We start from the raw sequence: 57,114 nt of genomic DNA, 5'->3' as shown, positions 1-57,114 counted from the left end.
TACGTCCAGTACGAGGGAGATCCGGGCGCACGCCGAGAGCACGCACCAGACGCCGCAGGCTCTTCCACGAAGATCCGCCGGACAGGGCCTAGGCGGCGGCCGTCGGCGACCTGCTGCGGCTGGGGGCGGAGGCGGAGGTGCTGGCCCCCGCGAGTCTGAGGGCGGCCGTGGCGCTGACCGTGGCGGAGCTGGCCGAGCGGTACGGCAGCGGGGTCGGAGGGGAGAGCGGGCCGCGCTGACTCCCCGCGTACGCCCCCGGGCCGCCGGGCGGCCCCGCGTACGCCCGGCGCCGACAGCCGTCCGTACGCGCCGGAGCCCGCCCCGCACACGTGGTGCGGGGCGGGCTCCGGGTGGTGCCGCGAGGGGAGGTCGCGCCCCCTACTCCTCGTCGTTCTTGGGCTCGGCCGAGTCGACCTCCGACTCCAGGCCGAGCTGCTCGACCAGCCAGCGGTCGAACTCGATGGCGGCGCGGACCCAGCTCACCGTGGAGGAGACGAAGTGCTCCAGGGCCACACCGGTGCCGATCAGCATCTGGGCCTCGCCGATGAGGCGGACCGTGCCGTCGTCGTGGGTGTGGGTGTAGACCTTCGGCCACAGGGTGCGGCGGTTCCAGTCGTCGATCGACTCCAGCAGCTTGGCCTTGTCGTCGATCTGGTGCGGCCGGTCGTAGAACGTCCGCACCGAGAAGACCTGCTGGTCGCCCTCGCCACGGAACATGAAGTAGGTGCGGAACTCCTCCCACGGCGCCGCGAGGTCACCCTCGTCGTCGACGACGTACTTGAGCTCCATCTGGTCCAGCAGTTGCTTGACCAGATCCTGGTCGGGGACGACGGGGCCCGCCGGTCCTGCTGCCTGCGGTTCGGGCTTGTCCCCGAAATTCGGAATGGAGGACGGGTCGATGCTCACCGTGTAATTCCCTTCGTACGGTTGCCCGCCATCCTCTCCCATTCCCGCCCGCCCCTGGCAACCCCACGGCCCCGCCGCCCCCGCGTGTCCGCTGCGGGCTCAATCCGTACGGCGGACACGCGGGCGGCCGGTCAGCTCTCGGCGCGCCCCACGAGGAGGCCGTCCTCGAAGCGGTCGACGCGGACCGTGTCGCCGTCGCGGACCTCCCCGGCGAGGATCTCCTTGGCGAGCCGGTCGCCGATGGCCGTCTGGATCAGGCGGCGCAGCGGCCGGGCGCCGTACGCCGGGTCGAACCCCTCCTTCGCCAGCCACGCCAGCGCCTCCGGCGTCACGTCGAGGGTGAGCCGGCGTTCGGCGAGCCGCTTGGCGAGGCTCGCGACCTGGAGCCCGGCGATACGGGCCAGCTCGCCCTCGTCCAGCGCGGAGAAGACCACCAGGTCGTCCAGGCGGTTGAGGAACTCGGGCTTGAAGGAGGCCCGGACCACCTCCATGACCTGCCGCTTCTTCTCCTCCTCGGGCGCGGAGCCGACCAGGTACTGGCTGCCGAGGTTGCTGGTCAGCACCAGGATGGTGTTGCGGAAGTCCACCGTCCGGCCCTGCCCGTCGGTGAGCCGCCCGTCGTCCAGCACCTGGAGCAGGATGTCGAAGACCTCCGGGTGGGCCTTCTCCACCTCGTCCAGCAGCACCACGCTGTACGGGCGCCGCCGCACCGCCTCGGTGAGCTGGCCGCCCTCCTCGTACCCGACGTAGCCGGGGGGCGCGCCGACCAGGCGGGCCACCGAGTGCTTCTCGCCGTACTCGCTCATGTCGATGCGGATCATGGCCCGCTCGTCGTCGAAGAGGAAGTCGGCGAGCGCCTTGGCCAGCTCGGTCTTGCCGACGCCGGTCGGGCCGAGGAAGAGGAACGAGCCGGTCGGCCGGTCCGGATCGGCGATCCCGGCCCGGGTGCGGCGCACCGCGTCCGAGACGGCCTGGACGGCCTCGCTCTGGCCGATCAGGCGGCGGCCCAGCTCGGCCTCCATCCGCAGCAGCTTCTGCGTCTCGCCCTCCAGCAGGCGGCCCGCCGGGATGCCGGTCCAGGAGCCGACCACGTCCGCGATGTCGTCCGGGCCGACCTCCTCCTTGACCATGGTGTCCTTGGCGGCCTCCTCCTCGGCCTCGGAGGCCACCTCCAGGTCCCGCTCCAGGGTGGGGATCTCGCCGTAGAGCAGCTTGGAGGCGGTGTCGAAGTCGCCGTCGCGCTGGGCGCGTTCGGCCTGGCCGCGCAGTTCGTCCAGGCGTTCCTTCAGCTCACCGACGCGGTTGAGGGACTGCTTCTCCTTCTCCCAGCGGGCAGTGAGCCCGCGCAGCTCCTCCTCGCGGTCGGCGAGGTCGCGGCGGAGCTTCTCCAGCCGCTGGCGGGAGGCCGGGTCGGTCTCCTTGTCGAGCGCCAGCTCCTCCATCTTCAGCCGGTCGACGGAGCGCTGGAGCTCGTCGATCTCCAGCGGCGAGGAGTCGATCTCCATCCGCAGCCGGGAGGCCGCCTCGTCGACCAGGTCGATGGCCTTGTCGGGCAGGAAGCGGGAGGTGATGTACCGGTCGGAGAGGGTCGCGGCGGCCACCAGCGCGCTGTCCGCGATCTGCACCTTGTGGTGCGCCTCGTACCGGCCCTTGAGGCCGCGCAGGATGGCGATGGAGTCCTCGACGCTCGGCTCGGCCACCAGCACCTGCTGGAAGCGGCGCTCCAGCGCCGGGTCCTTCTCGATCCGCTCGCGGTACTCGTCCAGCGTGGTGGCGCCGACCATGCGCAGTTCGCCGCGGGCCAGCATGGGCTTGAGCATGTTGCCCGCGTCCATGGCGGAGTCGCCGCCGGCGCCCGCGCCGACGACGGTGTGCAGCTCGTCGATGAAGGTGACGATCTGGCCGTCGCTCTCCTTGATCTCGGAGAGGACCGTCTTCAGCCGCTCCTCGAACTCGCCGCGGTACTTGGCGCCCGCGACCATCGCGCCGAGGTCGAGCGAGACCAGCCGCTTGTTCTTCAGCGACTCGGGCACGTCGCCCTTGACGATGCGCTGGGCCAGCCCCTCCACCACGGCGGTCTTGCCGACACCGGGCTCGCCGATGAGGACCGGGTTGTTCTTGGTGCGCCGCGACAGCACCTGCACGACACGGCGGATCTCCTGGTCCCGGCCGATGACCGGGTCGAGCTTGCCCTCGCGGGCGGCGGCCGTGAAGTCCGTACCGAACTTCTCCAGCGCCTTGTACTGACCCTCGGGGTCGGGCGTGGTCACCCGGCGTCCTCCTCGTGTGGTCTGGAATGCCTCCAGCAGCTTCTCGGGCGCCGCGCCCTGCCCGGTCAGCACCTCGGCGGCCGGGCCGCCCTTCGCGGCGGTGCCGATCAGCAGGTGCTCGGTGGAGAGGTACTCGTCGCCCAGGTCCTTGGCGCGCCGCCCGGCGTCGGCGATGACCGCCAGCAGGTCCCGGTTGGGCTGCGGCGGGGCGACCGTCGAGCCGGTGACGCTGGGGAGCGACGCGAGGACCCGCTCGGCCCCCGCCCGGATCGCCGCCTGGTCGGCCTCGACGGCGGCCAGGAGGTCGACCAGGTTCTCGTTGTCCTGCCCCTCCAGGAGGGCCAGGAGCAGGTGGGCCGGTGTCAGGTCGGGGTGCCCCTCGGAGACCGCCCGGCTGCTCGCCGCGTTGAGCGCGTCCCGGCTCCTGTTGGTCAGCTCTGCGTCCACGTGTCCTCTCCTCGTCCTCTACGTCTCCGGTCTGCCTGCCACCGGGCCCGGCGGCCCTCTTCCGCCTGCCCGTACGGCGCCTACCCGTACGCCGGGCGCCGTCCCGTCGTCCTCGTGCGTGGCTCATCGTGCGCCGCCCCGCCGGGCCCTGTCGCGCCGGGCGGCGCGGGCGCGCACCCGACCCGGCACTGACTGGGTCAACGTGCACAAAGTTGAGTCTATTCCACTCAAGCCCATTCGGTCGCCCCTCCTGCCGCCCGCACCGCCCCGCACCCCCACCCGGGCGCCCTGCGGGACCGGCCCGGACCCCGCTCGCCCCCTCGGGAATCGGGAACCTCGTGCACGACCGTTGACCCCATACCGTCCGGTCAGTACGTTCCCGGGAACGTCCCCTCGCACCCATCGGAGCGTGCACGCATGGACACCCCCGCTTCCGCCCAGCCCGTGCCCCCCACTGCCCCGGCCACCCCCAACCGCCGACGCGTCGCGACCGCCGCGGCGCTCGCCTCGGCCGTGGAGTGGTACGACTACTTCATCTTCGGGATCGCCGCCGCCCTGGTCCTCGGCGACCTGTACTTCCCGGCAGACAACCCCACCGCCGGCGTCCTCGCCGCCTTCGCCACCTTCGCCGTCGGCTTCCTGGCCCGCCCCATCGGCGGCATCGTCGCGGGCCAGCTCGGCGACAAGAAGGGCCGCAAGCCGATGCTGGTCCTCGCCCTCACCGTGATGGGCCTGGCCACCACCGGCATCGGCCTGCTCCCCACGTACGAGACGATCGGTGTCGCCGCCCCGATCCTGCTCGTCCTGCTGCGCATCGCCCAGGGCGCCGCGGTCGGCGCGCAGTGGGGCGGCGCCATGCTGCTGGCCACCGAGTACGCCCCGGAGGGCAAGCGCGGCATCTACGGCAGCGTCGTCCAGCTCGGCGTCCCCATCGGCGTGGTCACCGCCAACAGCGTCTTCCTGCTGGCCGGGGCACTCACCTCGGACCAGGCGTTCACCAGCTGGGGCTGGCGGGTGCCGTTCCTGGTCGGCCTGCTCGTCCTCTGCCTCGCCTGGTACATCCACACCCGGGTCGAGGAGACCCCCGAGTTCCGCCAGGCCGAGCAGGCGCTGGCCGAGCGGGAGCAGAGCGAGCAGCCCTCCCCGCTGCGCACCATCCTCCGCGGCCACCTCGGCACCGTCCTGCTGGCCGGCGGCTCCTTCGCGGTCAACACCGCGACCTTCTACATCCTGATCACCGGCGTCCTCGACTACACCACCCGCGAACTGGGCATGGAACGCGGCCCGGTGCTCGCCATCTCCCTCTGCGTCAGCCTCACCCAGCTCGTGCTGATACCGGCCTCCGCCGCCCTCTCCGACCGCATCGGCCGCCTGCGCATCTACGCGATCGGCGCCGCCGGGATCGCCCTGTGGGCCGTCCCACTCTTCCTGCTGATCGACACCGGCTCGCTGCTCTGGCTGGCGGTCGGCACCTTCGTGGCCAGCTGCTTCCTCAGCATCATGTACGGCCCCCAGGCCGCCCTCTTCGCCGAGCTCTTCACCCCGGAGATGAGGTACACCGGCGCCTCGCTCGGCTACCAGATCGCAGCCGTCGCCGGAGGCGGGCTCGCCCCCTTCGTCATGGTGCTGCTCCTGGAGGCCACCGGCACCTCCATGGCGGTCTCCTGCTACATCATCGCCCTCGCCCTGATCGCCCTCCTCTCGATCCGGAGCCTCGCCGTCAAGGCGCGCTCGCGGGGCGAGTGACGAGCCTCCCCCTACGCCGCCTGCGCCCGGGGGGCGTCCTCCGCCGACGCGCGAGGACGCCCCCCGGTCATACGCTGCCGCCATGGCTCTCGACGTAAGCGCTCCCCCCGCCGGTTTCCTCGACTTCTGGCGGGAGCGGCATGTCTGCACGCTCACCACGCTCCGGCCGGACGGCACCCCGCACGTCGTCCCGGTCGGCGTGACGTACGACCCGGACGAGCGGCTGGCGCGGATCATCACCGGCGGCTCCACCACCAAGGTCCGCCATGTCCGCGCGGCCGGACCGGAGGGCGCCCGGGCCGCGGTCTGCCAGATGGCCGGGCGGCACTGGGCCACCCTGGAGGGGATCGCGACGGTCAGCGAGGACCCGGAGCGCGTCGCGGAGGCCGAACGCCGGTACGCGATCCGGTACGGGCGCGAACCCCGCGAGAACCCGGCCCGCGTCGTCATCGAGATCGCGCTGATCCGGGGGATGGGGAACTGGCCGGAGACGGCCGGGGAGTAGGCCCGGCGACTGGGCCCCGGCCCGGACCGGCTCCCGTGACCGGGGGCCCCTGCAACGACAGCGACGCCACCGTGTTCAGGTCCACGGTGACGTCGCTGCCGGGGGGAGCGCCTGGGCGATCTGTGACGACGGGGGGATCGCGTCTCAGGCGCTGCGGGGGGTGGCTGAGAGAAGTTCCGTCTCGACCGGCTGGTGGTCACGCTGGTCGAGGTTGACGAAGACCATTCCGTACCTGATGGCACAGCGCACGGGTTGAGGTGCGCCGCGGGGGCGCCGCAGGGCCCGGTAGGCGCGGACCCCTTCCTCCTCGTCCCGGACGACCAGGATCGGCTCACCGAAGAGCGTCACCGTCAGCGGCTCGTCCCCGTCAGGGACAGCACTGACCAGGTCGATGAAGTGCCATCCGGAGCGGTAGGCCGCGGCCATCTCGCGCCGGAATGAGTGGTCGTCCGGAGGCATGCTCATGCCTGGACGTCCGTGGGCTGGTCCTCCCACGTCGGCTCGCCGGCGGGGGCGGTCTCCCAGGTAGGCTCGCCGGCGGGGGTGACCTCCCAGGTGGGCTCGCCCGTCGGGGCGAACTCCCAGGTCGGCTCACTGGCGGGGGTGACCTCCCAAGTGGGCTCGCCGGTCGGGGCGAACTCCCAGGTGGGCTCCGACTGGACCGCCACCGGGTTGCTCTCCCAGGTCGGCTCAGCCAGCACCGAGGAAGCGGGCTCGCTCTCCCAGGTGGGCTCGCCACTGGCGATCGCACCGAAGGCAGCCGCGACCGCGAAAGCGCAAAGTACACGAACCATCTTGCTCATGGACGATCTCCACCTCTTCTAATCATTTCCTCCTCCCCCGTGCACATGACGATCGCTCACCAGGACCGCTCGCACCAGCGAATACAGGCATCATGTTCCTGTAATGCATGACCCTGAGGGGGGTTCATATGGGGACAGATGACCTGACACCGGGGCATCCTCACAGTCAACGGGAGCTGTGCGAGGCAGGTCGACAGCTCTACGCGGATGCGCTGCGAACCGGGCGAATACCCCGGTCCGAGGTGGAACAAGCGCCCTGTCTCATCGACTTGGCACTGGTGCACGCCGACCCGGACGACACCGAATGGCTACGGCCGCTGCCCCCGACGGTAGCGCTCGGCCACCTCGTCCACCCCATCGAGCAGGAAATCCAGGAGCGCCGGCGGGTCGCCATCGGCCTGACCGAGACCTTCGCGCCGTTCCTCGCCATGGCGGCCCAGAATCCCGTCGCCTCCAGCGGCATCACCGTGCTGGAGGGGCTGGGGCTCATCAACACCACGCTCGACCGTGTCGTGTCGGAGTGCTCCGAGGAGCTGCTGACCGTGCAGCCCGGGAGCGGCCGCAAGCCGGGAACCATAGCGGAGGGGCTGCGCCGCGTCACGCCCCTGCTCGACCGCCGCGTCCGGATGCGCACCCTCTACCAGCACACCGCACGCCACCATTCGGCCACCATCGCCTACGTGGACCGGGTCGGCTCCGACGTCGAGGTGCGCACGCTGGAGGAGATCATCGACCGGCTGATCGTGGTCGACCGCAAGGTGGCGTTCATCCCGGCCCGCTCCGACCGGCAGGTGGCGCTCCAGCTGCGCCACCCCGGCCTGGTGGAGTACCTCGTCGGCGTCTTCGACCAGCTCTGGCACCACGCCGTCCCCTGGGACGAGCAGCCCGTCACCTACCGGCCCGAGCTGGACGGGGTCACCGGCATCCAGCGCTCCATCGCCAAACTCCTCGTGGAGGGGCACGTGGACGACGCCATCGCCCGCCGCCTCGGCATGAACGTCCGCACCTGCCGCAGCCACATCGCCAAACTGGCCGCCACCCTCGGCAGCGGCAGCCGCACCCAGCTCGGCTACCTCATCGCCCACTCCGGCCTGCTGGAGGAGACGGACTGACCCGGGCCGGGGGAGCGCTCCCGGGAGGCGGGACCCGGACCGCCGGGACACCGCCCGCAAGACGCCGAAGAGGCCGGAAAGCACTGTGCTCTCCGGCCTCTCGGCGTACCTCCGGCCCCTCCGGTGAGGGAGGCGGCTACTGCTCGCCCGACGGCTGCCCCGGCCGCCACACCACCAGCGCGCTGGTGTGCCGCACGTCCTCGTACCGCACGAGGTCGCGGCGGTAGGAAGCGTGCACCTGCGCCTCGCGCTGCCGCATCTGGGCGGCGGCGCCGTCCACGGCGGCGGAGAGCTCGGCGATGCGCTGCTGGAGCGCGGCCACCTGGTTCTCCAGTTCGATGATGCGCTTGATACCGGCGAGGTTGATGCCCTCGTTCTGCGACAACTGCTGCACCTGGCGGAGCAGTTCGATGTCGCGGGCCGAGTACCGGCGCCCGCGCCCGGCCGTGCGGTCGGGCGACACCAGGCCGAGACGGTCGTACTGGCGCAACGTCTGCGGGTGGAGCCCGCTGAGCTGGGCCGCCACCGAAATGACGTACACCGGGGTGTCTTCCGTCAGTTCGTAGGGGTTGCGGCGTCGTCCGTCCCGGTCCATGGCCATCGGCCTACGCTCCCTTCGCTGCCTTGAACAGCTCCGCCCGCGGGTCCTCGTCCGCGGTGGCCTTGCGGTACGCCTCCAGGGCCTCGCGGGCCTCGGAGGACAGGTGCTGGGGCACCGCCACGTCGACGGTGACCAGCAGATCGCCGCGGGTGCCGTCCTTGCGGACGGCGCCCTTGCCGCGGGCCCGCATCGTCCGCCCCGCCGGGGTGCCCGGCGGCAGCTTCAGCGTCACCGGGGGGCCGCCCAGGGTGGGTACGCGGATCTCGCCGCCGAGCGCGGCCTCCGTGAGGGTGACCGGCACCGTGACGGTGAGGTTGTCGCCCTTGCGCCCGAAGACCGGGTGCTTGCCGACGTTCACCACCACGTACAGGTCGCCCGCGGGGCCGCCGCGCTCACCCGGGCTGCCTTTGCCGCGCAGCCGGATCCGCTGCCCGTCCGAGACACCGGCCGGGATGCGGACCTGCATGGTGCGTGAGGACTTGGCCCGGCCCGAGCCCTTGCAGACCTCGCACGGGTCCTCGGCGATCAGGCCGCGGCCCTTGCAGTCCACGCACGGGTCGGTGAGCGAGAAGCCGCCCCCGCCGCCGCGCGAGACCTGGCCGGTGCCGACGCAGGTCGGGCAGACGCGGGGCGTGCCGTTCTTGTCGCCCGTGCCCGAACAGGCCTTGCAGGGCGCCTGGCTGGACATCCTCAGCGGCACCGTCGCGCCGTCCACGGCCTCGGTGAAGCTGAGCGTCACCTCGGACTCGATGTCCTGGCCGCGCCGGGGCTGGGTCCGCGTGCCGGCGCCCGCGCCGCCGCGGTTGAACAGCCCGCCGAAGACGTCCCCGAGGCCGCCGCCGAATCCGCCCTGCCCCTGGCCGCCGCCGGGGGCACCGCCCCCGAAGAGGTCGCCCAGGTCGAAGTTGAAGTTGCCGCCGCCGGCTCCGCCACCACCGGGACCGGGGCGGAAGCCGCCGTTCCCGAAGAGGGAGCGCGCCTCGTCGTACTCCTTGCGCTTCTTGGGGTCGCCGAGGATGTCGTTGGCCTCGGAGATCTCCTTGAAGCGCTCCTCGGCCCTGACGTTGCCCGTGTTGGCGTCCGGGTGGTTCTCCCGGGCCAGCTTGCGGTACGCCTTCTTGATCTCGGCGTCGGTGGCGTCCTTGGGGACGCCGAGGACCTTGTAGTAGTCCTTCTCGATGTAGTCCTTGGTACTCATCGGCGACGTCCCTCCTTCCACTGCGACGTCACCGCCGCGCGGTCACCGGTGAAGGTGACCGCGGCGGCGGTGAGCGGTTCAGCCCTCCTGCGGGCCACCGTTCTCCTCGTCCGGCTTCGCCCCGTCCGGCTCGGCCTCGGCCTGCTCGGCCTTGGCGTCCGCCTGGGGCTTGGCCTGCTGGGCGCCCGGCTGGGGCTCGGCCACCGCGACCCGGGCGGGCCGGATGGTGCGCTCGCCGATGCGATACCCCGGCTGGAGGATCGCGACGCACGTCGTCTCCGTGACGTCGGGCGCGTAGCTGTGCATCAGGGCCTCGTGGATGGTCGGGTCGAAGGGCTCGCCCTCCTTGCCGAACTGGACCAGGCCCAGCTTGGCGGTGACCGCCTCCACCGACTCGGCGACCGACTTGAAGCCGCCGACCAGCTCGCCGTGCTCGCGGGCGCGGCCGATGTCGTCGAGGACCGGCAGCAGCTCGGACAGCATGCCCGCGACCGCGACCTCCTTGACGGTGACCCGGTCGCGCTCGACCCGGCGCCGGTAGTTCTGGTACTCGGCCTGGAGCCGCTGGAGGTCGGCGGTGCGCTCGGCGAGGGCCGTGCGCGCCTGGTCCAGCTGGGCCGTCAGACCGGCCGTGGCGTCTCCGCCCGCGCCCGCCGGGCCCGCCTCGGTGGAGGCGGGCCCGGCGGTCTCGGCCGCGTCGTCCGAGGAGGCGCCGGGGGTGACGTCAGCGTCGTGCTGCTCGTCGAATCCGGGAGTCTCCTCGGTCACGCGGCACCACCCTTGCGCTTGTCGTTGTCGTCGTCGACGATCTCGGCGTCGACCACGTCGTCGTCACCCTGCTGGGCCTGCTCGCCGCCCGGGGCGCCCTCCTGGGCACCGGCGTCGCCGCCGGCCGCCTGGGCGTCGGCGTACATGGCCTGGCCGAGCTTCTGCGAGACGGCCGCGACCTTCTCGGTGGCGGTGCGGATCTCGGCGGTGTCCTCACCCTTGAGCTTCTCCTTCAGCTCGGTGACGGCCTCCTCGACCTCCGTCTTGACCTCAGCGGGGACCTTGTCCTCGTTGTCCTTGAGGAACTTCTCGGTCTGGTACGCGAGCTGCTCGCCCTGGTTGCGGGACTCGGCGGCCTCGCGGCGCTTGTGGTCCTCCTCCGCGTACTTCTCGGCCTCCTCGCGCATGCGGTTGACCTCGTCCTTCGGCAGCGAGGAGCCGCCGGTGACGGTCATCTTCTGCTCCTTGCCCGTGCCGAGGTCCTTCGCGGTCACGTGCATGATGCCGTTGGCGTCGATGTCGAAGGCGACCTCGATCTGCGGGACACCGCGCGGGGCCGGCGGCAGGCCCGTCAGCTCGAACATCCCGAGCTTCTTGTTGTACGCCGCGATCTCGCGCTCGCCCTGGTAGACCTGGATCTGCACGGAGGGCTGGTTGTCCTCGGCGGTGGTGAAGATCTCGGACCGCTTGGTCGGGATCGTCGTGTTCCGCTCGATGAGCTTGGTCATGATGCCGCCCTTGGTCTCGATACCGAGGGACAGCGGGGTGACGTCGAGGAGCAGGACGTCCTTGACCTCGCCCTTGAGGACACCGGCCTGGAGCGCGGCGCCGATGGCGACGACCTCGTCCGGGTTGACGCCCTTGTTGGCGTCCTTGCCGCCGGTCAGCTCCTTGACGAGCTCGGCGACGGCCGGCATGCGGGTGGAGCCACCGACGAGAACGACGTGGTCGATCTCGGAGAGCTGGATGCCCGCGTCCTTGATGACGTTGTGGAACGGCGTCTTGCAGCGCTCCAGCAGGTCCGAGGTGAGCTGCTGGAACTGGGCGCGGGTGAGCTTCTCGTCCAGGTGCAGCGGGCCCTCGGCGGAAGCCGTGATGTAGGGCAGGTTGATCGAGGTCTCGGTGGACGAGGACAGCTCGATCTTCGCCTTCTCAGCGGCCTCGCGGAGGCGCTGGAGGGCCATCTTGTCCTTGGCGAGGTCCACACCGTGGCCGGACTGGAACTGCTTGACCAGGTAGTCGACGACGCGCTGGTCCCAGTCGTCGCCGCCGAGGTGGTTGTCACCGTTGGTGGCCTTCACCTCGACGACGCCGTCGCCGATCTCCAGGAGGGACACGTCGAAGGTGCCGCCACCGAGGTCGAAGACGAGGATCGTCTGGTCGTCCTTGTCGAGGCCGTACGCCAGGGCTGCGGCGGTGGGCTCGTTGACGATGCGCAGGACGTTGAGGCCCGCGATCTCGCCGGCCTCCTTGGTGGCCTGGCGCTCCGAGTCGTTGAAGTAGGCCGGGACGGTGATGACCGCGTCCGTGACCTTCTCGCCCAGGTAGGACTCCGCGTCGCGCTTGAGCTTCTGCAGGATGAAGGCGCTCATCTGCTGCGGGTTGAAGCTCTTGCTGTCGATGTCGATCTTCCAGTCGGTGCCCATGTGGCGCTTGACCGACCGGATGGTCCTGTCGACGTTCGTCACTGCCTGACGCTTCGCGACCTCGCCGACGAGCACCTCACCGTTCTTGGCGAAGGCGACGACGGACGGCGTGGTCCTGGCGCCCTCGGCGTTGGTGATCACGGTGGGCTCGCCGCCCTCCAGAACGCTGACGACGGAGTTAGTCGTGCCCAGGTCGATGCCGACCGCACGTGCCATGTCAATTCCTCCAGCTAACTACTTGAGTGGAACTGACTCAAGGATGCACGAGCCTTCGCGGCGCGTCAATGCGGTTGAGCCGACTGGGCTCAACTTTCGTTCGGCTTGGCCGTGCACTGAGCCACTGCGTGGCTCGTTTTCCCAGGTCAGGGGCGGCGTGAGCTGGGCTCGCCGCGCCCCGGCTGGGGGTGCGGGGGCGTTTTCCCGTTGCCCCGGACGGGGCGGGTGGGGTGGCCTCAGGCGCCGGCCGGGCTGGGGGTCGGCTGGGCGCCGTTTCGACCTGCCCGTCACTGATGGCCTCAAACGCCGGCCAGGCTGGGGGTCGGCTGGGCGCCGTTTCGACCGTGCCGGTCACTGATGGCCTCAAACGCCGGCCAGGCTGGGAATTGGCTGGGCGCCGCCTCGACCTGCCCGTCACTGATGGCCTCAAACGCCGGCCGGGCTGGGTTGGCTGGGCGCCGCCTCCAGCGCCCCGTCACTGATGGCCTCAAACGCCGGCCGGGCTGGGGGCCGGCTGGGCGCCGTTTCGACCGTGCCGGTCACTGATGGCCTCAAGCGCCGGCCGGGCTGGGAATTGGCTGGGCGCTTCGGTGCTGCGGTCGTGCGCTGCTTCGGTCGTAACCGTCAGTTGTCGGTCTCAGCCGCCGGGCGGGCTGATGGGTGGCGTCGGTCGGTGGATTTTCGGGGTGGAGGGATGAGACTGGGGCGAGTCGAGCCATATGGGGCAATTGTCCGTGACGCGTGTCCGTCGCGTGTCTCCGTGACGCGTGCCTGGGGCGCGTGGTCGTGGGGAGTGTTCGGGGCGTAGGTCCGGATGGGTGTCTGTGAATGCGTGAGCGTGAGGAGTTTCGGGTGGAGTCGTCTCAGCCCTCCCCCAGCACCGCCAGTACCGCCAGGGGCGCCAGTGCCGCCGTGCCGCTGGAGGAGGCCACCAGGACGCCGTACGTGCGGCGGCGGGCGCCGGTCGTGGCGGTGCTGATGACCTCGCGTGACCGGCGTCGGCAGACGCTGCGGGCGCTCGACGCCCTCGCCGACCAGCGGTCCCTGCCGCCCGGTACGGCCCTGCGCGTCCATCTGGTCGACGCGGGGTCGCGGGACGGCACCGCCGACGCGGTACGGGCCGCCCATCCCGAGGTCGAGGTCCACCGGGCCGGGCCGCAGGTCCGCTGGGGGGAGGGGATCAGGATGGCGAGCCGGAACAGCCGGGCGGCCGGGGCGACCCCCTTCACCCATCAGTTCTGGCTGCGCGACGACGTGGTCCTCGCCGACGAGGCGCTCGCCCTCCTCCTGGCCACCTCCCGGGCGCTCGGCGACACCGCCGTGGTCGTCGGCGCCGTCCGCGACGGCCGGGTGCCCGGCGCCCGCCCCGGCACCGCGCCGCTCGCCTACTCCGGGCGCCGCCGCACCCGCCGCCCGCACCGCCTGCCGCTGGTCGAGCCGACCGGCCGTACCGAGCCCTGCGACACCTACGACGGCGCCGCCGTGCTGCTGCCGCGCGCCGCCCGCGACCGGGCGGGCGACCTCGACCGGGCCTTCCGGCACGCCCTCGGCGACCTCGACCACGGTCTGCGCGCCCGCCGCGCCCGCGTCCCCGCCTTCGTCGCCCCCCGCACGGTCGGCGAACGCCACACCGCGCCCCTGCCGCCCGCCTCCGAGGAACCCGGCATCGGCGTCCGCGAGGCCCTGCGCCGCCGCGCCGCCGAACTCCCGCCCCGTACCTGGTGGACGTACTGCCTGCGCCACACCGGCGCCCGGGCCCCGCTCCTGATGGCGGCCCCGTATCTGCGCACGGCCCTGCGCGCGGCCCGCGCCTGAACGAGCGGCAGGCGTCGGGCACGGGCGCCGCCACCAGCTCGTACCGCTCAGCTCGGTGACGGCCGCCTCGGCGCTTGCCCGCGCCACGCCCGCTCCCGGCGGCCCTCGCCGCCTGTGCGGCTGACGCCGCTGCCGCCGTCACGCGGCCGTTCCACACCCACCGCCGAACAGCGGTGGCAACCATCCCGCCCGGACCCGACCCGGAACGGTCACGCGGGATAGTGCCAGGCAACGAGGGTACGGGGCAAGGCGGTTGCCCTCCCACCCCAACCAACATCCAACCACCCCTCCCCCACACACCAGCCCCCCACCACCACCCAGCCACCGGGCCACCGGGCCACCGGGCCACCGGGCCACCGGGCCAACCCCAGCCCGGCCGGCGCTTGAGGCCATCAGTGACGGGGAGGCGGAGGCGGCGCCCAGCCAACCCCCAGCCCGGCCGGCGCCTGAGGCCATCAGTGACCGGCACCGTCAGGCGGAGCCCAGCCACCGATCAGCCCGGCCGGCGCTTGAGGCCACCCCGCCCTCACCCGGCGGAGCCAGGAAGCTCCAGGGCAGCCGCCAGCGCCCGCCACTCCGCGATGGGCAGATCCCGCATGGGATCAGGAGTGACCACCTGGAGCGCCACATGATCAGCCCCCGCCTTCTGAAAGGCAGCCACCCGCGCCCGAATCCGCTCGGCACCGCCGTACGCCACCACCGCGTCCAGCAGCGCGTCACTCCCCCCGTCCTCGAAGTCGGCCTCTCCGAACCCGGCCCGCCGCAGGTTGTCGGTGTAGTTGGGCAGCTCCAGGTAGAAGCGGAGGTAGGCCCGGGCGGTCTCGCGCGCCCGGTCGAGGTTGTCGTCGAGCACCACCTTGAGCTCGGGCGCCAGCAGCGGCCCGACCCCGAGAGCCTCACGCGCCTCGGCGACGTAGTCCTCGGTCACGAGGTACGGATGGGCCCCGGCCGCCCGCTCCTTCGACAGCTGGAGCATCTTCGGCCCGAGCGCCGCCAGCACCCGCTGTCGGGCCGGGACCGGGTTGGGTGCCTCGTCCAGCGCGGTCAGGTACTCCTTCATCGCCGTGTACGGCTTGGCGTACTGATCCGGCGCCAGCACCTGGTGGCTGGCGCCGATCCCGAGGACGAAGCGGTCCTCGTTGGCGCGGTTGGCGTCGCAGGCCTCCTCGGCGACGCGGTCGGCCGGGTGGTCCCAGATGGAGAGGATGCCGGTGGCGACCCGTAGGTGGTGGGTGGCGGCGAGGACCGCCTCGGCGTCGGCGACGCTCGCACTGCCGCCGACCCAGATGGTCCCGTAGCCGAGCGCCTCGATCTCCTCGACGGCGTCGGTGATGGCTCCGTCCCGCCCCGTCCCGTCGGAGATCCGGAGCGCGCCGCTCCAGATGCCGACGGTGCCGAGGCCGAGTTCATGGGCGGCGGTGGTGTTGGCGGGGCTGGTCATGGGTCTCGCTCCTCCTTCTCGGGCGGCCGCGAGCCGACGGGCCGCGGCCGCCTACGGGCCCGTCCCGGGCGGCGGGGCCGGGCCCGGCGGCCGGTCGGGTGTGGCGGGGGCTGGTGCCCCACCGTGGACATCCTGCTGTCCGGGGCCGGTCATTCCCGGGACCCACGACGCCGGGAGACCCGGGTGGCGGCGAGGCCGCCGGCCACCCGGCCCGCCGCACGGCCCCTGTGACGGGATCTCGGGCCCCGCCCGGCAGCCCGGTGGCAGGATGCCCGGATGGACACCTCCCCTGCCCACGTCCCTGCCCCGCCCCGCGCCCCGCACCCCTGCCCGCTCCGCCTGGACGAGGCGCTGGCCAAGGTCGACGCCCTGTGGAGCCCCCGGGTCGTCACCACCCTCAACGACTACGACGTCAAGGTCGCCCGGCTCCAGGGCGCCTACGTCTGGCACGCCCACCAGGACACCGACGAACTCTTCCTCGTCGTGGACGGCACCCTCCACATCGACCTCCGCGACGCCCCCGACGCCGGGGAACGCACCGTCACCCTGGGGACCGGGGCCCTCTTCACCGTCCCCCGGGGCGTCGAACACCGCCCGCACACGGAGTCCGGAGCCCAGGTGGTCCTGCTGGAGCCGTCCGGGACGCTCTCCACCGGGGACTACGCGGGCGAGGTCCCCGACCACATCGACGCGACGACCGGGCGGAAGTGACTGAGGGGGCCTGGCGCCCCTCAGCGCCGCCCTGCGAGAATCCCCCCGCACACGCGACGGCGGACGAGGAACCCGGTGGGAATCCGGGACGGTACCGCCACTGTGAAGGGTGAGCGACCCGAAGGACGGCCACGGTCCCAGGCGTTGGAGCAGGGACGGGAAGGCCCGGGGAGCGTCGAACCCGAGTCAGGAGACTCACGCCGTCGCACCTCGGCACAGCGGGGCGGATCTCCCCGAGAGAGGACGGTGGCACGCATGTGCCCGTACGTCTGGACCCCGGCGCGGAGCCACCCGCGCCCCTGCCCCCTCACCCCGCAGGCCCGTACGCGGTGAGCGCCACCCTCACTCCGCTGCTCGGCCGGCTCACCGCCGTCGGCCCCTACTTCACCGCCGACACCACCCCGCGCGCCGACCCCGCCGAAGGCGGTTTCCGGCCACTCGCCGAACTGCACGGGGACGGCTTCGTCCCGTACGTCGCGGAGATCGGCCGGCGCATGGGCGTCGGGCCGGGCCGGATCGCCGCCTCCACCGCGCAGCTCGGGATCGCCTCGCGGCTCTGGTCGCTCGCGCTCGGCTGCGCCGCGCTCGGCGGGGAGGTCCCCGACCTCGATCCGGCCCGCGTCTGGTGGTACCGGGCGCCGGGCGGGCCGCTCGAACTCCGCGTCCCCGCCCCCCGCCCCCTGCCCGGGCCGCTCCCCGACGCCCTGCACTGGGCCGTCACCACCACCCACCTCGCACCGCTCGCCGCGACCGCACGCGCCCACTACGCGCTCTCCCCCCCGGGTCCTGCGCGGCAACTCCGCCTCCGCCCTGGTCGGCGCCCTGCGCGTCCTGACGAACCAGGCCCCGGACACCCCGCACCCATCCGTCCCCCTGGTCGAACGCCTCCTCGCCACCCCGCCCCTCGCCGGCTCCGGCGCCTTCCTCCACGAGGAGGGGCTCGGCATCGCCTTCACCCGCCGCAGCTGCTGCCTCTACTACCGGGTCCCGGCCGAGAAGTGCGGCGACTGCGTACTGAGGACGCGTACGCCCCGAGCCCGTACGCCCCGGAAACGTACGGGCCCGCCTACCGAGGAGCCGTCCGCGTGACCGGGCGCCGCTCGTCCCCCTGGCCGGCCTGGTCCGCGGGGCCCCCGAGGGGCGTGTCCGCCGTGACCTCGCGGACGTGGACGACCCCGTCGAACCACTCCCCCGGCGACCGCCCCGCCATGTAGTGCGCCGCGCTCTCCCGAGGGTCGAACCCGGGCCCGATCAGCCGCACCCGTGCTGGCGCCGCCAGCCACTCCGCGACCGCGCCGGGCAGCTCCCCGCTCCCCTCGCCCACTCCGCTCACATCCACCCAGTACGCGTCGGGCCCGCCCCGCCCGAACACCTCGTCGAGGTACCCCTCGGGCGACGGCGGCACGTCGTACGGGATCGCCCCATGGCTGAAAGTCACCCCGACGGAGAGGTAGGCCGGGCCGAGGCGCTCGCGCAAGAAGCTCCCGGCGTTCCGGTGCGTCTCGGGCGGTGACGGGGGCGTCACCGCCCGCGGCTCGCCCACCGCCATGTGGGCGAGCCCGCCCCAGTAGACGATCTTGTCCCCGCTGCGGCGGCACCATCCGAGGGTGTCCTCGGCCAGCTCCCGCTCGATCCCGGCCATCCCGGCGAGCCGCGGCCCCCGCTCGCCCCCGGGCGACGGCCGGGCGAATCGCACCTGGTCGGCGGGGTTGCGCAGGTTGTACGCCCGCATCCATTCGACCAGCCCGAGGATCTCCTCGGACCGCCAGAACAACCGCGCCCCGGCGGGCATCGCCCGCGGACCGCCCTCGCCCGTCCGCACGTACCCGTCGATCCCGACCGCGACCGGATCGTCCCCCTCCGACGCCACCGACCGGAATCCCGCCTCCTCCACCGGCACGCGCACCATGCGATGCGCCACCACCGCCAACTCCCGCCCCTGGCGGCAGGCGACCCCGACGGCCACCACCTCGGCGCCGCGGTCGCGTACGAGCGAGACGAAGGCCGCCAGGTCGCCCGACGGGGCTTGCGTGTCAGCGGCGTTCAGCGGATGGGCGCGGGCTCCGAGCCACTGGACGATCTGAGCGGTGCTGGTGTCCATGGTGTCCGGGTCCCCTTCGGTCGGGCGGTGCGGCCTCTGCGAAGGAGCCTCGGACGTCAACTTCGGTTGAGGTCAAGGGAGGGGCGGCGGCCCAAGAGGCACGCGCGAGCGAGCGGGACGCGACCCGGTCCGGTCGCGTCCCGCTCGGTTCGGGGGCCGCCCCGCGGGCAGCCGTGTCCGCTACAGAGGCGGCGCGTCCGGGCGCTCCGTGCACAGCGCCCAGATGACGAAGATGCCGAGGGCGATGTTGAGGAGGGCCCAGAGGGGGAGGTAGGGGAGCCACATGAAGTTGAGGATGACGGTGACGGCGGCGAGGCCGACGCCGGTGGCCTTGGCCCAGGTCTGGCCGGTGAGGATGCACCAACCGGTGATGGCGACCAGGACGCCGAGGAAGAGATGGATCCAGCCCCAGGCGGTGACGCTCATCTTGAAGGCGTAGTCGCCGAGGCCCGCGTAGACGGTGTTGTCGGCGATGCCCGCGATGCCCTGGAGGAAGCCGAAGACTCCCTGGATGAGCAGGAGGACGCCCGCGAGGACCGTGCCGCCGGTGGCCCAGGCCTGGCGGGTGGAGTCGTCCTCCGGGACGTCGGCGGCGCCGGTGTGCGCGCCGCTGTGCGCCTCACGGGGGTCGGGGGTCTCGTGCTGATCGCTCATGTCGGGTGCCCTCTCATCGACGGCGTGGCTTCGTCCAGCGTCGGGGCCCGGCACCGGGGGCGCGCGGAGGGCTGGGCCGAACGGGTGACGGCCCCCGGGCGGGCCGGGCCCCGGGGAGAGGCCGTACGAGCCGGGCCCACGCCGAACGCCTCTGGAGAGTGCACGGGAATTCACTCGCGGCGCCGGCGTTGTCCCTGGTGTCGTGGACGGCGAACGGGCAGCGCGGCGGGAACCTGGGACGAAGGAGCGTGGCGGGATGGCGGTGGGGGCGGACCGGGGATGTCTCTTCTGCGCGATAGCGCGCGGGGAGGCTGCGGCCAGCACGGTGTACGAGGGGGACCGGGTCGTCGCCTTCATGGATCTCCAGCCGGTGACGCCCGGCCACGTCCTGGTCGTGCCCAAGGCGCACGCGGCGGGGCTGGAGGATCTGCCGGAGGCGCTCGGGGCCGAGCTGTGGCAGGTCGCGCACCGGATCGGACGCGGGCTGCGCCGGTCGGGGCTGCGGTGCGAGGGGGTCAACCTCTTCCTCGCCGACGGGGAGGCCGCCTTCCAGGAGATTTCCCATGTGCATCTGCATGTCTTCCCGCGGTACGCGGGGGACCCGTTCCGGATCGACGCGGACTGGCAGGTGCGCGACCGGGGGACGCTCGACGCGACGGCCGGGGCGGTCCGGGCCGGGCTGACGGAGCTCGCGAACACCTGAAAGCCCTCGCACAGAGGCTGAGCCACGCCATGCCCCGCCGAGCCGCGTCCTCCGGCGGCAGCCGTCCCGCCCGGGTCAGGGTCGCCCAGAACACCTCGGTGAACAGCCCGGGCTGGACGCCGCCCCCGGCCGACTGAAAGCGGCAGACGAACCGCCCGTTGGAACCGCTTCCACCACGCCCGCGTCGCCACCATCGTCGCCGCCTTCGCCCTGCTGGTCGCCGCCCTCACCTGACCCCGAGGGCCGACACTCGCCCGATGCCGGGATAAACCGCGGGCCGCCGGCGACCCGCGGCGACGGCTCGCGCCGACCCCGCGCCCCGGCCACACGCCCCGATTGACAAAGCCCCGCCCCACCGTCACCATCATTGTGCTATTCCATATACACAATGATGGTGACCATGACGGAGGACGCACAGGCGTGATCACGTTCCAGATCGAGCGGCGCAGCGGGGTCGCCACGTACATGCAGATCGTCTTGCAGACGAAGCAGGCTCTGCGGCTGGGGGTGCTCGTCCCCGGGGACAAGCTGCCGACGGCCAAGGAGGTCGTCCAGACGGCGGCGATCAACCCGCACACCGTGCTCAAGGCCTACCGGGAGCTTGAGCGCGAGGGGCTGGTCGAACTCCAGCCGGGGCGTGGCACCTTCGTGCGGCGCGGGCTCGGCACCCCGGACGCCACCTCGGACGCGCCGCTGCGCGCGGAGCTGACCGCGTGGCTGCGGAAGGCCGAGGAGGCGGGGCTCGACGCGGAGGACGTGACCGCGCTCTTCGACGCCTGCCGGGCCGAGGTCTACACGGCGGCGGGTTCCGCGACACGGACCGGGCCGAAGCAGCACTGAGTACGCCGGTCCGCCGGCGGCCACCACGCCCCGGCCGACCGTCCGCCTCCCCCACCGACGAGAGAGCACCCACGTGTACACAGAACAGTTCGACCCGGCCGACGCCGGACTGGTCGCCGTCGAGGCGGCCGGGCTCGGCAAGCGCTACCGGCGCGGCTGGGCTCTGAAGGAGTGCACCTTCCGCCTGCCCGCCGGGCGGATCTGCGGCCTGGTCGGCCCCAACGGCGCGGGCAAGAGCACCCTGATGTCGATGGCCACCGGGGTCAGCGGCCCCTCGGCCGGATCGCTGCGGGTCTTCGGCGGCGACCCGCGCGGCGGCCAGGCCCGGCAGCAGGTCGGCTACCTCGCGCAGTCCAAGCCGCTCTACCCCCGCCTCACCGTCGCGGACACCCTGCGGATGGGCCGCGAACTCAACGGCTCCCACTGGGACCAGCGCCGCGCCGAGGCCATCGTGCGCGGCGGGAACATCCCGTTCGACGCCAGGGCCGGCAGCCTCTCCGGCGGCCAGCGCACCCGCCTCGCGCTCGCCCTCTGCTTCGGCAAGCGTCCCCGGATGCTCCTGCTCGACGAGCCGATGGCCGACCTCGATCCGCTGGTACGCCACGAGATGACCAGCCTGCTGATGTCGGAGGCGGCCGAGTCGGGGACGACCGTCGTCATGTCCACCCACACCCTCGCCGAACTGGAGGGCGTCTGCGACTACCTGCTCGTCCTGGCGGGCGGCCGGGTGCGGCTGGCCGGGGAGGCGGAGGAACTGGCCTGGGCGCACAGCCTGGTCACCGGCGCGCTGCCCGCCGACGGCGCGCGCGGCCCGCTGGACGGCCACACGGTCATCGAATCGACCACCAGCGGACGGCAGTTCACCGCGATGGTGCGCCGCGAGGCCCAACTCGCCGCCGGCCCCACCTGGACGGTCACCGAGCCCTCGATGGAGCAGTTGCTCCTCGCCTACCTCCGGTCGCCGGACGCCCCCGCGCTCCTCACCCCGTCCGCGACCCTGCCCGCCTCGACGCACCTCGCCGCGAAGGACCACGCCGCATGAGCACAGCCACCCTGGAGAAGGAGTCCGCCGCCGCGGAGGTGCGGGAGCCCCGCCGGCTGCTGCGCGGCATGACGTGGCTGGTGTGGCGCCAGCACCGGGCCGCCCTGTGGACCGGCCTCGCGCTGCTCACCGCGATCGTGGTCGCCGCCGTCCTCCTGCGCAACGGCGCCGTCGCCTACCAGGCGGCGCACGGCATCGCCGACTGCCCGCTGATGGGCGGCCCGGAGCGGTGCTCGTCCCGCCAGGCGAGCATCGAGGACTACCGGGCCATCTACGCGATGCCGCTGCGGATGGTGCTCGCCGCCATCCTCACGCTGCCCTTCCTCGGCGGCCTCTTCATCGGCGCGCCGCTCATCGCCCGCGAACTGGAGTCGGACACACACCGGTTGGTGTGGGCGCAGGCGGTCACCCGGGAGGGCTGGCTGCTGCACAAGCTGGCGCTGCCGATGGGCGCGCTGATGGCCGGCACGGGCGTCGCCGCGTGGTTCGGCTCGTGGGCGCTGGAGGGCGCCGGGCAAGCGACGCTCGGACTGTACTGGTACTCCGCCACGGCGATCATCTCCACCGGCCCGGCCGTCGTCGGGTACGCCGCGCTCGGCGTGGCCCTCGGCGCGGCGGCGGGCGCCCTGACCCGGCGGACGCTGCCCGCGATGGTCGTCACGCTGGCCGGGATGGGCGTGGTGACGGCGCTGGTGTCGCTGGTCCGCCCGTACCTGGTGCGGCCCATCACCTCCTTCGGCAGTACGGTTCCGCCGGTCCGCGAGGAGGACTGGATGGTGGAGCCGGTCCAGCCCGCGCTGGCCGACCGCACGATCTTCGACGCCGCCCCCTGCTACCAGACCGACGACTTCGACGCCTGCATGGCCGACCACGGCGCGCTCTACGAGTACTCGCTCCGCCACCCGCTCGCCCAGATGCGCGACCTCCAGCTCGCCGAGGGCGCCGTCTGCCTGGGCCTGGCCGCGCTGGCGGTGACCCTGGTGTGGGTGTGGATGCGGCGCCGGTCCTTCTGACCGACCCTCCGGCGTACGGGACCGCTCTTGGTACGTACGCCGCGTCCGACGTGCCGACGGGCGCGGGGCACGGCCATCCCGAGCCGTCCCCCGCGCCCGGCGGGTTTTCCACAGCAGCCAAGGGCCCCTCAGCCCTCGGCACCTGCCCGGGGCCCCTCAGCCCCGGACGTCGCGGCGGCCCGCCCGAGGGGGCCGCAAGACCAGTGTCGCGCCACCGGGCCGGTCAAGATGCCCGGCCGGCGCTTCTGCGGTGAAGGACTCGGGGAGTTCGGGCCGAGTGCTCCGCGTACGAAGATGTCACGGGCCCCGTGGTGGGACGTGGCCGGGTCGCGGGTGCCGGTCACTCGGCCGGCGGCCTCGCCGCTGGAACCTCTACGAGGCGTTCACCGCGCCCGGCCGGGTCCACGTGCAGACCGTCTCGATGCCCCACGGCAGCCGCCACCTGTGGACGGCCCGCGCGGTCGCCCGGCGCGGCGACGGCCCGACGGCCTCGACCTCACCGACGCCGCCGCCGACACCCCCATCGGCATGGGCTGCCGTGTCTGCGAACGCCTCGACTGCCCGCAGCGCGCCGTACCACCGCTGGGCCGCGCCCTCGCGGTCGACGAGAACACCGGCACCTTCGTCCCGTACCCGGTCAAGGCCGACCGGGGCTGAGGCGCCGGGTCACTTCAGCGCCGCCGGGCCCGCCGCAACCACGCGCAGCCGCCCAGGACCAGCGCCGGCTGGGACGAGCGCCAGCGCGTACGAGGCGGCGATCAGCCCCAGCGGCACGGCGGGCCGCACCCGCGGCTGCCGCCGGGAGCTCCCCCGCCGGGACGCCCGTCGAGCCCCGGTCGATCCGCACCGCCACGTCCGCCACCAGAGCACGCCGCCGGTGGCCGGCCAGTTCGGCCGCGGCCCGCTCCACGGCTGCCAGACAGGGCGTCCCGCTCCTGGTACGCCGACTCCGCGCTCCCGGACCCCGTGCCCCAGGACTTCACCACTGCCCCACCGCCCTCACCACCGTCCCGACGAGGCAGACCCCCGCTCCACCCGCATGCAATACACCTCGCGCACAGCCATCTGCCCCGCCCCCGCCCCGGGCGGCGCGCCCGCCCGGACAGCGGTACGCCCCCCGGCCCGGCCCTGTGCCGGGACCGGGGGGCGTACCGCTGTCCGGGCGGGCGCGCCGCTCGCTACTTGAGCTTCTCCGCGAAGAGCGGGACGACCTTGTCGAGGGCGTAACCGACGCTCAGGACCGAGTCGGTGGCGAACGCCTGGCTGATGTCCTGGTCGTCGAAGACGATGGACCGGCCGTCCTTCACCGAGGGCACCGCCTTGTACAGCGGGTCGCCGCTGATCTCCTTGGCGGAGATGCCGATCGGGGCCATGACGGTCAGGTCGGCGTCGAGCAGGTCGAGCTTCTCCTTGGAGACGGAGACCGAGAACGAGTCCCCGGCCAGCTTCTCAATCTTCGGGTTGTTGACGAAGCCGAGGCGCTTGACGAAGTCGACGCGGCCGGTGCCGCCGACGTACGCGCCGAAGCCCTCGGAGGTCCGCGAGCCGACCGTGATGGTCTTGCCCTTGAACTCCGGGTGCGCCTTGGCGGCGGCGGCGAACTTCTTCTCGGTGTCGGCGATCAGCTTGTCGCCCTCGTCCTCCTTGCCCAGGGCGGCCGCGACCAGCTTGGTCTGGTCCTCCCACGAGGTCATGTACATGTCCCCGCCCTCGGGGACGCCGACCGTCGGGGCGATCTTGCTGAGGGTGTCGTAGCGGTTCTGGTCGCCGCTGGACTTGGTGTCGAGGATCAGGTCGGGCTCGAGCGCCGCGATCTTCTCGAACTCCGGCTCCAGGGTTCCGATCAGCTCGGGCTTCTTGTCGTACATGCCCTTGGCCCAGGGGCCGACGCCCTCGCCGCCGAAGGGCAGCCAGTCGCTGGCCCCGACCGGCTGCGCGCCGAGCGCCAGCGCGGCCTCGGCGTCGCCCCAGCCGAGCGCCACGATCCGCTTCGGCGCCTCGTCGATGGTGACCTCACCGAACTTGGTGTCGACCTTGGCGGGGAAGGCGGCGCCTGCGGCGGGCTTTTCGGCGGCCTTGCCGCTTTCGCCCGCGCCGCAGGCGGTGAGGCCGAGGAGGAGTGCGGCTGCGGCTGCGCCGGCGAGCAGGGCCCTGGTGCGGTGGGGGCGCTGCGCGGCGGGGGAAGCGGATTCGTTCATGCGGCTTAGGTTAGCCTGACCTAAACCTGCGGTGCACCTGCGGTGGCGTCAGATTGCCCACACCTCCGGGGGGCCTCAAGCGCCGGCTGGGCTGTCCGAGTGCGCGCGACTTGGCCGCGCCCGCCCAAGATGGCCTCAAGCGCCGGCCGGGCTGTGGGGTGGCTGCGCCGCGCCTCGACCGTGCCGGTCGGGGCGGACAGGACGCCAAAGAACAGCCCGGCCGGCGCTTGAGGCCATCTTGAACCGGCACGGCCAAGTCGCGGCGCAGCCAAATCCCAGCCCGGCCGGCGCTTGAGGCCACAAAAAGGGGCGGCCCGGCCGCTAGACGTGGTGGCGGCCGAGAGGGACGACCAAGGGAGTCCCCGATGCAGGATCGGGGACGACTGAGCAGCGCATCCCGAAGACCTCGGTGACGAGTCCCTCGGTGACGATCTCGGAGGGCGCCCCCTCGGCGACAACCTGCCCGCGCTTCATGGCGATGAGGTGATCCGCGTACCGGCACGCCATGTTCAGCTCGTGCAGGACGGCGACGAGCGTCACCCCCCGTTCCCGGTTGAGGTCTGTGAGCAGGTCGAGGACGTCCATCTGGTGGGCGATGTCCAGGAAGGTGGTCGGCTCGTCGAGCAGCAGGATGTCGGTGCGCTGGGCCAGCGCCATCGCGATCCAGACGCGCTGCCGCTGCCCCCCGGACAGCTCGTCCACGGGCCGCTCGGCCAGCTCCAGGACGTCCGTGGAGAGCAGGGCGGCCCCGACCGCCGCGTCGTCCTCGGCGGTCCACCGCCGGAACCACCCCTGGTGCGGATAGCGCCCGCGGGCCACCAGGTCGGCCACGGTGATCCCCTCGGGGGCCACCGGGCTCTGCGGCAGGATCCCGAGCACGGACGCCACCTCGCGTGTAGGCGTCTGCTGGACGGGCCGCCCGTCCAGCAGCACCGCCCCCGAGGTGGGCGCGAGCAACCGCGCCATCGCCCGCAGCAGCGTCGACTTGCCGCAGGCGTTGGGCCCCACGATCACCGTGAACCGCCCCGGCGGGATCTCCACGCTCAGCCCGGGCACGATCTCCCGGCCGTCGTAGCCGATCCGGACGTCCCGCGCCTCCAACGTGTGCTCCGCACTCATCGGACGCACTCCTCTCTGCCTGAACCCCAGCCGTTCCGCACCCGTGCCCGCCCGCGGCGGGCCCGCTCACCCACCGCGCCCGACCCGGTTGGCGCGGGCCAGCAGCCACAGCAGGTACGGGGCGCCGACCACGCTCGTCACGATGCCGACGGGGAGTTGCGTCCCGGGCAGCGCGTGCTGGGCCGCGAAGTCGGCCAGCAGGACCAGCAGCGCCCCGGCGAGCGCCGCGTGCGGCAGCACCGCGCCCCGGCCCGGCAGCAGCATCCGGGCGACCGGCGCGGCGACGAACGCGACGAAGGCGACCGGTCCGGCCGCCGCCGTCGACACTCCGGCCAGCCCGACGCCGCAGGCCAGCAGCGCGAGACGGCTGCGTTCCGCCCGGGCGCCGAGCCCGGAGGCCGCGTCGTCGCCGAGCTGGAGGGCGCGGAGCGTACGGGCGGCCGTGAAGGTCAGCGGCAGTAGCACGGCCAGGGCGATGAGCTGCGGCCAGACCTGGTTCCAGGAGCGGCCGTTGAGGCTGCCGGTGAGCCAGAGCAGGGCGTTCTGCGCGGTGGAGACCTCGGAGCGGGACATCAGGTACCAGACCAGGCTGTTCAGGCCGAAGCCGACACCGAGGCCGATCAGGACGAGCCGCGCCCCGACCACTCCCTTGCGCCAGGCCAGTACGTAGATGGCGACGCCGGCGACCAGCGCGCCGATGAGCGCGCTCGCCGAGAGGACGAGGCCGGAGGCGGCGAAGACCATGGAGGCGAGGACGGCGGCCGCGGAGGCGCCGGAGCTGATGCCGATGACGTCGGGGCTGGCCAGCGGGTTGCGGAGCACCGTCTGGAAGACCGCGCCCGCCATGCCGAACCCGGCACCGACCAGGACCGCCAGCAGGGCGCGCGGCAGCCGCAGCTCCAGCACGACGAACTGCGAGCCGGCGTCGCCGCCGCCGAACAGTGTGGCGAGGACGTCGCCGACCGGGATCAGCATGTCGCCGACGCTGAGCGTCACCGCGAAGACCGCGAAGGCGGCCACCGCCAGCCCGAGCCCGACCGCCAGCGCCCGGCGCCCGCCGCGCCGCCGCACCCCGGCGACCGTCCGGGCGGCGTCGGCGAGCGCGGCCTCGGAGATCCGCAGCGGGGAACCGGCCGCCGCCGGAGCCCCTGCCGTCTTCCGCGAAGACGTGCCCCTGTCGCTCACAGCTCCACCAGCTTCCGCCGCCGTACCAGCCAGATGAACGGGACGCAGCCCAGCGCCGCTGTGACCACGCCGACCTGCACCTCTCCGGGCTGGGCCACGACCCGGCCCACGATGTCGGCCCAGAGCAGCAGCACCGGCGCCAGCACCATGCTGTACGGGAGCACCCAGCGGTAGTCGGGCCCGGTCACCAGCCGCGCGATGTGCGGGACCGCGAGGCCGACGAAGCCGATCGGTCCGGCCACCACGGTCGCCGCTCCGCAGAGCAGCACCACGGCGACGGCCGAGACGCCGCGCACCAGGCCGACCCGCTGGCCGAAGCCGCGGGCCAGGTCGTCGCCGAGGGAGAGGGCGTTGAGCTGCGGGCCGAGGGTGAGGGCGAGGAGGCCGCCGACGACGATGAACGGCGCGGCCTCGGCCAGCACCTCGACGGTGCGGGTGTTCAGGGCGCCGATCTGCCAGAACCGGAACTGGTCGTAGCTCTGCCGGTCGGTCAGCAGGACGGTGGTGGTCAGCGAACTGAGGACCGCGGTGGTCGCCGCTCCGGCGAGTGCCAGCTTGACCGGGGTCGCGCCCTCGCGGCCGAGCGAGCCGACACCGTAGACGACGAGCGCGGCGATCAGCGCGCCGAGGAAGCCGAACCAGAGGTACTGCTGTGAGGCGCCGAGGCCCAGCACGCTGATGGCGAAGACGACGCTGAGCGAGGCACCGGCGTTGATGCCGAGGAGGCTGGGGTCGGCGAGCGGGTTGCGGGTGACGCCCTGCATGACCGTTCCCGCGAGTCCCAGCGCGACCCCGGCGAGCAGTCCGGCGAGGGTGCGCGGGACGCGGACCTCGCCGACGATGAGCTGGGCCTTGTTCGCCGGGTCCGGGTCGAGGAAGGCGCCCGTCACGTCGGCGAAGGGCACCTCCCCGCTGCCGACGGCGAGGCTCGCGAGAAGCGTCAGCCCGAGCGCCACGAGGGCGAGGACCAGCCCGGCGGCGAGGGCGGGCCTGCTGCGGACGGAGCGCCTGGGGGGCTCGGGGGTGGCGGTGCCGGGGGCGCCGGGCTTGGTGAGGTCGAGGACGGCCGACCCGCGCCGGGCCGCACCGGGCGCGGCGACGGGGGCCGCCGTGCGCGCGTTCCCGGCCCGGTGCGAGGCGTCCGTGCCGGACGTACGGGACGGGGGCGTGCCGGAGCTGTCGGCGGGGCGGCCCTCGCGGGCGGCGGGGCCGGTCACGATCCGGCCGCCGGGGCGCCGGTCACGCGGTCATGCACTCTCTCTCACCCTTGCTCGTGGCCCCGGGATCTCCCGGGGCGCCGGGCCGGATCACCGGAGGGGACGGCGACCGGAGCACGCGGCTCCGGTCCGGGCCGGAGACCGGCTCACGCCAGTCGCCCCCGCCTACGGAAGCGTCCGGTCAGAAGCGGCCAACCCTGCCCACAAACCTGCCATCAACCCAAAGTAAGGTAAGCCTAACAGCACCTTTCCGGCCACCCCGCTCCACCGACCGCCCTGTCCCACCCGGGTCACGCCCCCTGGAGACCGCCTTGCCGAACCCCGTGCCCGAGGCTCCCGCCACCGGCCTCCACCACTCCCTGGCCCGCCTCACCCGCGTCCCCGACGCCCGCGGCCTGGGCCTGACCGAGCCGGCGGCGGCCTCCGCGGCCCCGCCCGCGCCCGTCGCGAGCCCGCTGCCCACCGGGTACACCGAGCTGACCGGCGTCGAGGAGCTGGACGCCCTGCTCGGCGTCCCGCACCCCATCGTCATCGACAAGGTCCACGACCGGCTGGCCGACGAGGACCTGGACCTGCTGGCCCGCGCCCCCTTCTGCTCGCTGGCCACCGCCGACGCCGAGGGCAACTGCGACGTCTCGCCGCGCGGTGGCACCCCCGGCTTCACCCACGTCCTGGACCCCGGCACGATCGCCCTGCCCGACCGGCCTGGCAACCGGCGCGGCGACAGCTTCCGGAACATCCTCACCAACCCGCACGTCGGCCTGCTCTACCTCATCCCCGGCGTCATGGAGGTCCTGCGGATCAACGGCCGCGCCCGCATCCTCACCGACGCCCCCTTCTTCGACGCGCTCGTGGAGAAGAACCAGCGCCCCAAGCTGGCCCTGGTGGTCGAGATCGACGAGATCTACCGCCACTGCCCCGCCTCCCTGCGCCGCTCCGGCGTCTGGACCCCCGGGACCTGGGAGAACGCGGGCGGGGAGGACGGCACCGCGTAACGACCGGCCGTCCCGCACGGCACCGCGTACCAGCGCGTCCAAGAAGGCGGAGGGCGTACGGGGCCGGCTCCGGGTCACCCCGCGGGCGCACCCGGCGGGCGGAACCGGCCGCGGAGTGCCAGGGTCCGAGCGAGGGCCGCAGCCGGGCGGCACCCCGGCTCCACCCGTGCCGCATACCGGAGGAGGCGCAGGGCAGGCGCGCGGCACGCGCCCGCCGGTGAGCGGCCGACCCGCGCCCCCGGCGGCGCGCCCGGCAGCCCGCAGGCGGTGGGGCGCGCCCGCCAGCAGACCGCCGGGAGGACGCCATGAGTACGGCTACACGGGAGAAGTGGGAGCAGGTGGCCGAGTGGGGCCGCCAACTGCGGCGCCCCGAGAGCAGCGCCCACCGCTCCCTCCTCTTCGTTCTGAAGTCCGCCCTGGCCGCCACCGTCTCCTGGTACATCTCCTACGAGCTGATGAACGCGACCTCCCCCGCGTTCGCCCCCTTCTCGGCCGTCCTGATGGTGCAGATCACCGTCTACCAGTCGGTGATCCAGTCCCTGCGGTACGTCGGCGCGGTGGCGGCGGGCGTCGTCGTACAGGCCGTCCTCGGGCTCTCCGCCGGGCCCGACCTGGTCACCTTCGCCTTGGTCGCGCTGGTCGCCCTGGTCATCAGCCGCTGGCGGGTGCTGGGCGCGCAGGGCTCCCAGGTCGCCACCGCCGCCTTCTTCGCCTTCGCCACGTACACCAGCGCCAGCAGCAACCCCGACCAGGTGAAGGAGCTCGGCCAGATCGTGCTGCTGGTCCTCATCGGCTCGGCCGTCGGCGTCGCCGCCAACGTGCTGGTCGCCCCGCCGCTGCGGTACCGCAGCGCCGAGTACGGCATCCGCGCCCTGGCCCAGGAGATCCACGACCTGCTCGGCTCCATGACGCCCGCGCTGGGCGACGGCGCCCCCGACGAGGACACCGCCGCCGGCTGGCGGGACCGCGCGGGCCACACCGGCACCCTGATCGCCCAGTCCCGCGAGGGGCTGCGCACCGCCCGGGAGAGCCTGCGCCTCAACCCGCGTCCCTGGGCCCGCAAGCGCCGCCGCCACCTCACCTTCCAGGCGTACGACCAGACCATGGAGGCGCTGGTCCGGATGATCTCGCAGGTCGCCGCCGTCACCCGCAGCCTCGACCAGCGCCATCAGCACGCCACCGACTCCTCCCAGGACTCGGAAGGGGCCACGGGGTCCGGCGGTGACTCCGCCAGCGAGACCGAGGACGACCGGGACCCCGACTACGCCCCCTTCCTCCGCGACTACTCCACCTTCCTCGCCGCCGTCGTGGACTTCACCGAGATCCTCGCCACCCTCGACGAGGACCACCTCCGCGACCAGGCGGGGCGGCTGCGCGACGCCTCGGTAACGGTCGAGGAACGCCGCCGCGACGTGACCCGGAGCACCGATGAACGCGGCCTCTCCCTCACCGACCCGACCGACCCGTACGGCGTCCTCGTCGTGGAGGCGACCCGCCTCTCCGAGGAGTGCCGCTACACCGCCGAGGTCCTCAGCCACAGCGCCGACAGCGCGGGGGAGGGCGGATACGACGACGGGCGGGCCAGCGGCTGACCACCGCCCCGCCCGCCTCGCCCGCGCGCTACCGCGTCACGAACTGCGTGAGGATCGCCTGGACCTCGTAGATGTCGACGCCCTTGGTGAACGTCTTCTGGATCGGCGCCGTCGCCCCCGAGAGCCAGATCTTCAACTCCGCGTCCAGGTCGAACGTCCCGGCCGTCTCCACCGCGAAGTGGGTGATGCTCCGGTACGGGACGGAGTGGTACTCGACCTTCTTGCCGGTGATCCCCTGCTTGTCGACGAGGATCAGCCGCCGGTCGGTGAAGAGAATGGTGTCGCGGATCAGCAGGTACGCCGCGTGCACCTGCTCGCCCTGGCCGAGGAGTCGCGCGTACTCCTGCTGCGCCGACCCCGGGTCGACCGTGTGCGCGTTTCCGAACAATGCCATGACGCCCCCCTGTTTTTCCCGCTCTCGTACCGTCATTCTCCGGCCCCTGACGAGCGGGCCACGCGAATTATCACCCGCCCGCCCCCTCCGCGGAAGCCCACGGAAAGAGGGGGCGCACCGGAGGGAAATCCGGTACGCCCCCCACTTCCGCGGGCGGGGCCGCTCACAGCGGGCGGTGGCCGCCGTAGTAGCCGCCCAGCTTGTCGTGGTAGGCGGCGTCGCCGACGTGGCGGTCCTTGTCGAACTCCGGGGAGTTCTTGATCTGCTCCTTGGTGAGCTCGACGTGGATCCTCTGTCCGTCGGTGTCCACGGTGCGCACGGTGCCCGCGGGGAGCAGGACGTGCTTGCCGAAGATCCACACCCCGGTGTCGACCACCAGGTAGGCGGAGCCGGCCTCGTCCGAGTGCTTGTCGACCTTGCCGACGGCACCGTCGGTGGCCTCGACCTTGTAGCCGGTCAGGTCGGTCCCGGCGGTGTGGCCGGCGGTCGGCTGGTAGCCCCAGATTCCGTCACTCATGGGTCACTCCTCGGTTGGCGAATTGACGGCTCCGGCGGCGCGTATCAGGAATTCCTGACGGTTTTCCCTCGCAGCCGCCGATCTGCTCTCGCCGCTGTCCTGAGGAACGCGTGCCCCGCGTGGGGAATATGATTCCCCGCTCGCCCGGAAGAAAGGGAAATCCCCCCACGGTCGGACCGCATACGCCGTATGAAGGCCGACGGCGGCATCACCCTGGAGAGAAGGGAAGTTGACGCGGGCCGGTCCCGGCGACGGGCTCCAGGGCGCCTCACGTACCGGGTCCCGGAGCCCGCCCTCACCTCAAGGACGCACGGAACACACCGCCAGCAGACAGAGGTTGGCCCCCTGGGTGTTGCTCACCTGGGCCGAGCCCTCGTCGCCGCCGACCGTGCAGTGGGCGAGGAGGCAGAGGTTGCCGCCCTGGACGCCTCGGTAGAGGGAGGTGAGGGGGGAGCGGTCGGCCGGGGCGGAGTCGGTGGGGCGTATCGAGGTGTTGGCGGTGGGGCGCGGGGTGTCGGGGGCGGCCGCCGAGGCGGTGGCCGCGCCGGTGAGGAGGAGGGCGGCGGTGGTCGCGGTGGCGGCGGCCAGGCGGGTGAGTGCGGTGCGGGTCTTCATACGGGCTCCAGAGAGTCTCAGCGGTAGGGGAGTCGCGTCGGCACCGGGCAGGCGGCGCGGTGCCGTTCTCTGGTTCGGAGCGGGGGCGGGCGGGGTTTGGTCGCCTCGTGTGCCGGGTTGGTGAAGTCGAACTGCAGAACGGTGGTTCGCCCGGGAGGAGCAGAAATACGGTTGTTCGACCGTGGGCTGCGTCACACGACCAAACCCTCCCGGACAGGGCTCCGAATGACTTGTTGACTGCCCGTGCGGCGATCTTCGACAGAGCGCCGCCGCCCCCGTCAGCGTTTCGAAGGTGAGCCAGCGTGCCCTCTGTCCCGACCGACCGCCACTTCGCCGCGTACCCGTTGACGGCCGCGCAGCGCGGACTGTGGTTCGCCCAGCGGCTCGACCCGGACAGCCCCGCGTACAACGTCGCCGAGTACGTCGAGGTGCGCGGCGAGTTGGACGTACGGGCGCTGCGCCGGGCGGTGCGGCACGTCGAGGAGGAGACCGAGGCGCTGCGGCTGACCTTCTGGGAGCAGGACGGCGTGCCGTGGCAGCGGGTCTGGGCGCAGCCCCGTATCGAGGTGCCGGTGGTCGACGTGTCGGCCCACGCCGACCCGCGCGCGGAGGCGGTCCGGCGGATGGAGGCCGAGCTGGCGCGCCCGGCCGACCTGGCGCGCGGCCCCCTGGCGCGGATGGCGCTCTACCGGCTGGCCGACGGCCACCACCTCTTCCACCAGCAGGTGCACCACCTGGCCGTCGACGGGTACGGGGCCGTGCTGGCGCTGGCCCGGATCGCCGAGGTCTACACCCTGCTGGTCACCGCCCCCGACGAGCCGGTGCCGGTACGGCCCGCGCCGCTCGGCCCGGTCCTGGAGGACGAGGACGCGTACCGCGCCGGCGGACAGCACGCCGCCGACCGGGAGTTCTGGTCCGGCTACCTCGACGGCGCCCCCGCCCCGGCCGGGCTCGCGGCGGGCGCCCCGGGCGGTCCCGCCCACCGGGTACGGGCGGTGCGGCGACACCTCGGCGCGGACGAGGCGGCCCGGCTGCGGGCGGCCGCCAAGAGCGCCGGAGTGGCCTGGCCGGCCTTCCTGATGGCGGCGCTCGGGGTCTGCCTGCACCGGGAACGCGGGCTCGGGGAAGTCGTGCTGGGGCTGCCCGTCACGGCACGGCGCACCCCGGCGGCGCGGACCACGCCCGCCATGCTCTCCAACGTGCTGCCGATGCGGCTGGCGATATCCCCCGCCGACCGCGTCGCCGACGTCGCCAAGCGCGCCTCGGCCGAGGCCCGCAAGGTCCTGCGGCACCAGCGCTATCCCTCGCAGGAGCTGCGCAGCGACCGGGGGCTCGGGGTGGGCGAGGCGCAGTCGGGCCCGGCCGTCAACGTCCTCGCCTTCGACGACGCCCTGCACTTCGGCCCGCACCCGGCCACCCTGCACAACCTCTCCGTCGGCCCGGTCGAGGACCTGGTCGTCGCGGTGCACGCCTCCTACGGCGACGGTGGCCTCCGCGTCGACCTGCTGGCCGACCCGGACCGCTACGGCGAGGCGGAACTGGCCCGCCACCACGGCGCGTTCTGCCGCCTGCTGGAGGCGTTCGCCGAGGACCCGGAGCGGCCCGTGGGGGCCCTGCCGGTCGTCCCGGCGCCGGAGCACGCCCGGCTGATCGGGCTCGGGACGGGAGCGCCGGCCTCCGCAGGGCCGCTGCCGACGCTGCCGGAGCAGTTCGCCGCGCAGGCGGCGCGGACGCCGTACGCGACCGCCGTGGTGGGCGGCGGCGAGCGGTTGACCTTCGCCGAGCTGGACACCCGGGTACGCGCGTTGTCCGCCGAGCTGACGGCGCGCGGGGCCCGGCCCGGCGAGCGGGTCGCGGTCGGCCTGGAGCGCTCCGCCGACCTGGTCACGGCGCTGCTGGCGGTCCTGCGCAGCGGCGCGGCCTACCTGCCCGTGGACCCGTCGTACCCGGCGGACCGGCTGGCGTACATGCTCCAGGACGCGGCGCCGGTGGCGCTGGTGGCGCGGCCCGGCACGGCGGTGCCGCACGACGGGCTGGAGCTGGTCGACCCGGGCGCCGTACCGCCCGCGGGGGCCGGCGGTACGGAGCCGTCCCCGCCCGAGCCGCACGACGCGGCCTACGTCATCTACACCTCGGGCTCCACCGGCCGCCCCAAGGGCGTGGTCGTGGAGCACCGTTCGCTGGCCAACCTGGCGGAGCACCACCGCCGGGAGGCGCACGCCCTCGCCGAGGCCTCGCTGGGGCGGCGGCTGCGGGTGGCGCTGACCGCCGCCACCTCCTTCGACGCCTCCTGGGACCCCATCCTGTGGATGACCGCCGGCCACGAACTCCACCTCGCCGACGACACCACCCGCCGCGACCCCGAGGCGCTCACCGCCTTCCTCACCGAGGAGCGCATCGACGCCGTCGAGACCACCCCCAGCTACCTGCGGCAGCTCCTCGCCGCCGGACTCCTCACCGGCCCCGGCCACCACCCGCGCGTCCTCGCGCTCGGCGGCGAGGCGGTCGACGACTCCCTGTGGGCCGAACTCTCCGCCCACGACGACCTGATCGTCCTCAACTACTACGGCCCGACCGAGACGACGGTCGACGCGGTGACCGCCCGCGTCACCGGCACCGCCCCCACCATCGGCCGCCCCGTCGCCGGAGCCCGCGCCTACATCCTCGACAGCGCCCTGCACCCGATGCCGCTCGGCACCCCCGGCGAGCTGTACCTGTCGGGCGAGGGCGTCGCCCGGGGCTACGCGGGACGCCCGGGGCTGACCGCCCGCCGCTTCCTGCCCGACCCGTTCGGCCCGCCCGGCGCCCGCATGTACCGCACCGGGGACCTGGCCCGGTGGCGGGCCGACGGCACGCTGGAGTTCCTCGGCCGCACCGACGACCAGGTCAAGATCCGCGGCCACCGGGTGGAGACCGGCGAGGTCGAGGCGGCGCTGCGCGCCCTGCCCGGCATCGCCGACGCCGCCGTGGCGCTGACCGGACCCGCCGAAGGCCCCCGGCGCCTCGCCGCCTACCTGGTCCCCGGCCCCGGCGGCACCGACCCGGCCGAGGTCCGCGACCTGCTCGCCGCCGCCCTCCCCGACCACCTGGTCCCCGCCGCCTACGCCGTGCTGGACCGCCTCCCCCTCACCCCCAACGGCAAGCTCGACACCGCCCGCCTCCCCGAGGCCGAGACGCCCCGCTCGGCGGGGGGCGCGCCGCGCACGCCCGACGAGGCGCGGATGTGCGCGGAGTTCGCGGCCTGCCTGGGGCTCGGCGAGGTCGGCCGCGACGACGACTTCTTCCGGCTCGGCGGCCACTCCCTGCTGGCCACCCGCCTGATCGGCCGGGTCCGCGAGGCGTTCGGCGCCGAGGTGGCGATCCGCGCCCTCTTCGACCACCCGACGCCCGCCGGGCTGCTCACCGCCCTGGACCGCGCGGCCCCGCCCCGACCGCCGGTCCGCGCCGTACGCCCCCGCCCGGCCCGCGTACCGCTCTCCCCCGCCCAGCGGCGGCTGTGGCTGCTGGAGCGGATGGGCGGCGCCGGAACCGCGTACCACCTGCCGGTCGGGCTGCGACTGACCGGGCCGCTCGACCAGGAGGCGCTCGCCGCCGCCCTCGGCGACGTGGTGGAGCGCCACGAGAGCCTCAGGACCGTAGTGGCCGAGGACGCCGACGGGCCGCACCAGGTCGTACGGGACCAGGCCCGCGTACCGCTCGCCGTGGCGCCGCTGCCTCGCGGCGGGTCGCCCGAGCCCGACCCCGAGCCGTTCGCGCTGGACCGTGAACCGCCGCTGCGGGCCCGCCTGTTCACCGACGGCGACCAGGACCACCTGCTGGTCCTCACCTTCCACCACATCGCCGCCGACGGCTGGTCGATGGTCCCGCTGCTCCGCGACCTCACCGACGCCTACGCCGCCCGCCGCGCGGGCCGCACCCCCGAGCTGGCGCCGCTTTCCGTCCAGTACGCCGACTACGCCCTGTGGCAGCACGGCCTGCTCGGCGGCCCGGGCGAGCCCACCGACCTGGCCGCGCGCCAGCTCGCCCACTGGACCGCCGCCCTGGACGGCGCCCCCACCGAGTCGACCCTGCCCGGCGACCGGGCCCGCCCGGCCCAGCCCTCCGGGCGCGGCGGCGCCGTCCCGCTCACCGTCCCCGCCGCCACCCACCGGGCCGTGGCCGCGCGCGCCGCCGCCTCGGGGACCAGCCCGTTCATGGTGCTGCACGCCGCGCTGGCCGCCCTGATGAGCAGGCTCGGCGCGGGCAGCGACCTCGTCATCGGCACCCCCGTCGCCGGGCGGCCCGACGAAGCCCTCACCGATCTGGTCGGCTTCTTCGTCAACACCCTCGCCCTGCGCACCGACACCTCCGGCGACCCGGACCTCACCACCCTGCTGGCCCGGGTCCGCGAGGCCGACCTCGCCGCCCTCGCCCACCAGGAGCTGCCCTTCGAACGGGTCGTGGAGGCCGTCCGGCCGCCCCGCGCCCCGGCCCGGCACCCGCTCTTCCAGGTGATGCTGGCCCTCAACAACGCGCCCGCGCCCCGCGCCGCCCTCGACGGGCTCACCGTCCGCCAGGACACCGCGGCCGGCCGCGGCGGCGCCAAGTTCGACCTCACCTGGGACCTCACCGAACGCCACACCGCCGACGGCACCCCGGCCGGGATCAGCGGCGAACTGGAGTACAGCGAGGACCTGTTCGACCGGGCCACCGCCGAACGGTTCGCCGCCCACTTCGCCGCCCTGCTCACCGCCCTCCTCGACCACCCCGGCACCCCCTTCACCGACCTGCCCTTCCTCACCCCGCGCGAGCGCGCCGCCGCCCTGGACGAGTCCGGGCCCGCGCCGTCCGCCGCCGCGCCCGGCCGGACGCTCACCGAGGTGCTGGCCGCCCGCACCGACGCCGCCCCGGGCCGGACCGCCGTGGTCGACGCCACCGGACGGCTCACCTTCGGGCAGCTCCAGGACCGCGCCGAACGGCTCGCCCGCCGCCTCGCCGCCTGCGGGGTCCGCCCCGGAGACCGGATCGCCGTCGCCCTGCCCCGCTCGGCCGGCTACCTCGCGGCGCTCCTCGGCGTGCTGCGCGCCGGAGCCGTCCACGTCCCCCTCGACACCACCCACCCGGCCGCCCGCAACGCCCTCATCCTGCGCACCGCCGACCCGCGCCTGGTCCTCACCACCGTCGCGACCGACGAGGCCGTCCCCGCCACCGGCCACCGGCGGCTCACCCTCGCCGACGACCCCGCCGACTGGCCCGCGACCGGGCCGCTCCCGGCGCCGCCGCGTCCGGGCGACGCCGCGTACGTCCTCTACACCTCCGGCTCCACCGGTCGCCCCAAGGGCGTCGTGGTGGACCACCGCGCCCTCGCCAACCTCTACGCCGACCACCGCGAACACCTCATCGGCCCGGCCGAGGCGGCCAACAACGGGCGGCCGCTGCGGGTCGCGCTGACCGCCGCCCTCACCTTCGACGCCTCCTGGGACCCGATCCTGTGGATGGCCGCCGGGCACGAGCTGCACCTGGTGGAGGACGCCGTCCGCCGCGACCCCGAGGCGCTCACCGCCCACCTCCACACCCACGCGATCGACGTCGTCGAGACCACCCCGTCCTTCCTCGAACAACTGCGGGTCTGCGGCCTGTTCGCCCCCGGCCGCCCCCGGCCCCGGGTCCTCGCCCTCGGCGGCGAGGCCGTCAACGAGACGCTCTGGGAGGAGCTGGGCGCCCTCACCGACGTCAGCGCCTGGAACCTCTACGGCCCGACCGAGGCCACCGTCGACGCCGTCACCGCGCCCATCACCGCGGGCACCCGCCCGCACCTCGGCCGCGCCGTCACCGGAGCGCGCGCCCGCGTCCTCGACGCCCGCCTCACCCCCGCCGCCCCCGGCACCACGGGTGAGCTGTACCTGACCGGCCCCGGCCTCGCCCTCGGCTACGAGCAGGCCCCCGCCGCCACCGCCGACCGCTTCCTGCCCGACCCGTACGGCCCGCCCGGCTCCCGCATGTACCGCACCGGCGACCTGGTCCGGCGCCGCGCCGGACGGCTGGAATACCTCGGCCGCGCCGACGGCCAGGCCAAGGTGCGCGGCTTCCGCGTGGAGACCGGCGAGGTCGAGGCGGCCCTGCTGCGCCACCCCGGCGTCGCCCAGGCGGCCGCCACCGTCCGCCCCGGTCCCGACGGCACGGGCCGCCTGCTGGCCTGGGCCGTGCCCGTCGAGGGCCAGCGCCTGGCCGGCCGCGACCTGCGCGCCCACGCCGCGACCCGGCTGCCGTCCTACATGGTCCCGGCCACCGTCGTGCCCGTCGCCGCGCTCCCGCTGACCGTGCACGGCAAGACCGACTTCGCCGCCCTCCCCGACGCCCCCGGGCCGCAGGCGCCCGCCGAGGAGGGCACCGCCGTGCCGCGCTCGGCGCGCGAGGAGATCCTCTGCGCGCTCTTCGCCGAATGCCTCGGACAGCCGCACGTCTCCCGGGACGACGACTTCTTCGACCTCGGCGGCCACTCCCTGCTCGCCCTCGGCCTGATCGGCCGGGTCCGCTCCGCCTTCGGCGTGGAGCTCTCGGTGCGTACCCTCTTCGACGCCACCACCCCGGCCGCCCTCGCCGCCCGCCTGGACGACGCCGGGACCGCGCGCCCCGCCCTGCGCCGCGCGGAGCGCCCGGCACACCCGCCGCTCTCCCCGGCCCAGCGCCGCCTCTGGTTCCTGCACGGGCTCGACCCGGCCGACGCGGCGTACCACATCCCCGTCGCGGTACGGCTGGACGGCCGGCTCGACCACGCCGCCCTGCGGGCCGCCCTCGCCGACGTCACCGCCCGCCACGAGAGCCTGCGCACCCGCGTCCAGGACCACGAGGGCGAGCCCTACCAGGCGGTCCTCGACCCCGGCGACGCCCGGCCCGCCCTGCCCGTCACCGCGGTGACCGAGGCGGAGGTGGAAGGCGCCCTGCGCGAGGCCGCCGCGCACCCCTTCGACCTGGCCGCCGATCTGCCGCTGCGGGCCGAGCTGTTCGCGCTCGGTGCCGAGCGGCACGTCCTGCTCGTCACCGTGCACCACATCGCGGCCGACGGCTGGTCGATGGGCCCGCTCGCCGAGGACCTGGCCGGGGCGTACGCGGCCCGGACCGCCGGGCGGGTGCCGCAGTGGGCGCCGCTGCCCGTCCAGTACACCGACTACACCCTGTGGCAGGCCGCCCTGCTCGGCGACCCGGGCGACGCGGGATCGCTGGGCGGGCGCCAGCTCGCCTACTGGAAGGAGCAGTTGGCCGGGGCTCCGGACGAGGTGCCGCTGCCCGCCGACCGGCCCCGGCCCGCCCGCTCCACGGGGCGCGGCGGCACCGTCGAGCTGGCCCTGCCGCCCGCCACCACCGAGGCCGTCACCCGGCTCGCGCGGGCCACCGGGACCAGCCCGTTCATGGTCCTGCACGCCGCGCTGGCCGCCCTGCTCACCCGTACCGGCGCGGGCGACGACCTCACCGTCGGCACCCCGGTCGCCGGACGCACCGACGAGGCGCTCCACCCGCTGGTCGGCTTCTTCGTCAACACCCTGCCGCTGCGCGTGCGCACCGACGGCGACCCCACCTTCCGCGCCCTGCTGGCCCGGGTGAAGGAGACCGACCTCGCCGCCTACGCCCACCAGGACATCCCCTTCGAGCGGCTGGTGGAAGAGGTCCGCCCGGCCCGCTCCCTCAACCGCCACCCCCTCTTCCAGACCATGCTGACCCTCAACAACACCCGTCCGCCCCGCCTCGACCTGCCCCGCCTCGCCGCCACCCTGGACGGTGTCGCCTCCGGCGGAGCCAAGTTCGACCTCTCCTTCAGCCTCCGCGAGGAGGACGGCGCTCTCACCGGCACCCTGGAGTACAGCCGGGACCGGTTCGACCCCGGCACCGCCCGCCGCGTCGCGGCCTGGTTCGCCCACCTCACGGCCGCCGCCACGGCAGGACCCGACACCCCCGTACGGGAGCTGCCGCTGCACGACGCGGCCGAGGACGCGCGGCTGCTGGCGCTGGGGCGCGGGAAGGCGGGGGCGCCCGTCGCCCACACCGTGCTCGACCGGTTCGCCGAGACCTGCGCCCGCTCCCGCAGCGGCGACCTCGCCGTCACCGCGCCCGACGGCTCCCTCTCCTTCCCCGAACTCGACGCCCGCTCCGACCACCTGGCGGCGCTGCTCGCCACCACCGGCGTCGTCCCCGGCGACCGGGTGGCCGTGCTGCTCCCCCGCTCCACCGACTCCGTCGCCGCCCTGCTCGCCGTCCTCAAGGCGGGCGCCGTCCACGTACCGCTGGACACCGCCATGCCCGAGGCCCGCCTCGCCGCCGTCCTCGCCGACGCCCGCCCGCGCCTCACCCTCGCCACCACGACGACAGCCGACCAGCTCCCGACGGACCATCCCCGCCTCCTCCTCGGCCAGGCCCCGCTGCCCGCGCCCGCGCACACCGGCGCGCGCCCCACCGCCGACGACCCCGCCTACCTCCTGCACACCTCCGGCTCCACCGGCACCCCCAAGGGCGTCCTGGTCGGCCACCGCTCGCTGGCCCGACTCCTCGACCACCACCGGCGCCACCTCTTCGCCCCGGCCGTCCGCGCCACCGGCCGCCCCCGGCTCGCCGTGGCGCTGACCGCCGCCCTCACCTTCGACGCCTCCTGGGACCCGGTCCTGTGGCTGCTCGACGGCCACCACCTGCACCTCCTGGACGACCTGACCCGCCGCGACCCCGAGGCGCTGGTCGACGCCGTCCGCACCCACCGCCTCGACGTCCTGGAGACCACCCCCAGCCACACCGCCCACCTCCTCGACGCCGGGCTCCTCGCCGACGGCGCCCACCACCCGGCCGTCCTCGCGCTGGGCGGCGAAGCCGTCCCGCCCACCCTGTGGACGCGGCTGCGCGAGGCCCCCGCCACCCGCTGCCTCAACCTCTACGGCCCCACCGAGGCCACCGTCGACACCCTCACCGCCGACCTCGCCGACACCCCCGGCCCGGTCCTCGGCACCCCCGTCACCGGCACCCGCGCCCTCGTCCTCGACGCGGCCCTGCGGCCCACCCCGCCCGGCGTCACCGGCGACCTCCACCTGGCGGGCGACAGCCTCGCCCTCGGCTACCACGGCCGCCCCGCCGAGACCGCCGCCCGCTTCGTCCCCGACCCGTACGGACCGCCCGGCAGCCGCATGTACCGCACCGGCGACCGCGCCGTCCGGGGAGCCGACGGCACCCTCAGGTTCGCCGGGCGGGCCGACGGCCAGGTCAAGATCCGGGGCTTCCGGGTGGAGACCGGCGAGGTCGCCGCCGTCCTCGAAACACACCCGGAGATCACGCACGCCGCCGTCGTCCCGCACGACGACCCCGAGGCGGGCACCACCCTCACCGCCCACCTGGTCCCGGCCCCCGGCACCACCCCGGCCCCCGAGGACGTACGCGCCCACGCCACCCGCCATCTGCCCGCCTACATGGTCCCCACCCACTGGACCACCCTGGAGCGCATCCCGCTCACCCCGCACGGCAAGCTCGACACCGCCGCCCTGCCCGCGCCCCGCGCCCTCACCGCGCCGACCGGCGGCCGCGTGCCGCGCACCCCGCGCGAGGACGTGCTGTGCACCCTGTTCGCCGAGGCGCTGGGCGCCGAACGCGTCACCATCGACGACGACTTCTTCGCCCTCGGCGGCCACTCCCTGCTCGCCACCCGCCTGATCGGCCGGGTCCGCGCCACCCTCGGCACCGACCTGAGCATCCGCACCCTCTTCGAGGCCCCCACCGTCGCCGCCCTCGCCGACCGCCTCGACTCCGCCACCAACAACAACTCCCTCGCCACCCTCCTCCCCCTGCGCACCACCGGCTCCCACCCGCCGCTCTTCTGCATCCACCCGGCGGGCGGCCTCGCCTGGCCCTACGCCGGGCTCCTCCCGCACCTCCACCCCGACCAGCCCCTCTACGGCCTCCAGACCCCCAACCTCGACGGCACCGCCCCCTTCCCCGAGACCATCGAGGCGATGGCCGCGGCCTACGTCGCCGAACTCCGCACCGTCCAGCCGCACGGCCCGTACCGGCTCCTCGGCTGGTCCTTCGGCGGCAACGTCGTCCAGGAGATCGCCGTCCAGCTCCAGGAGGCGGGCGAGGAGGTGGCGCTCCTCGCCATCCTCGACGCGTTCCCCGTCGCGCCCCTGGACGACCTGGACAGCGCCAGCCGCGACACCGTCTTCCGGGCCCTGCTGGACAACCTGGGGGTGGTGGCCGACGCCGGCGAGGCCGGGGGCGGCGGCGCCGTGGACGCCGCCGCCGTACGCGAGGAGTTCCGCCGGGCCGGCAGCCCGCTCGGCGCCCTCGAACCCGCCACCATCGACGCGATGGTCGACAACTTCGCCGGCCAGGCCCGCCTGATGCGCCGCCACACCCCGCGCACCTTCCACGGCCCCGCCCTCTTCTTCACCGCCACCGTGGGCCGCCCCGCCGACGCCTTCCCCCACTCCCTCTGGGACCCGTACCTCACGGGCCCGCTCCACAACACCGATGTCCCCTACGCCCACGCCCAGTTGATGTCCCCGGACGCCCGAGCCCTCGTCGGCCCGGTCCTCGCCGAGGCCCTGGCCGCGCTGGACGGGGCCGGGCGGGGGCCCGACGGCTCACCCGCCTCCCCCTGAACGACCCCGCCCGTCCGGCGCACACCCGCCCCGGACGGACGGTCCCGCACGCCCTCCAGTGACCCAACCCGCACTGACCAAGCCCCTCACCAAAGGAGCCCCCATGACGAACCCCTTCGACGACCCCCGCACCCACCACCGCGTCGTCGTCAACGACGAGGGCCAGCACGCCCTGTGGCCCTCCTTCGCCGCCGTCCCCGCGGGGTGGGAAGCCGTCTTCGGCCCCGCCGACCAGGACGCCTGCCACGCCTACGTCGAGGAGCACTGGACCGACCTCACCCCGCGCAGCGCCCGCCGCACCGTCGCCGCATGAGCCGCGCCCCCCGCACACCACCCGGCGACGGGCCCGCCCTGCGCGCCGAAGGGCTCACCAAGCGCTTCGGCGCCAAGCAGGCCCTCGCCGGGGTCGACCTGCACGCCCCCGCCGGCACCGTCCTCGGTCTCCTCGGCCCCAACGGCGCCGGGAAGACCACCACCGTCCGCGTCCTGACCACCCTGCTCCGGCCCGACTCCGGCCGGGCGTGGGTGGCGGGGCACGACGTCCGCACCGACCCCGAGGCGGTCCGCGCCCGCCTCGGCCTCTCCGGCCAGTACGCCGCGGTCGACGAGAAGCTCACCGGCCGCGAGAACCTCTACCTGGTGGCCCGCCTGTACGGCATGCGGCGCGGCCCCGCCCGCCGCCGGGCCGCCGAACTCCTCGGCCGGTTCCGCCTGGCCGACGCCGCCGACCGCCCCAGCGGCACGTACTCCGGCGGCATGCGGCGCCGCCTCGACCTCGCCGGGGCGCTGGTCGCCCGCCCGGCCGTGGTCGTCCTGGACGAGCCCACCACGGGGCTCGACCCGCGCGGCCGCGCCGACACCTGGGCGTGCGTCCAGGACCTGGTCGCCACCGGCACCACCGTGCTGCTCACCACCCAGTACCTGGAGGAGGCCGACCACCTCGCCGACGCCATCGCCGTCATCGACCACGGCCGCGTCATCGCCCAGGGCACCGCCGCCGCCCTCAAGTCCCGCGTCGGCGGCGAACGCCTCACCCTCGCCCTCCCCGACCCCGCGACCCGCCCCACCGCCCTCGCCCTCCTGGCCCCCCTCACCCCCCACCAGCCCCACCTCGACCCGCGCACCGGCGTCCTCACCCTCCCCACCGACCACGGCCCCGCCACCCTCGAACAGGCCCTGACCACACTGCGCCACGCCGCCGTCCCCCTCGGCCCGGTCAGCCTCGCGCCCCCGACGCTGGACGACGTCTTCCTCGCCCTGACCGGCCAGGGGGCCGCGACGCCCGCGCCCGCCCCGGCCCCCGAACCCGCGAAGGAACCCGCATGGCGCCCGTGACCCGCGTCGCCAGGGACGCCACGATCATCGCCTGGCGCAACCTCCTGAACCTCCGCCGCACCCCCGGCTCGGTCATCGCCGCCCTGATCCAGCCGGTGATGTTCGTCCTGCTGCTCTCCTACGTCTTCGGCGGCAGCCTCGGCGGCGACGCCTACCGCACGTACCTGATGGGCGGCATCTTCGCCCAGGCCGTCACCTTCAACGCCGCCTTCACCGCGCTGGGCCTCGCAGGCGACCTGGACCGGGGCATCGTCGACCGCTTCCGCTCCCTGCCCATGTCCCCGATGGCGGTGATCCTCGGCCGCACCCTCTCCGACCTCACCATGAGCGTGCTGACCGTCACCGTCACCTCCCTCTGCGGGCTGTTCATCGGCTGGCGCATCGCCGGCACCCTCCCCGAGGCCGTTCTCGCCTACCTCCTGATCCTCCTCTTCGCCTTCGCCATGTCCTGGGTCGGCGCCACCATCGGCCTCACCGCCCGCAGCGTCGAGGTCGCCCAGAGCGCCGGCCTCATCTGGCTCTTCCCCGTCACCTTCCTATCCTCCGCCTTCGTCCCCACGGCCACCCTCCCCGCCGCCCTCCGCCCGATCGCCGACTGGAACCCGGTCTCCGCCACCGCCACCGCCCTCCGCGACCTCTTCGCCAACCCGGCCCCGCCCATGGCCCCCACCCGCGACACCTGGCCGGTCGTCCACGCCCTCCCGTACGCCCTGCTCTGCGCGCTGGGGATCACGGCGGTCTTCATGGGGGTGGCGGTGCGAAGGTTCCGCGAGGTGGGGCGCGGCTGACCCGCGACACCGCCGACTACCCTGACCGGGCAACCGGTTCGCCCCGCCCCCCAGGCGGGCGCGTCGCAAGAGGGAACCCGGTGGGAATCCGGGACTGCCCCGCAGCGGTGAGCGGGAACGACCGCCGTCCTACGCACTGGCCCCCTGGGGGCCGGGAAGCGACGGCCAGTAGGGGCTCGGCGGCAGGTCCGCCGGGCGGGCCCGCGAGTCCGAAGACCTGCCGTTGCCCGCGTGGCCGTCCGGCCGCGCGGTGACCTCGGCGAAGCCATCGCCGTGCGCGCACTCCCCGCCGAGGTTTCCTGCCAACTCGCGAAGGAGAGTTGACGTGCCCGAAACCACCGGCACCGCGCCCCGGACCACCAAGACCCCGGCCGACTCCCAGGTGAAGCTCGCCCACATCATGAGCGAGCACGACACCAACCTCTACGGCACCATCCACGGCGGCGTCGTGATGAAGCTGATCGACGACGCGGCCGCGGCCGCCGCCGGCCGCCACGCCGACGGCCCCGCCGTCACCGTCGCCGTCGACCGCATCGCCTTCCTCGCCCCCGTCCGCGCCGGCGACCTCCTCAACCTCCACGCCGCCCTGGTCCGCGCGGGCCGCACCTCCATGACGGTCGCCGTCCGCGTCACCGCCGAGTCCTGGAACACCTCGGGCCCCACCACCGAGGTCGCCACCGGCCGCCTCACCTTCGTGGCGGTGGACGACCGGGGGGCGCCGCGACCGGTCGCCGCGCTGGAGACGCCGGAGGAGCAGGGCTGAACCGACGGCGAAGGCCCGGGCGCCGCCACCGCGACGCCCGGGCCTCCTCCGACCGCTCCCCTCCTGCGGTGAGGACGCCTCACCCCGCCAGCAACCCCCGCACCGCCGACCGCTCCACCCGGTTCATCGCCCGCACCAGCACCGGCGTCAGCAGCACGAGCCCGATGCCGAGCAGGGAGGCCGCGCCGATCTGGAAGGGCGACTCCAGGTAGTAGGCGTGGTGGACGCCCGCGTCGGTGGTGAAGTCGAAGAGGCGGTAGCCGGGCCAGCCGACGAAGGTGGGGAAGACCCAGGCGTAGAGCGGGAGGAGGGCGACCACCCACCCCGTGGCCAGGAAGGTCAGCGTCACGACGAACGAGGCGATCCGCCACGGGAACATGACGACCTGGAACAGCACGGCCTTCCACCCCGCCACGTCCGCCAGCCGCTCCTTGATCCCGCCCTTACCGACCGGCGCGGGCGCCACCGTCCTCACCCCCAGCAGAGCCCCGGCCCGCCCCCGCTCCCCCGCCCCGAGCAGCCGCGCCCCGGCCAGCAGCACCGCCAGCACGGGCAGCCCGAGCACGGTGATCGCCAGCCCCGCGCCGGCCGAGAACAGGGTGACGGCGAAGACGAACCCGGCGATGGCGACGGGGAACGAGCTGAACACGTACCCGATCTCCCGCCAGGTCGCCGCCGCCAACGGCCCCCGCCGGACGACGGCGGGCCGCTCGGAGAAGGCCGACTCCTCGGAGACGTGCGGCAGGGGGCAGGTGGGGGGAGCGTCGACGGTGGCCATGGGTGACCTCTCATCCGGGAGGAGGGAGCGAGGGACGGAGCGACGCCGCGGCGATCGCGCTGCCCCGGGTGCGTGTCCACGATGCCGGTCCGGCGCCCCCCGGCGACATGGGGCGGCCGGGCGGACCAGGGGTGGGGTAATCCCCCGCCCCCGCCTCGGGCCGGCCTCCCTCCTACGCCGCCACCGCCTCCCCGGACGGCAGCCGCGCGCATCCCCGGCAGGCACGGGCCGACCCCGCGACCGCCGCGTGGGAGGCGGCCGCCAGAACACCGGCCAGCACGGTCAGCGGCCACTCCTCGGCGAGGCACGCGGCGGCGGCCAGGGCGAACGCCGTGACGGCCATGGCGAGGCTCGCCGCCGTCCCCGCCTCGATGTTCCCGCGCTACGCCAGAACCCAGACGGCCCCCGAAGCCACCGCCCTCCTCCACAAGATCTGCCGCAGCTACGCCTACGTCGGCATCGCCGTCCCGGTCCTCGGCATCGCCACCGGCGCCGCCCTCGGCGCCCTGACGGACGCCTGGCTCCTCGTCTCGATCGTGCTGACCGGGATCGCGGCGTGGCTGCCGGTGGCGGTGATCCTTCCGGAACAGGGATGGCTGCTGGACACGGCCACTTCGCGGGCATCCTCGACGCCTCACACAGCCACTTCGCAGACGCCCTCGACGCCTCACACAGCCACCCCGGACCCGCCCTCGACGACTGACACGGCCGACCCGGCCACCGCGGCGGACCGCCGCCCGGCGACCGCCAAGCTGGCCATGACCGCCGGTATCTTCAACTTGCTGTGGGCGACGGTGGTGGTGCTGATGATCGTGCGGCCTGGGTCCACGACGGGGGCGTGAGGGGGCCGCGCCAGGGGCCGCCCCGGGCTGCGGGTGACGGTCCGGGCGGGATCGGCCCAGCACCGGACTACCCGGCCCGCTCGGCCTCCGCCGCCTGCCCGGCGCCGCTCTCCTGGGCGCCGGTCGCCTTGGCGCCTGCCCCCGTAGCGGTGCCGGCTCCGGGGGTCCCGGCCACCACGGTCGACCGGGAGCCACCCCGCCGAAGCGGCCCGCGCCCACCGTCCATCGCCCCGCCGATCACCGCCAGGCCGAGCCCGACGACCGCCAGCGACGCCCCCACCAGCGCGGGCGAGGCCCAGCCCCACCCGGCCGAGATGACCAGGCCGCCGAGCCAGGCGCCGCCGGCGTTGGCGAGGTTGAAGGCGGAGTGGTTGGAGGCGGCCGCCATGGTCGGGGCCTGTTCGGCCTTGGCCATGAGCAGCATCTGCACCGGCGTGGTGATGAAGGAGCCCATGGCGCCGATCAGCAGGACGCAGACCAGGGCCGTCGCCGTGTGCTGCACCGCGAAGTAGAAGGCGAAGAGAGTGACGGCCATGACCGCGAGGCCGCCGTACAGCGTCGGGCGCAGCGCCCGGTCGGTCATCGGGCCGGCGAGGAGCGTGCCGAGCGTCATGCCCACGCCGTACAGCGCGAGGACCAGCGTCGTGGACGACTCCGCCATGCCGGTGACCTCGGTCAGCATCGGCACCAGGTAGCTGTAGACGGCGAAGCAGCCGCCGAAGCCGACGACGGCGGTGGCGAGCCCGATCGCGATGTGCCGGTTGCCCATCGCCTTCATCTCGTGCCGGATACCGGCGCCCTCGGCGCGCGGCTGGTGCGGTACGAGCCGGGCCAGCGACGCCAGCGCGACCAGCCCGATCACGGCGACCGCCAGGTACGCCGACCGCCACCCGAACTGCTGCCCCAGCGCCGTACCGGCCGGCACCCCGACGATGTTGGCCACGGTCAGCCCGAGGAACATGGTCGACACCGCCCGCGCCGCCCGCTCCGGTGCGACCAGCCGCGACGCGACCACGGCCCCGACCCCGAAGAGCGCCCCGTGCGGCAGCCCCGCCAGCACCCGCGCCGCGAAGAGCGTCCCGAACCCGGGCGCCAGCGCGGAGGCGACGTTCCCGACCACGAAGAGCCCGGCGAGCAGGAGCAGCAGTTTCTTGTGCGGAATCTTCGCCCCGAGCCCGGTGAGCAACGGCGCCCCCACCACGACCCCGAGCGCGTACGCGGAGACGAGGTTGCCCGCCTGCGGGACGGACACCCCGACCCCGTCGGCGATCTGCGGCAGCAGACCCATGGAGACGAACTCGGTCGTCCCTATCCCGAAGGCGACGACGGCGAGTGCGAGCAGGGCCAAGGGCATGACGGGGTACCTCCGAGGGGCGGTGGTGCGGGCGGACACCGGGCGCGTACGTACAGGACACGGCTACGGGCGGACACGCGAGCCGGGGAATCCGGCCACCGCGACCTCCGGCACCGGCGATTCCGGCCCCGCCGGGCCCCGTTGCCCAGCGCACGCCGAAACGAGGGACGGCGCACCGGCCCCTCAGAGGGCAGCGCGCGGGACGGGCGGGGCATTCCGGGTGGGACGGAGGAATCGGAGTGAGCCGCGCCACGCCGCACGGGACGGCGTGCCCCCGCGCACCCCACCCGTCCCGCGCGACCGAACGAACCCCATTCTCCGGAACCGCCGTACCAAAGCAGTCGTCCCGCGATAGATAGGGACCATCGCCACAGCCTGCCCCTACCCGGCCAGGGGCGCAGGCACCGGCCTGTGGCGGCGGCCTCCGCCCGTACCGGAGGCGGCACTGCGAGAAGGGATGCGGATGACGGAACCTGCGGGCGCGGTCGACCGCCGCGCCGACACGCGCGAGCAGACCATCGCCGAGGAACAGAAGGCGGTCCACCATGCCTACGACTGCTACGAGGCCCGGCTCGCCGAACTGACCGACAACTCCGCGGCCCGCGCCTCCGCCAGCGGCAAGGACGGCGTCGCCAACCGCGTGGCGAGCGACGCGCGGGCCGCCGCCTACGGCGGACTCGACGGCGAGGCACTCGTCATCAGCCGCGTCGACCTGCGCGAGGGGGCCGGTCAGGAGACCGAGACGCTGTACGTGGGGCGGCGGCCCGTCTCCGACGTGCGCACCCGCGACACAGTCGTGGTGGTGTGGACGAGTCCGCTCGCCCGGAGCTGGTTCGAGGCACTGCCGGAGAACCCCGGCGACATCGTCCTCCGGCGCCAGCTGCGCTGCTCCGAACGGATCGTCGAGGACTACCGGGACGAGATCGCGCTCCCCCCTGCCCCCTCCGAACAGCCCTCCGCACCCGTCGGCGACCTGGCTGAACCGCCCCCCGCCGAGGCTCTCCCGGACCCCGCCGCCTCCGAGCACCCGGAGGCCGCCGGCGAGCACGGCGAGGCACCCGCCGCACCCATGCCCCGCGTCCCCCGACCCCGTACCGGAACCCCGACCCCCGGCGACGTCGCCCGCATCCGGCGGCGCCACCCCGTCCAGCCCGACGACTTCCTCCTGCGCGAACTGCAGCGCTCCCGCAGCGGGCGGATGCGGGACATCGTCGAGACCATCCGCCGCGACCAGATGGCGCTGGTCACCGGCTCGCCCACGGACATCCTGGTGGTCCAGGGCGGGCCCGGCACCGGCAAGACCGCCGTCGGCCTGCACCGCGTGACATGGCTGGTCGACAACGACCACTTCCGCGCCCAGGACATCCTCGTCGTCGGCCCCCACCAGCACTTCCTGGAGTATGTCGGCCGCGTGCTGCCCACCCTCGGCACCCGCGACGTCAACGCCGTACAGCTCAGCCGGTTGTGGGAGGGCGACGTCCGCGGCGTCGACTCCGACGCCGCGCGCCTGGTCAAGTCCGACGAGCGGATGGCGGCGGTGCTGCGCCGCCGCGTCGAGGGCGAGTACCGGCCCGGTGCCGTGGACACCCTGACCACCGCCGCCTCGTTCGAGGGGGACGAGCCGGTCTTCACCGTCACCGTCGGCAGCACCACCCTGCGCGTCGCCCGGTCCGAGGTCGTCGCGGCGGCCGACGCCGCCCTCGCCGGCGACGGCTCCTACCGGGAGCGCCGTGACCGGTTCCGCAGCAGACTCGTCGACCTCCTCCTCCAGGAGCTGGTCGCCGTCGCCCCGCGCCGCAGCCGCGACACCTCGATCCGCCGCGACCTGGAACGCAACCGCCGCGTGGAACGCCTCGTCGAGCGCGTCTGGCCCTCCCCCGGCGCCCGCGAGGCCCTGCGCACCCTCTACGACTCCCCCGACCTGCTGCGCGCCTGCTCGGACGGGCTCCTCGACGACCGGGAACGGGCGGCGCTGCACCGGCCGCGCGCGGCCAAGGCCGCCGACGAGCCGTGGACCCTGGACGACCGCGTCTGCCTGGAGGAACTCCGCCACCTCATCGACGGCGAATCGCCGCGCCGCTACGGTCACATCGTCGTCGACGAGGCCCAGGACCTCACCCCGATGCAGGCCCTCTCGCTGCGCCGCAGGTGCGCGGCGGGCGGCTCCATGACCGTTCTCGGCGACCTCGCCCAGGCGACCGGCCCGCACCCGTACCGGACGTGGGACCGGCTCGGCACGCTCCTCTCCGACCACGGCGACTGGCAGGTCGAGGAGTTGACGACCAGCTACCGCGTGCCCTCGGAGGTGATGGAGTTCGTGGCCCCGCTGGCGAGGGCCGCGGCCCCGGGCCTGCCCGTTCCGCTGGCCGTGCGCTCGGCGGGGGCGGACGCGGCGCGCGCCCGCCCCACCGGCACCGGCCGACTCCAGGACGACGCCGTGGCCGAGGTGACGCGCCTCCTCGGCACCGACGACGGCCACACCCTCCGCTCGATCGCCGTCGTCGCCCCGGAGGGCTCGGCCCAACTAGACGGAATCACCCAACGCCTGGAGGCGCTGCGCGAGGTCGGCGACGAGGAGCGCCGCGTCGTCTCCGTCCTGACCGCCGCCGAGACCAAGGGCATGGAGTACGACCACGTCCTCGTCGTCGAACCGACCGCCATCGCCGACGGCGGCACCCCGGCCGGCCTGCGCCGCCTCTACATCGCCCTGACCCGCGGCACCCAGAGCCTCACCGTCCTCCACACCACCCCGCTCCCGTCGGCGTTGCTCCCCACGGAGAAGAGCGGCGGCGCCCCTGACGAGACCGACGCCCCCGCCGACACCACCGCCGCGCCCTCGCCCGCGAGCCGACCGGACATCGGTACGGACGTACGGGTCCGCGTACTGGGCCACACCGGCGGCGGCAACTACAAGGTGGAGGCGGTGGAACCTCCGCTCGACGGCCCCCTCCTCCTCGCCGTCCGCCACGGTTCGGCTCCCCCGGCGGTCGGCTCGTACCTCGACACCTGGGTGCTGCGTCACACCTCCACGGTCAGCTTCGTCACCGTGGGCGGGCTGGGGCGTACACCCGTCTCGACGCGGATGGCGGCCCGTTACCTCGACGCCCTCGCCACCCCGGGGCTGCTCGCGGGCGGTACCGTCCCCGACGGCGCCCGCGCCCGGCTCTCCGAGCTGAAGGGCATGGCCAACCGCTGCCTCCGCCTCGACCAGCACGACTGGCTGGACGTGTGGCGTCTTCTGGGCTCCCCGGACCGCGAGCGCCTCGGCGCGCTACGCGACCTGGCGACGGCGGCATCCCGCGCCCTCGCCTCCGGCGCCCACGACCCCGCGGCCTTCAGAGAGCACCTGGAACACAGCGGCTGGGCGGAAGCCCTCGGCACGGCCCGGCAGCGGCTGCAGGAGCGGAACGCGGAGCGAGCGGCCACGGACACGGCTGAGGGCAGCGGGCCGGAGGAGGCCGTCGTCTCGGGCGACGGCGCGCCGCCCGGCGAGACTCCGTCGGCCGAAGCGCCACCCGCGCCCCTCGGCGCAGCCGAATCCCCCACGTCGCCCAACTCACCCGAGGCAAAGGAACAGCCCATGCCCCTCACCGCCACCGACGGCACGCCCGCAGCGGCCTCGCAGACGCCCGGCGCCACCAGCCCGCTGGCGTACCTCCTCCGCTCGGAGGCGGCCGAGGACCGCACGTGCAAGGACCACGAAGCGGCCCGTTACGGCCTCATCGCCCACCTCTTCGGACTGGGCGCCCACCCCGTCTACGACGACCTCATCGACATCCACCTCCCGGCCACGTCCGGTTCCTCCGTCCTCTTCGAAGTCCTCGGCGCCGACCGCACCCACTACGCCGACCTGCGCGCGGGCGCTTCCCGCCTCCGCGAGATCGACCACACCAACGCTCTCACCGCCGACCGCTACTGCCTGGTCCTCACCGGGCCTCCCGGGGAACCGTGGGCGGCGGAGGCACTCCGCGCCGGTCACGGCGTGGACGTCATCTGGCAGGCGCCGGACGGCACTTGGCCCACCCCCAAGATCTCGGCGCTCCTCAGCCCCGGCTGACCGCGGACCTGCGGCCGCCCCCTCGCCACTCTTGACCGCCGTGGGCTTTGCTATGAAATGTGCACGGCGTCACAGAGGAATACACGGGGGCACACACCATGGGGCCACCCACGCCGAACGACACCGACGCACCCGACCCGGACATGCCCGATCCGAACGCGCGGGCCGCCGCCCTCCTGGCCGCCACCGACTGGGCCTGGGCCTCCTCGCCCTCGGCCTGTCCGAACGCGACTGGACCACCGCCGCCGGCACCACCCACGCCCTCCTCCTCACCGGCTACCTGTGCGCCGGCTGGGCGACCGGCCTGCTCCCCTGGCACCACCCCGCCGACCCGGCCTGGATCGACGGCCCCCAGGCCAAGGCCCTCCTCCTCGCGACGATCCTGCTCCTGCCCGGCCTGGCCGCCTGGGCGGCAGCGACCCGACGCCGGAAGCAGCCCGCCCCCACCGGCCCGCGTACGGTCACCCCATGAACGCCGAGGACCAGCCCACCGCCCGGGACGACCACGGGCCCCCGCACCCGACCCAGGCCCTGGACGACACCGTCCACCAACGCGTCCGCCTCGGCATCCTCGCCATCGCCCGCGAAGGCGACCGCGTCGAATTCAGCTTCCTCAAGAGGGAACTCTCCGTCACCGACGGCAACCTCTCCCGCCACCTGAAGGTCCTCGAATCCTCCGCCCTGATCACCCTCGAAAAGGGCTACGCGGGCCGCCGCCCCCGCACCTGGATCACCCTCACCCGCGAGGGCGCCCATGCCTTGGACACGGAACTGCGGGCGCTGCGGGCACTGGTGGACCGCTTGTCACCTGGGCGGGCGGCCCCCAGGCCGGGCGGCATTTGAGTCCTCAACCCGGAGCCTGGCCATGCGGCCGGCAAAGAGCCTGGGGCGAGCGGGTGGCGATGAAGAGGTGTCTTCGCCACGTGCCCTACCGCAGCCCGTCTCGGAAGGGAGCCCGCAGCGTAGCGGCTCGAAGCGGGCCGACGGATCGGATCAGAGCGGGATGACGCGGACCTGACTGCCGCAGAGCTTGGCCATGTCGTCGCTGTCGGACGTCAGCAGGGCGACCGGTTTCGGCTGGCGCAGTACGACTTCGGCAACGGTGGCGTCGATGGCGCACTTGCGGCCGTGCAACCCGGCGCCTTTGAGCAGCTCCGCTGCCGCTTTGGCCGCCTGTTCGGTGACCGGCTCCACCTTGATGCGGGAAAGGGCCCATTTCAGGCGTGGGATGTTGCTAATGGCACACGAGACACGGAGAGGCCTGAAAACAATCAAGGCCCTGGTCACCGACCAGGGCCTTAGTCAAGAAGAGCGGGTGACGAGAATCGAACTCGCGCTCTGAGCTTGGGAAGCTCATGTTCTACCATTAAACTACACCCGCAAGATCCACTTCCCCGAAGGGGTGGACCGCTGGTTACTTTACCCCATGCCGAGCCCCCGCCGTCCAGGGCGGGGGCTTTCGCGTGGGAGGCGGGCGTACGGTGTGCGGGCGGGGGTGGCGTCGGCGGGGCGGGGGGTTCGTCCCGTAATGTGCCCCCGGGCGTTGGATGCCTGGTCGCGGGCAGCCGGATTCCTGGCGTCGGACGTCGTACGTGTGTGACGGGCTCGTGGGGAAGGACTCTGGGACTTTGATGGAGCAGACCGTCGTCCGCTGTGCCGATGGGCACGTGTTCAGCACCGCTTCGTTTCCGATGCAGCAGCTCGGGACGGAGCGGATCGGGCCGGGGCGGCTGATCCGCTGCCCGCGGTGCGCTCGACTGAGGCAGGCCGTGCCCGTGGAGTGGGCCAAGCGGTAGGACGCGAGAAGAGTCACCTGCGCGCGGGGCCGTCCGGTTGGGGCGGGCCCGCGCGCTCTGCGTATCCTCGGTGCGTGCTTCTCTCAGACAAAGACATCCGGGCCGAGATCGACGCCGGGCGGGTACGGATCGATCCGTACGAGCCCGAGATGGTGCAGCCGTCGAGTATCGATGTGCGTCTCGACCGGTTCTTCCGGGTGTTCGAGAACCACCTGTACCCCCACATCGATCCCTCCGTGGAGCAGAACGGACTGACGCGGACGGTGGAGCCTCCGGGCGAGGAGCCGTTCATCCTGCACCCGGGGGAGTTCGTGCTCGCCTCGACGTACGAGGTGATCTCGCTCCCCGACGATCTGGCCTCGCGGCTGGAGGGGAAGAGCTCGCTGGGGCGGCTGGGTCTGGTGACGCACTCCACCGCGGGCTTCATCGACCCGGGCTTCTCCGGGCACGTGACGCTGGAGCTGTCCAATCTGGCGACGCTGCCGATCAAGCTCTGGCCGGGGATGAAGATCGGACAGCTCTGCATGTTCCGGCTGTCCTCGCCCGCGGAGTTCCCGTACGGCTCGGAGCGGTACGGGTCCCGCTATCAGGGGCAGCGCGGGCCGACCGCCTCGCGTTCCTACCTCAACTTCCATCGGACGCAGGTGTGATACCCGGCATGAGCGACGTTCGCGAGAACCTCACGTACGAGACCTTCGGCACAGCCATCCGTGAGCTGGCCCAGACCATCGCCGACGACGGCTACGAGCCGGACGTCGTGCTCTCCATCGCCCGCGGCGGGGTCTTCGTGGCCGGCGGCCTGGCGTACGCGCTGGACTGCAAGAACATCCACCTGGTGAACGTGGAGTTCTACACCGGCGTGGGCGAGACGCTGGAGATGCCGGTCATGCTGGCGCCGGTGCCGAACGCGATCGACTTCACCGACAAGAAGGTGCTCATCGCGGACGACGTCGCCGACACCGGCAAGACGCTGAAGCTGGTGCACGACTTCTGCGTCGGCGAGGTCGCCGAGGTGCGCTCCGCGGTGATCTACGAGAAGTCGCAGTCGCTGGTGAAGTGCGAGTACGTGTGGAAGCGGACGGATGAGTGGATCAACTTCCCTTGGAGCGTGGAGCCGCCCGTGGTGAAGCGTGCGGGTCAGGTGCTCGACGCCTGACCCGGGCGAGGACGGTTACGTCTGAGGGCCCGGACACCAGTACTCGGTGTCCGGGCCCTCAGGCGTTGGCGGGGTCGCTCAGAACGTGCCGAGCTTGATCAGCGACAGCAGCGCCAGGAGCTGGATCGCGGAGGCGGCGAGCGCCTTCGGCCAGGGCAGGTCGTGGGAGGTGGCGACCATCGAGGTGAAGAGGGCGCCGGCGGCGAGCCAGGTGAGCCAGCCGATGATCTGGACGACCGAGGCGTCACCGCCCATGAAGACGGCCGGCAGCAGGCGCGGCACGTCGGTCACGGTCATGACCAGCATCGACAGGCCCACGGTCGGCTGCCAGGAGCCGCTGCCGCCGAGCTGGCGGGCGAGGGTGTGGGTGACGGTGCCGAGGATGAAGGCGCTCAGGGCGAACGCGACGGCCGTGGTGAGGACGTACGGGATCGCCGTGGAGAGGGTGGCGTTTATGACGTCGTCGCGGGCGCCGTCGAAGCCGAAGATGGCGAGCAGGCCGTAGAGGAGCGTGACGGTGAGGGCGGGGCCCCACACCTGGTAGTCGCGCATCCGGTGGAAGGTGGGGCCGGGGCGCAGCACGATGCCGCGCATCAGCTCCTTCCAGTGCAGGCGGGGGCCGCTGGGCCCGCTCGCGTAGACCTCGCCCTCGGGCGGGCCTCCGTGGTGGTACTGCTCGTCGATCGAGAAGGCCTGGGTGTGGCCCGCGTTGTTCTGCGCCGCGTACGGGTCGCGGGGGGCCTGGGGCCGGCGGGCGTACGGGTCGGGGCCGGGGTGCCCGCCCGCGTACGGGTCGGGGGCCGGGCCGCCCGGGTAGCCGTAGCCCCCCTGCGGGTGGGGCTGCTGCGGGGGGTACGGCTGGTGGCCGCCGTGGCCGGGGTCGCCGAAGTACTCCGGCTCGCCCTGGCCGCCGGCCTGCGGCCACTGCTGGGCCGGGCCCTGGTATCCGCCCTGCGGGGTCGGCGCGCCGCCGTACGGGGCCTGCTGCCCGTACGGCTGCTGCCGCGGTTGTCCGTGCGGTCGGTCGGTGCGGTTGTCCCGGCCGCGTCCGGTCCTGAATCCAGCCACGTGTACGAACGTACCTGGTCCTGACGGATCGTGCGCCGGGGCCAGTTGGGGGAAGGGGCGTTTGCGGCCGAGCTGTGACATCCCCGCCGGGGGTCCCCTAGGTGTATTGACCACGAGCATTGTTAACGCCGACGGGTCTTGATCATGGCGAAGACCTCCGGTGTGGTGGAGGTGTCGAGTCTTCACCGCACGGAGGT

The 57,114-nt window shown here is 74.0% G+C and carries 44 protein-coding genes, 1 tRNA gene, 4 pseudogenes and 2 riboswitches; of the genes and pseudogenes, 24 read left to right on the top strand and 25 right to left on the bottom strand.

What is annotated here, in order from left to right:
- Window positions 1–378: 378 nt before the first annotated feature.
- A complete protein-coding gene (locus ACFWMZ_RS22645) occupies window positions 379–906 on the bottom strand; it encodes a YbjN domain-containing protein (RefSeq protein WP_383181093.1) in 528 nt (175 codons plus the stop codon).
- Between the two features lie 131 nt (window positions 907–1,037).
- Window positions 1,038–3,623, bottom strand: coding sequence for an ATP-dependent chaperone ClpB (gene clpB / locus ACFWMZ_RS22640; protein ID WP_383203737.1), 2,586 nt, complete (start codon window positions 3,621–3,623; stop codon window positions 1,038–1,040).
- Between the two features lie 417 nt (window positions 3,624–4,040).
- On the opposite strand from clpB, the gene ACFWMZ_RS22635 reads away from it, so the two are divergent.
- Both ACFWMZ_RS22635 and ACFWMZ_RS22630 read left to right on the top strand, forming a co-directional pair.
- Complete coding sequence (locus tag ACFWMZ_RS22635; protein WP_383203734.1) at window positions 4,041–5,369, top strand: MFS transporter; 1,329 nt, start codon at window positions 4,041–4,043, stop codon at window positions 5,367–5,369.
- Window positions 5,370–5,451: 82 nt separating this feature from the next.
- Window positions 5,452–5,874, top strand: coding sequence for a pyridoxamine 5'-phosphate oxidase family protein (locus ACFWMZ_RS22630; protein ID WP_383203731.1), 423 nt, complete (start codon window positions 5,452–5,454; stop codon window positions 5,872–5,874).
- 144 nt (window positions 5,875–6,018) lie between these two features.
- Here the strand turns inward: ACFWMZ_RS22630 and ACFWMZ_RS22625 are convergent, their stop codons facing one another.
- Together ACFWMZ_RS22625 and ACFWMZ_RS22620 are read right to left on the bottom strand one after the other, a co-directional pair.
- Window positions 6,019–6,339: a (2Fe-2S)-binding protein gene (locus ACFWMZ_RS22625; protein ID WP_383181081.1), complete on the bottom strand. Its 321-nt coding sequence runs from the start codon at window positions 6,337–6,339 to the stop codon at window positions 6,019–6,021.
- The gene (locus ACFWMZ_RS22620) at window positions 6,336–6,677 is read right to left on the bottom strand and encodes a hypothetical protein (protein WP_383181078.1); all 342 of its coding nucleotides are present in this window, start codon (window positions 6,675–6,677) and stop codon (window positions 6,336–6,338) included. The genes ACFWMZ_RS22625 and ACFWMZ_RS22620 overlap by 4 nt, the downstream gene beginning before the upstream one ends.
- 242 nt (window positions 6,678–6,919) lie before the next feature.
- Between ACFWMZ_RS22620 and ACFWMZ_RS22615 the strand changes: the two genes are divergently transcribed.
- The gene (locus ACFWMZ_RS22615; protein WP_383181075.1) at window positions 6,920–7,789 is read left to right on the top strand and encodes a helix-turn-helix transcriptional regulator; all 870 of its coding nucleotides are present in this window, start codon (window positions 6,920–6,922) and stop codon (window positions 7,787–7,789) included.
- A gap of 136 nt (window positions 7,790–7,925) precedes the next feature.
- On the opposite strand, the gene ACFWMZ_RS22610 is transcribed toward ACFWMZ_RS22615, so the two are convergent.
- The 4 genes from ACFWMZ_RS22610 to dnaK form a co-directional block, all read right to left on the bottom strand.
- Window positions 7,926–8,384, bottom strand: coding sequence for a heat shock protein transcriptional repressor HspR (locus tag ACFWMZ_RS22610; RefSeq protein WP_383181211.1), 459 nt, complete (start codon window positions 8,382–8,384; stop codon window positions 7,926–7,928).
- Window positions 8,385–8,394: 10 nt separating this feature from the next.
- Window positions 8,395–9,588, bottom strand: coding sequence for a molecular chaperone DnaJ (dnaJ, locus tag ACFWMZ_RS22605; protein ID WP_383181073.1), 1,194 nt, complete (start codon window positions 9,586–9,588; stop codon window positions 8,395–8,397).
- Window positions 9,589–9,666: 78 nt separating this feature from the next.
- Window positions 9,667–10,356, bottom strand: a complete 690-nt coding sequence (grpE, locus tag ACFWMZ_RS22600) for a nucleotide exchange factor GrpE (RefSeq protein ID WP_383181070.1) — start codon at window positions 10,354–10,356, stop codon at window positions 9,667–9,669.
- Window positions 10,353–12,218, bottom strand: coding sequence for a molecular chaperone DnaK (gene dnaK, locus ACFWMZ_RS22595; protein WP_383203728.1), 1,866 nt, complete (start codon window positions 12,216–12,218; stop codon window positions 10,353–10,355). Before dnaK ends, grpE begins: the two co-directional genes overlap by 4 nt.
- 852 nt (window positions 12,219–13,070) lie before the next feature.
- Between dnaK and ACFWMZ_RS22590 the strand changes: the two genes are divergently transcribed.
- On the top strand, window positions 13,071–14,033 hold the full coding sequence (locus ACFWMZ_RS22590) for a glycosyltransferase family 2 protein (protein WP_383181064.1): 963 nt from the start codon (window positions 13,071–13,073) through the stop codon (window positions 14,031–14,033).
- Window positions 14,034–14,559: 526 nt separating this feature from the next.
- On the opposite strand, the gene ACFWMZ_RS22585 is transcribed toward ACFWMZ_RS22590, so the two are convergent.
- Window positions 14,560–15,474 carry a TIGR03620 family F420-dependent LLM class oxidoreductase gene (locus ACFWMZ_RS22585; protein WP_383203725.1) on the bottom strand — a complete coding sequence of 305 codons (915 nt, stop codon included), beginning with the start codon at window positions 15,472–15,474 and terminating at the stop codon, window positions 14,560–14,562.
- 276 nt (window positions 15,475–15,750) lie between these two features.
- Between ACFWMZ_RS22585 and ACFWMZ_RS22580 the strand changes: the two genes are divergently transcribed.
- Window positions 15,751–16,185, top strand: coding sequence for a cupin domain-containing protein (locus ACFWMZ_RS22580; protein ID WP_383181058.1), 435 nt, complete (start codon window positions 15,751–15,753; stop codon window positions 16,183–16,185).
- A gap of 63 nt (window positions 16,186–16,248) precedes the next feature.
- Window positions 16,249–16,382: riboswitch (cobalamin riboswitch) on the top strand.
- Between the two features lie 412 nt (window positions 16,383–16,794).
- On the top strand, window positions 16,795–17,274 hold the full coding sequence (locus ACFWMZ_RS22575) for a (2Fe-2S)-binding protein (protein ID WP_383203742.1): 480 nt from the start codon (window positions 16,795–16,797) through the stop codon (window positions 17,272–17,274).
- On the opposite strand, the gene ACFWMZ_RS22570 is transcribed toward ACFWMZ_RS22575, so the two are convergent.
- Both ACFWMZ_RS22570 and ACFWMZ_RS22565 read right to left on the bottom strand, forming a co-directional pair.
- The gene (locus ACFWMZ_RS22570; protein ID WP_383203722.1) at window positions 17,252–18,286 is read right to left on the bottom strand and encodes an erythromycin esterase family protein; all 1,035 of its coding nucleotides are present in this window, start codon (window positions 18,284–18,286) and stop codon (window positions 17,252–17,254) included. The genes ACFWMZ_RS22575 and ACFWMZ_RS22570 overlap by 23 nt on opposite strands.
- Window positions 18,287–18,466: 180 nt before the next feature.
- A complete protein-coding gene (locus tag ACFWMZ_RS22565; RefSeq protein ID WP_383172090.1) occupies window positions 18,467–18,940 on the bottom strand; it encodes a hypothetical protein in 474 nt (157 codons plus the stop codon).
- A 262-nt stretch (window positions 18,941–19,202) separates the two neighbouring features.
- On the opposite strand from ACFWMZ_RS22565, the gene ACFWMZ_RS22560 reads away from it, so the two are divergent.
- Window positions 19,203–19,643, top strand: coding sequence for an HIT family protein (locus ACFWMZ_RS22560; protein WP_383203739.1), 441 nt, complete (start codon window positions 19,203–19,205; stop codon window positions 19,641–19,643).
- A 34-nt stretch (window positions 19,644–19,677) separates the two neighbouring features.
- Here the strand turns inward: ACFWMZ_RS22560 and ACFWMZ_RS22555 are convergent.
- A pseudogene (locus ACFWMZ_RS22555) lies at window positions 19,678–19,773 on the bottom strand (TetR family transcriptional regulator); the annotation flags it as partial.
- 290 nt (window positions 19,774–20,063) lie between these two features.
- On the opposite strand from ACFWMZ_RS22555, the gene ACFWMZ_RS22550 reads away from it, so the two are divergent.
- The 4 genes and pseudogenes from ACFWMZ_RS22550 to ACFWMZ_RS22535 all read left to right on the top strand — a co-directional run.
- Window positions 20,064–20,483, top strand: a complete 420-nt coding sequence (locus ACFWMZ_RS22550) for a GntR family transcriptional regulator (RefSeq protein WP_383203719.1) — start codon at window positions 20,064–20,066, stop codon at window positions 20,481–20,483.
- A 73-nt stretch (window positions 20,484–20,556) separates the two neighbouring features.
- On the top strand, window positions 20,557–21,525 hold the full coding sequence (locus ACFWMZ_RS22545; protein WP_383172094.1) for an ABC transporter ATP-binding protein: 969 nt from the start codon (window positions 20,557–20,559) through the stop codon (window positions 21,523–21,525).
- On the top strand, window positions 21,522–22,538 hold the full coding sequence (locus ACFWMZ_RS22540; RefSeq protein ID WP_383203716.1) for a transporter: 1,017 nt from the start codon (window positions 21,522–21,524) through the stop codon (window positions 22,536–22,538). Before ACFWMZ_RS22545 ends, ACFWMZ_RS22540 begins: the two co-directional genes overlap by 4 nt.
- A gap of 364 nt (window positions 22,539–22,902) precedes the next feature.
- A pseudogene (locus ACFWMZ_RS22535) lies at window positions 22,903–23,195 on the top strand (short-chain fatty acyl-CoA regulator family protein); the annotation flags it as partial.
- Window positions 23,196–23,716: 521 nt separating this feature from the next.
- Here ACFWMZ_RS22535 and ACFWMZ_RS22530 read toward each other — a convergent pair.
- From ACFWMZ_RS22530 to ACFWMZ_RS22515, 4 genes are all read right to left on the bottom strand, one after another.
- Entirely contained in the window at window positions 23,717–24,736 is a 1,020-nt protein-coding gene (locus ACFWMZ_RS22530; RefSeq protein WP_383172100.1) for an iron-siderophore ABC transporter substrate-binding protein, read from the bottom strand.
- A 321-nt stretch (window positions 24,737–25,057) separates the two neighbouring features.
- The gene (locus ACFWMZ_RS22525; protein ID WP_383172102.1) at window positions 25,058–25,855 is read right to left on the bottom strand and encodes an ABC transporter ATP-binding protein; all 798 of its coding nucleotides are present in this window, start codon (window positions 25,853–25,855) and stop codon (window positions 25,058–25,060) included.
- Between the two features lie 66 nt (window positions 25,856–25,921).
- On the bottom strand, window positions 25,922–27,040 hold the full coding sequence (locus tag ACFWMZ_RS22520) for a FecCD family ABC transporter permease (RefSeq protein ID WP_383203714.1): 1,119 nt from the start codon (window positions 27,038–27,040) through the stop codon (window positions 25,922–25,924).
- Window positions 27,037–28,257 carry a FecCD family ABC transporter permease gene (locus ACFWMZ_RS22515; protein ID WP_383172106.1) on the bottom strand — a complete coding sequence of 407 codons (1,221 nt, stop codon included), beginning with the start codon at window positions 28,255–28,257 and terminating at the stop codon, window positions 27,037–27,039. The genes ACFWMZ_RS22520 and ACFWMZ_RS22515 overlap by 4 nt, the downstream gene beginning before the upstream one ends.
- Before the next feature lie 311 nt (window positions 28,258–28,568).
- On the opposite strand from ACFWMZ_RS22515, the gene ACFWMZ_RS22510 reads away from it, so the two are divergent.
- The gene (locus tag ACFWMZ_RS22510) at window positions 28,569–29,252 is read left to right on the top strand and encodes an MSMEG_1061 family FMN-dependent PPOX-type flavoprotein (RefSeq protein WP_383203712.1); all 684 of its coding nucleotides are present in this window, start codon (window positions 28,569–28,571) and stop codon (window positions 29,250–29,252) included.
- 305 nt (window positions 29,253–29,557) lie between these two features.
- Entirely contained in the window at window positions 29,558–30,844 is a 1,287-nt protein-coding gene (locus ACFWMZ_RS22505) for an aromatic acid exporter family protein (RefSeq protein WP_383203709.1), read from the top strand.
- A gap of 28 nt (window positions 30,845–30,872) precedes the next feature.
- On the opposite strand, the gene ACFWMZ_RS22500 is transcribed toward ACFWMZ_RS22505, so the two are convergent.
- The 3 genes from ACFWMZ_RS22500 to ACFWMZ_RS22490 form a co-directional block, all read right to left on the bottom strand.
- The gene (locus ACFWMZ_RS22500; protein ID WP_383172112.1) at window positions 30,873–31,238 is read right to left on the bottom strand and encodes a PH domain-containing protein; all 366 of its coding nucleotides are present in this window, start codon (window positions 31,236–31,238) and stop codon (window positions 30,873–30,875) included.
- A gap of 163 nt (window positions 31,239–31,401) precedes the next feature.
- Window positions 31,402–31,755 (bottom strand): PRC-barrel domain-containing protein, encoded by a 354-nt coding sequence (locus ACFWMZ_RS22495; protein WP_383203706.1) that lies wholly within the window; start codon window positions 31,753–31,755, stop codon window positions 31,402–31,404.
- Window positions 31,756–32,055: 300 nt separating this feature from the next.
- A complete protein-coding gene (locus ACFWMZ_RS22490; RefSeq protein ID WP_383172116.1) occupies window positions 32,056–32,370 on the bottom strand; it encodes a hypothetical protein in 315 nt (104 codons plus the stop codon).
- Between the two features lie 302 nt (window positions 32,371–32,672).
- Between ACFWMZ_RS22490 and ACFWMZ_RS22485 the strand changes: the two genes are divergently transcribed.
- The 5 genes from ACFWMZ_RS22485 (at window position 32,673) to ACFWMZ_RS22465 (ending at window position 45,866) form a co-directional block, all read left to right on the top strand.
- The gene (locus tag ACFWMZ_RS22485; protein WP_383203703.1) at window positions 32,673–42,980 is read left to right on the top strand and encodes an amino acid adenylation domain-containing protein; all 10,308 of its coding nucleotides are present in this window, start codon (window positions 32,673–32,675) and stop codon (window positions 42,978–42,980) included.
- Window positions 42,981–43,083: 103 nt separating this feature from the next.
- Window positions 43,084–43,293 carry an MbtH family protein gene (locus tag ACFWMZ_RS22480; RefSeq protein ID WP_383172120.1) on the top strand — a complete coding sequence of 70 codons (210 nt, stop codon included), beginning with the start codon at window positions 43,084–43,086 and terminating at the stop codon, window positions 43,291–43,293.
- Window positions 43,290–44,315 (top strand): ATP-binding cassette domain-containing protein, encoded by a 1,026-nt coding sequence (locus ACFWMZ_RS22475; protein WP_383203700.1) that lies wholly within the window; start codon window positions 43,290–43,292, stop codon window positions 44,313–44,315. Before ACFWMZ_RS22480 ends, ACFWMZ_RS22475 begins: the two co-directional genes overlap by 4 nt.
- Window positions 44,303–45,103 (top strand): ABC transporter permease, encoded by an 801-nt coding sequence (locus ACFWMZ_RS22470; protein ID WP_383172124.1) that lies wholly within the window; start codon window positions 44,303–44,305, stop codon window positions 45,101–45,103. Before ACFWMZ_RS22475 ends, ACFWMZ_RS22470 begins: the two co-directional genes overlap by 13 nt.
- Before the next feature lie 67 nt (window positions 45,104–45,170).
- A riboswitch (cobalamin riboswitch) is annotated at window positions 45,171–45,322 on the top strand.
- Between the two features lie 106 nt (window positions 45,323–45,428).
- Window positions 45,429–45,866, top strand: coding sequence for an acyl-CoA thioesterase (locus tag ACFWMZ_RS22465; protein ID WP_383172126.1), 438 nt, complete (start codon window positions 45,429–45,431; stop codon window positions 45,864–45,866).
- A gap of 79 nt (window positions 45,867–45,945) precedes the next feature.
- On the opposite strand, the gene ACFWMZ_RS22460 is transcribed toward ACFWMZ_RS22465, so the two are convergent.
- The gene (locus tag ACFWMZ_RS22460; RefSeq protein WP_383172128.1) at window positions 45,946–46,644 is read right to left on the bottom strand and encodes a sensor domain-containing protein; all 699 of its coding nucleotides are present in this window, start codon (window positions 46,642–46,644) and stop codon (window positions 45,946–45,948) included.
- 172 nt (window positions 46,645–46,816) lie between these two features.
- Window positions 46,817–47,008 (bottom strand): annotated as a pseudogene (locus ACFWMZ_RS22455) (hypothetical protein); the annotation flags it as partial.
- On the opposite strand from ACFWMZ_RS22455, the gene ACFWMZ_RS22450 reads away from it, so the two are divergent.
- On the top strand, window positions 46,986–47,486 hold the full coding sequence (locus tag ACFWMZ_RS22450) for a hypothetical protein (RefSeq protein ID WP_383203697.1): 501 nt from the start codon (window positions 46,986–46,988) through the stop codon (window positions 47,484–47,486). The pseudogene ACFWMZ_RS22455 and the gene ACFWMZ_RS22450 sit on opposite strands and share 23 nt — an antisense overlap.
- Window positions 47,487–47,553: 67 nt before the next feature.
- On the opposite strand, the gene ACFWMZ_RS22445 is transcribed toward ACFWMZ_RS22450, so the two are convergent.
- The gene (locus ACFWMZ_RS22445) at window positions 47,554–48,840 is read right to left on the bottom strand and encodes an MFS transporter (protein ID WP_383172132.1); all 1,287 of its coding nucleotides are present in this window, start codon (window positions 48,838–48,840) and stop codon (window positions 47,554–47,556) included.
- A gap of 463 nt (window positions 48,841–49,303) precedes the next feature.
- Here ACFWMZ_RS22445 and ACFWMZ_RS22440 point away from each other — a divergent pair, with 463 nt between their 5' ends.
- Genes ACFWMZ_RS22440 through ACFWMZ_RS22430 form a run of 3 tightly spaced genes read left to right on the top strand, consistent with a single transcriptional unit; the run spans window position 49,304 to window position 53,740 of the window.
- Complete coding sequence (locus ACFWMZ_RS22440) at window positions 49,304–52,897, top strand: ATP-dependent DNA helicase (protein ID WP_383203695.1); 3,594 nt, start codon at window positions 49,304–49,306, stop codon at window positions 52,895–52,897.
- Between the two features lie 52 nt (window positions 52,898–52,949).
- Entirely contained in the window at window positions 52,950–53,369 is a 420-nt protein-coding gene (locus tag ACFWMZ_RS22435) for a hypothetical protein (RefSeq protein WP_383203692.1), read from the top strand.
- Window positions 53,366–53,740 (top strand): transcriptional regulator, encoded by a 375-nt coding sequence (locus ACFWMZ_RS22430; RefSeq protein ID WP_383172138.1) that lies wholly within the window; start codon window positions 53,366–53,368, stop codon window positions 53,738–53,740. Before ACFWMZ_RS22435 ends, ACFWMZ_RS22430 begins: the two co-directional genes overlap by 4 nt.
- Before the next feature lie 150 nt (window positions 53,741–53,890).
- Here ACFWMZ_RS22430 and ACFWMZ_RS22425 read toward each other — a convergent pair.
- Both ACFWMZ_RS22425 and ACFWMZ_RS22420 read right to left on the bottom strand, forming a co-directional pair.
- A pseudogene (locus tag ACFWMZ_RS22425) lies at window positions 53,891–54,130 on the bottom strand (DNA-binding protein); the annotation flags it as partial.
- A 77-nt stretch (window positions 54,131–54,207) separates the two neighbouring features.
- A tRNA-Gly gene (locus ACFWMZ_RS22420) sits at window positions 54,208–54,278 on the bottom strand.
- 489 nt (window positions 54,279–54,767) lie between these two features.
- On the opposite strand from ACFWMZ_RS22420, the gene dcd reads away from it, so the two are divergent.
- Window positions 54,768–55,343, top strand: coding sequence for a dCTP deaminase (dcd, locus tag ACFWMZ_RS22415; protein WP_383172140.1), 576 nt, complete (start codon window positions 54,768–54,770; stop codon window positions 55,341–55,343).
- An 8-nt stretch (window positions 55,344–55,351) separates the two neighbouring features.
- Complete coding sequence (locus ACFWMZ_RS22410) at window positions 55,352–55,849, top strand: phosphoribosyltransferase (RefSeq protein WP_023418426.1); 498 nt, start codon at window positions 55,352–55,354, stop codon at window positions 55,847–55,849.
- 78 nt (window positions 55,850–55,927) lie between these two features.
- Here the strand turns inward: ACFWMZ_RS22410 and ACFWMZ_RS22405 are convergent, their stop codons facing one another.
- Window positions 55,928–56,917, bottom strand: a complete 990-nt coding sequence (locus ACFWMZ_RS22405; protein WP_383172143.1) for a YIP1 family protein — start codon at window positions 56,915–56,917, stop codon at window positions 55,928–55,930.
- Window positions 56,918–57,114: the final 197 nt, after the last annotated feature.

Source organism: Streptomyces sp. NPDC058373, from assembly GCF_042723275.1.
In the GTDB taxonomy this organism is placed as follows: domain Bacteria; phylum Actinomycetota; class Actinomycetes; order Streptomycetales; family Streptomycetaceae; genus Streptomyces.
This window is presented reverse-complemented; position numbering and strand designations above follow the sequence as displayed.

What these genes read in the sequence shown, in the direction of transcription:
- ACFWMZ_RS22620 (WP_383181078.1), bottom strand. Translation starts at nt 6,677, where the DNA reads ATGAGCAAGATGGTTCGTGTACTTTGCGCTTTCGCGGTCGCGGCTGCC.
- ACFWMZ_RS22440 (WP_383203695.1), top strand. Translation starts at nt 49,304, where the DNA reads ATGACGGAACCTGCGGGCGCGGTCGACCGCCGCGCCGACACGCGCGAG.
- ACFWMZ_RS22630 (WP_383203731.1), top strand. Translation starts at nt 5,452, where the DNA reads ATGGCTCTCGACGTAAGCGCTCCCCCCGCCGGTTTCCTCGACTTCTGG.
- ACFWMZ_RS22565 (WP_383172090.1), bottom strand. Translation starts at nt 18,940, where the DNA reads ATGAGCGATCAGCACGAGACCCCCGACCCCCGTGAGGCGCACAGCGGC.
- ACFWMZ_RS22500 (WP_383172112.1), bottom strand. Translation starts at nt 31,238, where the DNA reads ATGGCATTGTTCGGAAACGCGCACACGGTCGACCCGGGGTCGGCGCAG.
- ACFWMZ_RS22580 (WP_383181058.1), top strand. Translation starts at nt 15,751, where the DNA reads ATGGACACCTCCCCTGCCCACGTCCCTGCCCCGCCCCGCGCCCCGCAC.
- ACFWMZ_RS22505 (WP_383203709.1), top strand. Translation starts at nt 29,558, where the DNA reads ATGAGTACGGCTACACGGGAGAAGTGGGAGCAGGTGGCCGAGTGGGGC.
- ACFWMZ_RS22430 (WP_383172138.1), top strand. Translation starts at nt 53,366, where the DNA reads ATGAACGCCGAGGACCAGCCCACCGCCCGGGACGACCACGGGCCCCCG.
- ACFWMZ_RS22540 (WP_383203716.1), top strand. Translation starts at nt 21,522, where the DNA reads ATGAGCACAGCCACCCTGGAGAAGGAGTCCGCCGCCGCGGAGGTGCGG.
- ACFWMZ_RS22585 (WP_383203725.1), bottom strand. Translation starts at nt 15,474, where the DNA reads ATGACCAGCCCCGCCAACACCACCGCCGCCCATGAACTCGGCCTCGGC.
- ACFWMZ_RS22470 (WP_383172124.1), top strand. Translation starts at nt 44,303, where the DNA reads ATGGCGCCCGTGACCCGCGTCGCCAGGGACGCCACGATCATCGCCTGG.
- ACFWMZ_RS22435 (WP_383203692.1), top strand. Translation starts at nt 52,950, where the DNA reads ATGAAATGTGCACGGCGTCACAGAGGAATACACGGGGGCACACACCAT.
- ACFWMZ_RS22475 (WP_383203700.1), top strand. Translation starts at nt 43,290, where the DNA reads ATGAGCCGCGCCCCCCGCACACCACCCGGCGACGGGCCCGCCCTGCGC.
- ACFWMZ_RS22480 (WP_383172120.1), top strand. Translation starts at nt 43,084, where the DNA reads ATGACGAACCCCTTCGACGACCCCCGCACCCACCACCGCGTCGTCGTC.
- ACFWMZ_RS22410 (WP_023418426.1), top strand. Translation starts at nt 55,352, where the DNA reads ATGAGCGACGTTCGCGAGAACCTCACGTACGAGACCTTCGGCACAGCC.
- dnaK (WP_383203728.1), bottom strand. Translation starts at nt 12,218, where the DNA reads ATGGCACGTGCGGTCGGCATCGACCTGGGCACGACTAACTCCGTCGTC.
- ACFWMZ_RS22445 (WP_383172132.1), bottom strand. Translation starts at nt 48,840, where the DNA reads ATGCCCTTGGCCCTGCTCGCACTCGCCGTCGTCGCCTTCGGGATAGGG.
- ACFWMZ_RS22450 (WP_383203697.1), top strand. Translation starts at nt 46,986, where the DNA reads ATGGCGAGGCTCGCCGCCGTCCCCGCCTCGATGTTCCCGCGCTACGCC.
- ACFWMZ_RS22490 (WP_383172116.1), bottom strand. Translation starts at nt 32,370, where the DNA reads ATGAAGACCCGCACCGCACTCACCCGCCTGGCCGCCGCCACCGCGACC.
- ACFWMZ_RS22530 (WP_383172100.1), bottom strand. Translation starts at nt 24,736, where the DNA reads ATGAACGAATCCGCTTCCCCCGCCGCGCAGCGCCCCCACCGCACCAGG.
- ACFWMZ_RS22570 (WP_383203722.1), bottom strand. Translation starts at nt 18,286, where the DNA reads ATGGACACCAGCACCGCTCAGATCGTCCAGTGGCTCGGAGCCCGCGCC.
- ACFWMZ_RS22525 (WP_383172102.1), bottom strand. Translation starts at nt 25,855, where the DNA reads ATGAGTGCGGAGCACACGTTGGAGGCGCGGGACGTCCGGATCGGCTAC.
- ACFWMZ_RS22495 (WP_383203706.1), bottom strand. Translation starts at nt 31,755, where the DNA reads ATGAGTGACGGAATCTGGGGCTACCAGCCGACCGCCGGCCACACCGCC.
- dnaJ (WP_383181073.1), bottom strand. Translation starts at nt 9,588, where the DNA reads ATGAGTACCAAGGACTACATCGAGAAGGACTACTACAAGGTCCTCGGC.
- ACFWMZ_RS22610 (WP_383181211.1), bottom strand. Translation starts at nt 8,384, where the DNA reads ATGGACCGGGACGGACGACGCCGCAACCCCTACGAACTGACGGAAGAC.
- ACFWMZ_RS22460 (WP_383172128.1), bottom strand. Translation starts at nt 46,644, where the DNA reads ATGGCCACCGTCGACGCTCCCCCCACCTGCCCCCTGCCGCACGTCTCC.
- ACFWMZ_RS22625 (WP_383181081.1), bottom strand. Translation starts at nt 6,339, where the DNA reads ATGAGCATGCCTCCGGACGACCACTCATTCCGGCGCGAGATGGCCGCG.
- ACFWMZ_RS22635 (WP_383203734.1), top strand. Translation starts at nt 4,041, where the DNA reads ATGGACACCCCCGCTTCCGCCCAGCCCGTGCCCCCCACTGCCCCGGCC.